This is a genomic window from Streptomyces sp. NPDC048671, assembly GCF_055587045.1.
The window spans coordinates 1-54,212 of sequence record NZ_JBVJHB010000015.1; the positions used below are offsets into that span (position 1 = coordinate 1).

Sequence of the window (54,212 nt, forward strand, 5' to 3'; positions counted from 1 at the left end):
GACCAGCCCCGCACTCTCAGTAACGTCCACTACACACTGAGAGTCACCAAACACCCTGCCTGACCTGCAAGAACGTACTAAATCACCGGCATTGCTCTGACCTGGTCCTTTTAGTGGATCACCAGATTACGTCGCTCTCCCATCACAAACTTCTGTACGTCCTGTACATTTCTCGCAGAAGCGTGCGCAGGGCGCCCTCACGGACCCCTGCGCGCCCCGGAGGAGAGGTCTTCGCCATGCACCGCCCCGCCGCCCGCTACGTACTGCCCGAGTTCACCGAGCGCACGTCCCAGGGGACCCGCACGCTCGACCCGTACTCCAAGCTCCTGGCCGAACGGGTCGTCTTCCTGGGCACACCGGTCGACGACGTCGCGGCCAACGACCTGGTCGCCCAGTTCATGTACCTGGAACACAACGAACCCGACCGGCCCATCCAGCTCTACATCAACTCCCCCGGCGGCTCGTTCGGGGCCATGACCGCCGTCTACGACACGATGGAGTTCCTCACCTGCGAGGTGGAGACCTTCTGCCTCGGCCAGGCGGGCGCCGCAGCGGCCGTACTGCTGGCCGCGGGAGCCCCGGGCCGGCGGCACGCGCTGCCCGGCGCACGGGTCGTGCTGCAGCAGCCGGAACTCGCCGAACCGGTGCAGGGGCAGCCGTCCGATCTGGAGATCGAGGCCCGGGAACTGGCCAGGATGCGCGAGACGCTGACGAGCATGCTGGTCCGCCACACCGGCCGCTCCGCCGAACAGGTCACCGCCGACACCGAGCGCGATCTCATCCTCGACGCCGAGGGCGCCAAGACCTATGGGCTGATCGACCACATCGTGCGGAGCCGGGGGCCCGCGCTGCCGCCGCCCGCCGCGCGGTGAACCCCCGATGCAGCCACCGGAGTTCCCGCCGCTGCCCGCCCTGACCCGCGCGGAGGGCGAGTTCATCGACCGCTATCTGCAAGTCGTCGACCAGGTGGGCCGGACCAATCCGGCCCGCGCCGACGACACCTACCGGGCCCTGCGCGCCGCGCAGGCACTCGCCTCGCACGCGGCGGCGCTGCGGGACGCGCTCACGTTGATGCACGAGCGGGGTGAAGCCCGGATCCACTCCACCACGTTGACGCGGGCGCTACGGGTACTGGACGGCGAGCGCCGCGCCGGGCGGGTCACCGTGCCGCCGGCCCAGACGAGTTGATCAACTCCCTTGCGCCGACACGCCCGACGGGTGGACCGAATTATCTCGCTCGTTCGGCGTAGGTGATACCTCGCACGAGGGACAGCTCAACTTGCGCTTCCGAGATGGACTATGGGTGAAATCTCCCCTTCCGCCGCTGGTACGGCACCGGCGGGGGAGGTCCACCGACTCCACGAATGGCCCTCTGTCCACCCGAACGGGCCAGCCGTGACGAGCCTCACATATCACCGTTTCACCTCGGAAATCCGGCGTTCGGTGAGTCAAGATCCCTGGGACGACAAGCCCCCGCCACCGCGGCGGGGCGGTCCGGGCGGACGCCGAGTCCTGCCGCTGTCCGGATGCCTGGTCGACAGGAGTGGATCGGCAGGAGTGGAGGACCCGAGCACAACGGGCCGACCGGACCTCCGGTTGTCCCTCGGGGTGAAGCCGCCTTGTGCGGCCGGGCAACTTCGCCAGCCCGAACCCGACAGGTCATCCTTCACAGGCGGCTGACGAAGGGTTGCGCATGAGTGCGCAGGTTCATGTCCCGTCTCTGCTCGGCCGGGCCGCCACGGCCTCGGCCATGACTCTCGCCGCCGTCGGCGGCACGCTGTTCGTCCCCGGCGCCGTGACCGACGCCCAGGCCGCGACTCATTCGATGAAGGCGCTCAACATCGCCGCGTCGAAGAAGGGATCGCCGTACCGGTGGGGCGCAAGCGGCCCCAGCCGTTTCGACTGTTCGGGGCTGACGCTGTACTCGTTCAAGAAGGCGGGCAAGAAGCTCCCGCGCACGGCCCAGCAGCAGTACAACAAGACCCGCCACATCTCGGCCTCGAAGCGGCAACGCGGCGATCTGGTCTTCTTCCACTCCGGCCGCAGCGTCTTCCACGTGGGCATCTACGCGGGCAGCGGCAAGATCTGGCACTCGCCGAAGACCGGCGCCGTGGTGCGGCTGGAGAAGATCTGGACGAAGAGCGTCTACTACGGGCGGGTCAGCTGACGCCGCCGCCCCGCCACCGGATCCACACCTGAGATCAGTGCAGCAGGGTGCCGGTCACCAGCACCGCCCCGAGTGCGGTGAGCGCCACGCCGCTGCCGCCCTCGATCGCGCGGGCGGTGCGCGGCCGGCGCAGCCACCGGCCCAGGCGGTCCACCAGGAGCGCCACGGCCGGAAACCAGATCAGCGCGAGCAGCACGACGATCGCGGCGAGCAGCAGTGTCCTGGGCAGCGGGTGGGCCCCGGCGGGGACGAACTGCGGAAGCAGGCTGAGGAAGAGCACCGGCGCCTTGGGGTTAAGGGCGTTGGTCAGAAAGCCCTGGCGCAGTGCGCGTCGGGTCCCGATGGCGGCCTGCCCGCCGTCCGGCCGGTCCACCGCGGCTTCGGCGGCGTGCGCCCGCCCGTCGCGGCGCCGGGCGGCGCGCAGCGCGCTGACGCCCAGGTAGAGCACGTACGCCCCGCCTAGGAGCTGAACCGTACGGAACAGCACCGGCACCGCCACCAGCACGGCGGCCAGTCCGGCGACGGCGAGCGCGGTGTGGACGAGCAGGCCCCCGGCGACGCCGAGCGCGGTCGCCACCCCCGCCGACCGCGAGGCGAGAGCGTTGCGTACGACGACGGTGAAATCCGCTCCGGGCAGCGCGACCATGGCGGCGGCGACTCCGAGGAAGGCGGTCAGTTGGGCGTCCATGGGCTCCACATTGGACCCGAACGGCCTTTAGCATGTACTTGCAATCTTGTGGGTCTGCCAAAAGGAATGCTTAATGTACGACCCGACGCGGCTCGCGGCGCTGGTGGCGGTCGCCGAGGCCGGTTCGATCACCAGGGCCGCCGCCCGCCTGGGCTACACCGCCCCCGCGCTCTCCCAGCAGCTCGCCAAGCTGGAGCGGGAGGCCGGTGCCGCGCTGCTGGTCCGGCACCACCGGGGCGCCCGTCTCACCGCCGCGGGCGAGCTGCTCGCCGGCCGGGCCCGGCGGGTCCTGGACGAGATGGACCAGGCCCGCCACGAGCTGGCCCGACTGGCCGGGCTCTCCGGCGGGCGCCTGCGCGTCGGCACCTTCACCACGGCCGGCATCCATCTGCTGCCTCCCGTGCTGAGTGCCTTCCGCCGGGCGCACCCGGATGTGGAGCTGGTCGTCACGGAGTACGAGCCGCCGGGCGGGGTCGCGGCGGTGGCGGCGGGCGAGGTCGATCTCGCGCTGACGCACGCGTACGAACCGGCCGCCGCGACGCCGCTGCCCTCGGGCGTCAGTGCCGAGCCCCTGCTGGTCGAGGAACTGGTGCTGATCACCGCCGTCGGGCAGGTCCTGGCCGACGGCAGCGGGCGGCTTCCGGTGACGGATCTGGCGGGCCGGCCGCTGATCAGCAGCGCGCCCACGCATCCGCCGCGCCGCGGGGTGGAGAACGCGCTGGCCGAGGCGGGCGCTCTGCCCGCGGTGGTCTGCGAGTCGCCGGGCTACGCGCTGGTGTGCGCCCTGGTCAGCGCGGGCATCGGGATCGCGGTGGTTCCCGAGATGGTCGCGGCGATGTCACCGACGCCGCTGTCCGTGCGGAGGCTGGAGCCCGCCGCGTTCCGCCGGACGATCTCGGTGGTGCACCGCGGTGACCGGTCGAGCGCCGCGGCGGCGACCCTGCGGGCCCTGTTGCGCAGCGGATTCGGCCGGGCCGCCGCGCCGCAGTGACCCGGACCGCGGGGCACGGGTCCGGTCAGCCCTGGACGGGGACGTTCCAGGGGAGGGCGATCCAGACGGTCTTGCCGCCCTCGGCGGTGGGTGTGACGGTCAGCCGGCCACCGTACTCCTTGGCCAGGGAGCGGATGATCACCATGCCGCGCCCATTGTCCTGCTGGACGGCGGCGGGCAGCCGCTGGGGCCAGCGGGGGTGACTGTCCGTCACCCCGAGGTACAGCTGCTCCTCGCGCTCCAGCCGTAGATCCACGGTGAAGGTGGGCGACTGGCCGAACGTGTGCTGCACCGCGTTGGTCGCGAGCTCCGAGACGATCAGCCGGATGGTGTCCGCGGCCTCGTTCCCGTCGGGCAGTCCCCATTCGGCCAGTACCCGGGCCACATACCTCCGGGCCGCGGAGACCGAGACCGGCTCGCTCGGCAGAGTGACGCTTGCCTCTTGATGGTCCGCCATGGCCGGCCGCCCCTTTCCCACCCGGAACCGACCCGCGATCGGTCCGTGCTGTGCTTCGCGCCAGATTGCCATTGATGCTGCCCTCTGTGACGACGATCCACCAAGATATGCATATATCTGTCGCTCAAAGCGGTGAACTCTTCGCTGGATACCGTGCGGGAGCGGCACACTGTCCGCTCGGCAGCGAGTGGGAGGGAGGCACCACATGCAGCACGGCCCTGCGGTGCGACGCCGCAAGCTCGGGGAGGAGCTGCGGAGTCTGCGCCATACGTCCGGACTCACCAGCCGGGAGGCCGCGCAACTGCTCGGCTGGCACCAGTCGAAGGTGAGCCGGATCGAGACGGGTGTCAGTGGGGTGCGGCCGGCGGACGTCACCCGGCTGCTGGACGCGTACGCCGTGGACGACCCGCAGTTGCGGGAGGTTCTGGAGGCGCTCGCCGGTTCGGCGGGCGGGGGCGGCGCGGGCTGGTGGCATGCCTACCGCGGCCTCATCCCGCCCCAGTACCGCGACTTCATCAGTTTGGAGTCACAGGCGCGCACCGCTCGCACGCTGGAGACCTCGGTGGTGCCTGGCCTGTTGCAGACCGCCGACTACGCACGGGCGGTGACCCGGGCCTCTCTGGACGGGCTGCCGGCCGGCCAGCTGGACTCGCTGGTGGAGGTGCGGCTCGCCCGGCAGGGGGTGCTCCGGTGCGATCCGCCGCTGAGGCTGAGCGCGGTGCTCGACGAGGCGGTGCTGAGGCGCGCGGTCGGCGGCAGGCGGGTGATGAGGGAGCAATTGCGCCATCTCGTCCGGCTGGCTCAACTTCCTCATGTGCAACTCCAGTTGCTGCCCTTCACGGTGGGCGGCTATGTCGGCCTCACCGGGCCTTTCGTTATCTTCTCATTTCCGAGCACTTCTGATCTGGATGTGGTCGTTCTTGACCATTTGACGAGTAGCCTCTACTTGGAGCGGAAAGAAGACCTTGAGGCGTACAGCTCGGCCTTCCGCACTCTGCAGGCGCACGCGCTGTCGCCGGAGCACTCGTTGGACCTGATCGCCGCGATCGACCGCGCCGGTCAGTAACTACGGACTGCCCGAGGGGGGCGTCATGTCGGATTGCCTCGCACAGAACGCGTTACGTTGGCGGCGCAGCAGCCGCAGCACGGGAATGAACAACTGCGTGGAGGCCGCGCCGTTCGGCGGCAGGCGGCTGGCCGTGCGCGACTCCAAGGACGTGTCCAGGCCACCGCTCCAGTTCTCGTCAGCGGCCTGGACCTCCTTCGTCTCCGGTCTGAGCCTCGGCTCGGTCCGCTGACGCGGCGGCGGACCGGTCACGGCGCCGGAGGACGGCCGTGCCGTCTCAGGCGTCCGGAGCGGTCCGCCGTACGGTCGCGACCGCGGTCGCGATCTGCTCGTCCGTCAGGTCTGCGCGTGCCGTCAGCCGCAGCCGGGAGATGCCGTCCGGTACCGAGGGCGGCCGGAAGCACCCGACCGCCATACCGGCCGTACGGCAGTCGGCCGCCCAGCGGACCGCGGCGTCGGCCGACGGCGCGCGTACCGAGACCACGGCCGCGTCGGGCCGTACGGCGGTCAGACCGGCCGCGGTCAGCTGTCCGTACAGCGCGGTGGCCACCGCGCGGGCCCGGCCCGCCCGCTCCGGTTCGCGGCGCAGCAGCCGCAGGCTGCCCAGGGCGGCGCCGGCGGCGGCGGGGGCGAGTCCGGTGTCGAAGATGAACGTGCGCGCGGTGTTGATCAGGTGGTCGATGACACGGGCGGGGCCGAGGACCGCGCCGCCCTGGCTGCCCAGGGACTTGGAGAGGGTGAGCGTGGCGACGACACCGTCGCCGCCCGCGAGGCCGGCGGCCGCGAGCGCGCCGCGACCGCCCTCCCCGAGCACCCCCAGACCGTGCGCGTCGTCGACGAGCAGCGCGGCGTCCTCGTCACGGCAGACCTCCGCCAGGGCGGCCAGCGGCGCGGCGTCGCCGTCGACGGAGAAGACCGAGTCGGTGACCGCCAGCGCCCTGCCGTCGTGTGCGTGCAGGGACTTGCGCACGGCGTCGGGGTCGGCGTGCGGCACGACGGCGGTCTCGGCCCGGGAGAGCCGGCAGCCGTCGACGATCGAGGCGTGATTACCGGCGTCCGACACGATCAGGGAACCCCGTCCGGTGAGCGCGGTGAGAGCGGCGAGGTTGGCCGCGTAGCCGGAGGACAGCACGAGGGCCGCCTCGAAACCGCAGAAATCGGCCAGTTCCCGTTCGAGCTCGGCGTGCAGCGCGGTGGAACCGGTGACCAGGCGGGATCCGGTGGCCCCCGCACCCCAGCGGTGCGCCGCGTCGGCCGCTGCCTCGGTCACCTCCGGGTGCCTGGTCAGGCCGAGGTAGTCGTTGCTCGCGAGATCCAGCAGTTCCGTCTCGGCGGGCCTGGGCCGGAGCGTCCGGACGAGCCCGGTGTCCGCACGGCGGCGCGCCTCGTCGTCGATCCAGTCGAACGGGGCGAACGGCATGGGCGGTCCCTTTTGTAGGCAACTCACAGACCTTAACCGGGGGCGAAGCCGGGCAGGGTGTGGCCATGCACACACCCTCACGCCTCTCTGTTGTCCGGTTCTTCCTTGGCTCGAAGGCGTGCCGTGCGTCAGGATCGTCGCCATGGACCTCCTGAACACGCTGGCGGACAAGGGACTGCGGCGCGAGCTGCCGACCCGTGAAGAAGCGCTCGCCGTACTGGCCACCCCGGACGACGATCTGCTCGACGTGGTGGCCGCGGCCGGAAAGGTGCGCCGCCAGTGGTTCGGGCGGCGCGTGAAGCTGAACTATCTGGTCAATCTGAAGTCTGGGCTCTGCCCCGAGGACTGCTCGTACTGTTCGCAGCGGCTCGGTTCCAAGGCCGAGATCCTCAAGTACACCTGGCTGAAGCCCGACGAGGCGTCGAAGGCGGCCGCCGCCGGGGTGGCGGGCGGCGCCAAGCGCGTCTGTCTGGTGGCCAGCGGCCGGGGTCCGACCGACCGGGACGTCGACCGGGTGTCGCAGACCATCGAGGCGATCAAGGAACAGAACGAGGGCGTCGAGGTCTGCGCCTGCCTCGGTCTGCTCTCCGACGGGCAGGCCGGCCGGCTGCGGTCGGCCGGGGCCGACGCGTACAACCACAACCTCAACACGTCGGAGGCGACGTACGGGGAGATCACCACCACCCACACCTACGCGGACCGGGTGGAGACGGTCCACCAGGCACAGGCGGCAGGTCTCTCCGCGTGCTCGGGGCTGATCGCCGGAATGGGTGAGAGCGACTCCGATCTGGTCGACGTCGTGTTCGCGCTGCGCGAGCTGGACCCCGACTCGGTGCCGGTCAACTTCCTGATCCCGTTCGAGGGGACCCCGCTCGCCAAGGAGTGGAACCTGACTCCGCAGCGCTGCCTGCGGATCCTGGCGATGGTGCGGTTCGTCTGCCCGGATGTGGAGGTGCGGCTCGCGGGCGGACGTGAGGTGCATCTGCGCTCGATGCAGCCGCTCGCCCTGCACCTGGTCAACTCGATCTTCCTGGGCGACTATCTGACGAGCGAGGGCCAGGCCGGGCAGACCGACCTCGACATGATCGCGGACGCCGGTTTCGAGGTCGAGGGAGCGGGTACGACCACGCTCCCCCGGCACCGCGCGGATGCGGGAGCCGGCTGCGGGTCGCACGCGGACGGGTGCGGTTCGCACTCCGGCGGCTGTGCGCCCTGCGGCGACGGTCCGCAGGCGGAGGCCGCTCCCGCGGAACCGGTGGAGGCCTCGGCGGCACGCACGGATCTGGTGGCGGTCCGCCGTCGCGGCGCGGGGACGGATCTCGCACCCAATGCCTGAGCCGCTCTCCCCCGCTGATCTGCGCGCCCTGGACCGGGCCCACGTCTGGCACCCGTACGGCCCGATGCCGGGCCGGCAGGAGCCGCTGGTCGTGGAGTCCGCGTCCGGGGTACGGCTCCGGCTCGCCGAACCGGCCCATGGGCAGCACGAGCTGGTCGACGGCATGTCGTCCTGGTGGTCGGCCGTGCACGGCTACAACCATCCCGTGCTCAACGAGGCGGCCCGCGGCCAGCTGGACCGGATGAGCCATGTGATGTTCGGCGGGCTCACCCATGAGCCCGCCGTACGGCTGGCGGCCCGGCTGGTCGAGATCACCCCGGAACCGTTGCAGCACGTCTTCCTCGCCGACTCCGGCTCGGTCTCGGTCGAGGTCGCCGTGAAGATGTGCCTGCAGTACTGGCGTTCGGCCGGCCGGCCCGCCAAGCAGCGGCTGCTGACCTGGCGCGGCGGGTACCACGGGGACACCTGGCAGCCCATGTCGGTGTGCGACCCCGAGGGCGGGATGCACGAGCTGTGGTCGGGGGCGCTGCCGCGACAGGTCTTCGCGGACGAGCCCCCGGCCGGTTTCGACGCGGAGCCGGATGCCGCGTACGCGACGCATCTGCGGGAACTGATCGCGCACCACGCCGACGAGCTGGCCGCGGTGATCGTGGAGCCTGTGGTGCAGGGGGCCGGCGGGATGCGGTTCCACTCACCGGGCTACCTGCGCGTGCTGCGCGAGGCGTGCGACGCGTACGGCGTGCTGCTGGTGTTCGACGAGATCGCCACCGGATTCGGCCGTACGGGGAAGCTCTTCGCCGCGGAACACGCCGGGGTCTCACCCGATGTGATGTGCGTGGGCAAGGCCCTCACCGGCGGCTACCTGACAATGGCCGCGACGCTGTGCACGACCGAGGTGGCCGAGGGCATCTCGCGCGGCGAGGTCCCGGTGCTCGCCCACGGCCCCACGTTCATGGGCAATCCGCTCGCCTCGGCGGTCGCCTGCGCCTCCATCGACCTGCTCCTCGGCCAGGACTGGGAACAGGAGATCAAGCGGATCGAGGCCGGTCTGCGCGACGGACTGTCCGCCGCGGCCGGACTGCCCGGGGTCCGGGACGTACGGGTGCTCGGCGCCATCGGCGTCGTACAGCTCGATCACGAGGTGGACATGGCGGCCGCGACGCGGGCGGCGGTGCGCGAGGGCGTGTGGCTGCGGCCGTTCCGCGATCTCGTCTACACCATGCCGCCCTACGTGACCGGCGACGACGACGTGGCGCGGATCTGCCGCGCGGTGTGCGCGGCGGCGCGGGAGGGCTGAGATGGGCGTTCTGGTAGTGACGGGTACGGGCACGGAGATCGGCAAGACGATCGTGACCGCGGCCGTGGCGGCGGCCTCGGCGGGCCGCCGCGTGGCCGTGCTCAAACCGGCCCAGACTGGTCTGGCGCCCGGCGAGCCGGGCGACGCCGCCGAGGTCGTGCGGCTGGCCGGCAGCCATGTGACGGCCGTCGAACTGGCCCGTTTCCCCGAGCCGTTGGCGCCCGCCACGGCCGCCAGACGGGCCGGTCTCGCGCCGGTGCGCCCGTACGAAGTGGCCGAGGCGGCCGAGAAGCTGGCGGCCGAGCACGATCTCGTCCTGGTCGAGGGCGCGGGCGGGCTGCTCGTACGGTTCGACGACGACGGGGGCACCCTGGCGGACGCGGCCCGGCTGCTTTCGGCACCGGTCCTGGTGGTGGCGCCCGCCGGGCTCGGCACGCTCAACTCCACGGCCCTGACCGCGGAGGCCCTGCGCGCCCGCGGACTCGACTGCCTCGGGGTGGTGGTCGGCAGCATGCCCGCCGAACCGGATCTGGCGGAGCGCTGCAATCTGACGGACCTCCCGGTGGCCGCGGGAGCGCCGCTGCTGGGCGTGGTCCCGGCGGGTGCGGGATCCCTGCGGCCCGCGGAGTTCCGTGCGCGCGCCGGGAGCTGGCTGGCCGCACAGTTGGGCGGGGTCCGTCCGCCGGGCTGACACGCTGAGCTGAGAGCCGGTATGACACGTTGGGCTGAGAGGCCGGGCCGAGAGCGCGTCATACCGCGTCATGCCGAGAGGTCTGTCATGGAGGAGGTCCGTCATGCGGTTGCGGAGCACGAGGAGTCCCGAGGACGCGGTGCACCACCCCGTCTTCGCCCGCTACTACGCCCGGATGAGTGTGGCCGCGGAGACCACCGCGGGCCTCGCCGGGGTGCGGGCTGAGCTGCTGTCCGGGCTCACGGGGCGGGTCATCGAGATCGGTGCGGGCAACGGTCTCAACTTCACCCACTATCCGCCGACGGTCTCCGAGGTGGTGGCGATCGAACCGGAGCGCACGCTGCGGCAGCTGGCGGTACGGTCCGCGCTCGGCGCCGGAATTCCGGTGGATGTCATGCCGGGTACGGCGGAGGCCCTGCCGGTGGGGGACGAGACGTTCGACGCCGCCGTCCTCTCCCTGGTTCTGTGCACCGTACGGGATGTGCGGCGCTCGCTCGCGGAGGTCCGGCGGGTCCTGCGACCGGGCGGTGAGCTGCGCTTCTTCGAACACGTGCGGGCCGACGACAGGGCCATGGCCGCCACGCAGCGAGTGCTGGACGCGACCTTGTGGCCGGTGCTCACCGGTGGCTGTCACACGTCACGTGACGCGCTGGCCGCGATCGAGGCGGCCGGATTCGTGGTGGGGACGCATCGGGGCATCCGCGTTCCCGAGGCCGGTGTCCGGCTCCCCACGTCCGCCTGCGTGCTGGGCGTGGCGCGGCGGCCCGGCACGCGGCCGGAGGAGCCGGGGCCGGCCGTGGCCCGCTGACCGCGCACGGTCGGCCGGCGCCGTGTCCGTACCGGGTCACGGGCCCAGGCCCCCGCGACCGGGCCCGCTGTCGTCGCGGGGGAACGGTCACGGGAGGTGCGGTCGGCGGCTCACAGGCTCCACTGGCGGAGTTCGTCGGCGATGGCGCGGACGTCCGCCTTGCCCTCCTTGACCAGCAGCGCCAGGTCGCGCACCTGCTCGGGCGAGGTGATGACCTTCAGCCCCGACGCGACGAGATAGCCGTAGGCCACGGCTGAGGCGAACATCGCGTTGGACCGTTCCAGCGCGGGCACGTGCAACAGCAACTGCAGCAGTGAGGCGGCCCGGGAGTGCGGGTCGCTGTAGACGGGGCTGCCGAAGATCTCCGCCTCGTGCCGGGCGACGGCGGCGACGAGTGCGCCCCAGTCGGTGACCTGAGGGTCACCGGGCGTCTTGTGCTCCGCGACCATGAGCAGCCAGGACAGCTGGATCCGGAGATTCAACGGGTACCTTTGCGCTCCGGGCCGAACTCCTCGGCGAACACCGATTCGTACTGCTTCATGAAGTCGGCGGCTGCTTCGACGAAGGTGTGTCCGACCTCGCCGGCATCCTGTTTGACGAGCTCCTCTATGTAGCGGTTCACGCTCATCCCCCTCTGGAGCGCGCGCTGCCGCGCGGCCTCGGCGGTGGCCTCGTCCACTCGAACGTTCAGCTGAGTCTTGGGCACCCCATCACGCTAGCGCGGGATCGCTAGCACCGGCAAGGGGAACCGGCGCGGGCGCCCCCACCCCCGGACCGAAGCCGGATCACGCTCGGCGGGGCGCGGCCCAGGGGGGCGCGTCCCGGCCCGCCCGGCGCATCTCCGCAGGCCGCCGGACTCGTCCACGCAGGCCGGGCCGGACCCATCCCCGCAGGCCCGCCGGGCGCAGGCATCGACGCCCTCACGCCCCTACGGTCGAAAAATGACCGACGGATACCCCACCCGACCGCTCCCTCGTCCGAACAAGTAGTCATAATTCCAGGTCAGGCAGGCGACGTCAGCGCGGTCGGACAAGTCCGGCGTCGAATGCGTGCCAACTGTCCAGATCCCGCGACGACTCATGGAGTGCACATTGAGTACGACGTTCCGTTCTCGTATCACCGCCAGGTTCGGTCGCAGCTACCTGGCCAGGATTCAGAAGCACGGAATCGGGTCCTCCACGATCAGGCTGCTGCCCGAGGATCTGCTGATGCTGCTGCGCAGGGACGGCCTGGATCCGGTCCGGCAACTGGCCGGCACCCGGGCGGACGCTCCGGTGTCCAAGGTCTCGCTGCCGTTCGGCATGGACGCCTGGGTGGTCACCGGGTACGAGGAATCGAAGGCAGTACTCGGATCCGCCGAAGGATTCAGCACGGACTTCGCCCACCTGGCAACGAATGCCGGGATCGCCGCCGCGCAGAGCCCCGGCGGACTCGGGTTCAGCGATCCGCCGGTGCACACGCGGCTGCGGCGCATCCTCACCCCTGAGTTCACGATGCGCCGCCTCCGCCGCCTGGCTCCCCGGATCGACGCCATCGTCGAGGAGCGCCTCGACGCGATGGAGGCCGCGCGGGGCCCGGTCGACCTGGTGCACGAGTTCGCGCTGCCCGTCCCCTCCCTCACCATCTGCGAACTGCTCGGCGTGCCGTACAAGGACCGCGACGACTTCCAGCAACTGGCCATGGACCGCTTCGACCTCTTCGAAGGAACGACCGCGCCCTTCGGCGCCATGTCCGCATCACTGGACTACTTCAGGGAGGTCGTCAGGGCGCAGCGGGCGAAGCCGGGCGACGGCCTGCTCGGCATGATCGTGCGGGAGCACGGCGACAGCGTCGGCGACGAGGAACTCGCCGGCCTCGCCGACGGCGTACTCACCGGCGGGTTCGAGACGACGGCCAGCACGATCGCGCTCGGCTCCCTCGTACTGCTCCAGAACGAGGATGTCCTCACCCGGCTGCGTACGGACGACACCATGACCGTGCCGTTCGTCGAAGAGGTGCTGCGCTACCTCTCCGCCGTACAGATCGCCTTCCCCCGCTTCGCCCGACAGGACATCGAGATAGCCGGGGTCGTCATTCCGCGCGGGGACATGGTGCTCTGCTCCCTGAGCGGCGCCAACCGGGACGAGTCGTACGTCATGGACGACGGCCGCTTCGACCCGCACCGCACCACCCCCGCGGGGCATCTCGCCTTCGGCCACGGCATCCACCGCTGTATCGGCGCCGAACTGGCACGGATGGAACTGCGCTCGGCCTATCCGGCTCTGGCCCGGCGGTTTCCCGGTATGCGGCTCGCTGTGCCGCCGGAGGATCTCGCGTTCCGCAAGCTGTCGATCGTCTACGGCATCGAGTCGCTTCCGGTGCATCTGCGCTGAGGCCGGTGCGGGGGCCCGCCCACGGCGGGTGACCGGGTGGGAATTCGTTCGCCGTACGGAGCGGCATTCTGCTTGGCTCACCCGATGAGCGATCTCCACATCCGTTGCGCCGCCCCCACGGACATCGACGCCGTGCTGCGATTCTGGCGTACGGCGGCAGAAGGTACGAGCATCAGCGACGACCGCGACGGGGTGGGACGACTCGTCGCACGCGACCCCGAGGCCCTGCTCGTCGCGGAGCGCGACGGAGTGCTGGTCGGAACCGTCATCGCCGGTTTCGACGGGTGGCGGTGCTCCGCCTACCGGCTGGCCGTGGCCCCGGACTGCCGCCGGCAAGGCATCGCCACCGCTCTGATGGAAGCGGCGGAACAGCGGTTCGCCGCACTCGGCGGCCGACGCGTCGACGCCATGGTGCTGGAGGCCAACGAGCGCGCGCACCGTACCTGGGACGCGGCCGGCTACCGCCGCGAGGACCACTGGCGACGCTGGGTGAAACCGCTGCGGGGGTGAGGGCCGAGGGCTGAGTCACATGCGGAAGCCGTCGGCACGACTACAGCTTCCACAGCTTCCACGAGCGACTTTGCTGATCCTTTACCATGGGTGCTCCCCTGCCGATCCTTACGAAAGGTGTGAGCGTCCATCCATGGACGAGCCTCCCAGTAGCCGACATCGCCGATACCGAGCGATCCCCCTGTCCCTGCCCGATCATGGGACGGAGGTGAACCGATGATCGAAGTGCTTCTGCTGCTCGTGGCGGTACTGCTCTCCCTTGCCTGCGGCGCCTTCGTCGCGGCGGAGTTCTCCCTGACCACGGTCGAACGCGGCCAGCTCGAACGGGCCGTGGAGCAGGGTGAACGTGGCGCGTCGAGCGCCATGAAGGCGGTACGCAGCCTCACCTTCCAGCTCTCCGGGGCCCAGCTGGGCATCACCGTCACCAATCTGGTGGTCGGCATGCTCTCCGAATCCTCGATCGCGAAACTGATCCGTGGGCCGATCGAGGCCGTCGGGCTGTCGGCCGGCGTGTCGTCGTCCGTGGCGCTCGTCATCGGTACGGCCCTGTCCACCGTGTTCCTGATGGTCGTCGGCGAGCTCGTCCCGAAGAACTGGGCGATCTCCTCGCCGCTGGCGGTCGCGAAGACCGTGGCCACCCCGCAGCGCGTCTTCACCGCCCTCTTCCGGCCCTTCATCAGCCACCTCAACAACACGGCCAACCGGATCGTGCGCCGTTTCGGGCTCGAACCCGCCGAGGAGCTGGCGACGGCCCGCAGCCCTCAGGAGCTGGTGGCACTGGCCCGGCACTCCGCGAAAGCCGGCGCCCTGGAGGCGGACACCGCCGAACTCTTCGTCCGCACCCTCAATCTGTCGGCGCTCACCGCGGAGAACGTGATGACTCCGCGGGTCCAGGTCACCGCCCTGGAAGTGCGGGCCACGGCTGAGGACGTCGCCAACGCCACCCGGGCGACCGGACTGTCCCGGTTCCCCGTGTACCGGGGCAGCCTCGACACCGTGGTCGGCGTCGCCCACATCAAGGACGTACTGGCGATCCCCGCCGAGCAGCGACCCCGTAAGCGGGTCGCCGACATGCTGCGCGAGCCGCTGCTCGTACCGGAGACGCTGACCGTGGACCGGTTGCTGGACCGGCTCTCCGGCAAGCTCGCCATGGCGGTCGTCATCGATGAGTACGGCGGCACGGCCGGCGTCGTCACACTGGAGGACATCGTCGAGGAGGTGGTGGGCGAGGTGCGGGACGAGCACGACCCGCACGAGACGCCGGACCTCGCGCCGGCCGGCGAGGACGCCGACGGACGCACCCTGTGGTCGGCCGACGGTGCGGCCCGGACCGACCAGCTGGAGAGGATCGGACTCAGAGTGCCGGACGGACCGTACGAGACCCTTGCCGGGCTGATCGCCTCGGAGGTGGGCCGGATCCCCGCCGTGGGTGATTCGGTCGAGCTCGCCGGCTGGCGGCTCGACGTGGTGGACGCCTCCGGGCGCCGCGCCGCGCGGGCGCTGCTGCACGCGCCGCTGCCCGGCTCCGACGAGCCGTCGGAGGACGCACGATGACCGCCGTACAGCTCTTCATCGGCCTGATGACGCTGGTCGTGAACGCCTTCTTCGTCGGTGCGGAGTTCGCTCTCATCTCCGTACGGCGCAGTCAGATCGAGCCGCAGGCGGAGGACGGGAACCGGCGCGCCCGCAGTGTCATCTGGGGCCTGGAACACGTCTCCGCGCTGCTCGCCGCGGCGCAGCTGGGCATCACCCTCTGCACCCTGATCCTCGGTATCGTCGCGGAACCGGCCATCGCCCATCTGCTGGAGCCGGTCTTCGACGCCGTGGGCATGCCGCACGGGCTGGTCCATCCGATCTCGTTCGTGATCGCGCTGTCCGTGGCGACGTATCTGCACATGCTGCTGGGCGAGATGGTGCCGAAGAACATCGCGCTCGCCGAGCCCGTGCGTACCGCGCTGCTGCTGGGTCCGCCGCTGGTGGCACTGGCCCGAGCGCTGCGGCCGGTGATCTTCGCGATCAACGCCTTCGCCAACGCGCTGCTGAAACTGCTGCGGGTGGAGACGAGGGACGAGGTCTCGGCCACCTTCTCGGACGACGAGCTGGCCCGTCTGGTCAAGGACGCCGGGGATGCGGGACTGGTCGACGACCGGGCGGCGGAACGGCTGCGCCACGCGCTGGAGCTGGGCCGCCGCCCCGTGCGCGATGTGGTGCTGCCGGTGGACCGGGTGATGTACACGAGGGTCGGTACGACCCCCGAGGAGCTGGAGCGGCTCTCGTCCGAGACCGGGTTCTCACGTTTCCCGGTGATGGACAGCGAACAGCGGATCCTGGGCTACCTCCATGTGAAGGACGCCCTCGATGTCACGCCCCGCGATGTGCCGTTCCCGGTGACGGCGATGCGGCCGATCGCCCGGGTACGGGCGTCCACGCCTCTCGACGACGTGCTGACCGCGCTGCGGCGCAGCCGTACGCACCTTGCGGCGGTCGTCGACGAGGACGACCGGCTGGCGGGAATGGTGACGATGGAGGACGTGCTCCGGGAACTGGTGGGACGAGCACAGTCCCGCTGATCCCTGAGGGGCGGGCCGGGGGCTGGGGCTGGTGCTCGTGCTGGTGCTGGTGCTGGTGCTGGTGCTGAGTACGGGTACAGGCCCTGGCTCGGGCCCGCCACTCCCGCTCCCGCCCCGGGGCCTGAGCCCGCCTTCTCCGGCCGTCCGGGAGGGGCCGGGCGGCCCCGCGATACGATCGCATCGCCATGGAAATGAATGCCACCTACACCAGTCTCGTCGCGGTCGGCGACTCGTTCACCGAGGGCATGTCGGACCGACTGCCCGACGGTTCGTACCGGGGCTGGGCCGACGTCCTCGCCACCCGGCTCGCCACCCGGACTCCAGGATTCCGATACGCCAACCTCGCTGTGCGCGGGAAGCTCATCGGCCAGATCGTCGACGAGCAGGTGGACGTCGCCGCGGACATGCGGGCGGATGTCGTGACGCTGGTCGGCGGTCTCAACGACGCTCTGCGCCCCAAGTGCGACATGGGTATGGTCCGCGGACGGCTGGAGGAGGCCGTGGAGCGCCTCGCACCTTCATGCAAGAAACTGGTGCTGATGCGCAGCCCCGGGCGCAACGGACCCGTGATGGAACGGTTCCGGCCGCGGATGGAGGAGTTGTTCTCCCTGGTCGACGACCTGGCCGCCCGGCATGGCGCGGAGGTCGTCGATCTGTACGGCGCCCCGGTGCTGGGCGACCCCCGGATGTGGGATGTCGACCGGTTGCATCTGACCGCCGAGGGACATCGCAGGGTGGCCGAGGCCGTGTGGCAGTCGCTGGGCCTGCCCCCGGAGAACGACTGGCAGTCGCTGTTGCCCGCATCCGTCCCGCCGCACTGGGCCACCCGGCGCGTCGACGATCTGCGCTTCGCCCGTGAGCACCTGTTCCCCTGGATAGGACGGCGCCTGACCGGCCGCTCGTCGGGGGACGGACGTACGGGAGCGCAGTTCAGCGCCGAGCAGGGCCAGGCCTTCTGGGTGACCCCCGACGACGATGCCGCTGCTCCGGGCCCGGTCGCCGCGTGGCGCCGGGTGACCGCCGGCGAATAGCTTTCCGCCCTCTTCCGGCCCACCGAGCGCCCGGCGCTGTCTCCTTTCCCCGTAAGGGAGTTGCTCCCCGGACAGGCTGGTGCGGACGAGGCGGGTGGGGAAGCATGGCCGTGCGCGGTACGGAGAGCGTCCGCGCACAGGCTGAGCGACGCGAAGAGAGCGGATGGCGGATGACTGACGAACGGGGCACCCGGACAGTGGCGGACGGGATCGACACGGGCACGCCGCATTCGGCGCGGGTGTGGAACTACTGGCTGGGCGGCAAGGACAACTACGAGGTGGACCGCCGGCTCGGGGCGACGGTGGAGGAGCTGTACCCGCAGATCATCGAGATAGCGCGCGCCTCCCGGGCATTCCAGGCGCGAGCGGTGCGCTATCTGGCCGGCGAGGCGGGGGTACGGCAGTTCCTGGACCTCGGCACCGGCCTGCCGACGGCGAACGCGACGCATGAGGTCGCCCAGAGTGTCGACCCGGCAGCGCGCATCGTGTACGTCGACAACGACCCGATCGTCCTGGCCCACGCCCGTGCCCTGCTGTCCAGCCGGTCCGAGGGGGCTACGGACTATGTGCACGCGGACCTCACGGACGCGAAGACAGTGTTGCGCGAGGCCGCCCGGACGCTGGACCTCGACCGGCCGGTGGCCGTGATGGTGCTCTCGACACTCGGGCACGTGGCGGACCCGGACGAGGCTGCGGCGCTGCTCCGCAGCTACCTGGACGCCCTGCCGGCGGGCAGCTGGCTCATGCTGTGCGACACCATTGAGACGCCGGAGACCCAGGCGGGGTCCGACGAGTACGCCAGTGGGGGTGCCAAGCCGTACATCTCGCGCCCCAAGGAGATCATGGCGACCTTCGCGGACGGACTCGACCTGGTGGAGCCGGGCTTCGGCTCGATCAGTCTCTGGCGCCCCGAAGGGCCCGTGACCGGCGAGCCGGTCGACCAGTGGGGATTCGTGGCCGCCAAGCGGTAGCACCCGTTCCGGCCGATCGGCGCTCCGGCCCGATCGGCCGGGCGGACACCGAAATCGCCCAGCGCCGCGGTGAGCCCACCTTGGCCACGCGACCATCCCCACCCCTGTCATCCCCACCCCGATCATCGCCGATCCAGCCATCACCGATCCGCCATCGCCACCCGGTCCGTCGGGCGTCCCGGCCCGCAGGGACAGCCGGCACTCAAGGCCGACAGAGGCAACTGATACTCGTGGCCGCCGGAGACAGCCCGCACTCGTGGCCGGGCTCTCGTAGTAACCCACAAACCGGGCCGCGGCACCGACCTGCACAAACCGCCAGTAGAATCACGACACGTGACTGCTGTGTCTGCGAAGCCTCGCATCCCCAATGTCCTGGCCGGCCGCTACGCCTCCACGGAGCTGGCCGTCCTTTGGTCCCCCGAGCAGAAGGTGAAGCTGGAACGTCAGCTGTGGCTGGCGGTGCTGCGCGCCCAGAAGGACCTCGGGATCGAGGTGCCCGACGCCGCTCTCGCTGATTACGAGCGCGTCCTCGACCAGGTAGATCTGGCCTCGATCGCCGAGCGCGAGAAGGTCACCCGGCATGACGTCAAGGCCCGCATCGAGGAGTTCAACGCCCTCGCCGGCCACGAGCAGGTCCACAAGGGCATGACGTCCCGGGACCTCACCGAGAATGTCGAACAGCTTCAGATCCGGCTCTCCCTGGAACTGATGCGCGACCGCACCGTCGCCGTGCTGGCCCGGCTCGGCAGGCTCGCGGGCGAGTACCGCGAGCTGGTCATCGCCGGCCGCTCCCACAATGTCGCCGCGCAGGCCACGACGCTCGGCAAGCGCTTTGCGACAGCGGCTGACGAGCTCCTGGTCGCCTACGGCCGCCTGGAGGACCTGCTGGGCCGCTATCCGCTCCGCGGGATCAAGGGGCCCGTCGGCACCGCTCAGGACATGCTCGACCTGCTGGGCGGCGACGCCGGGAAGCTGGCCGACCTGGAGCAGCGCATCGCCGGCCACCTGGGCTTCGCGCAGGCCTTCACCTCGGTCGGCCAGGTCTATCCGCGCTCGCTCGACTACGACGTGGTGACCGCACTGGTGCAACTGGCCGCCGCGCCGTCCTCGATCGCGAAGACCATCCGGCTGATGGCCGGGCACGAACTGGTGACCGAGGGCTTCAAGCCCGGCCAGGTCGGCTCGTCCGCGATGCCGCACAAGATGAACACGCGCTCCTGCGAACGCGTCAACGGCCTGATGGTGATCCTGCGCGGTTACGCGTCGATGACCGGCGAGCTGGCGGGCGACCAGTGGAACGAGGGCGACGTGTCGTGCTCCGTGGTCCGCCGGGTGGCGCTGCCGGACGCGTTCTTCGCGTTCGACGGTCTGGTGGAGACCTTCCTGACGGTGCTCGACGAATTCGGCGCCTTCCCGGCCGTCGTCGCCCGTGAGCTGGACCGCTACCTGCCGTTCCTCGCCACCACCAAGGTGCTGATGGGTGCGGTGCGCGCGGGTGTCGGGCGTGAGGTCGCCCACGAGGCGATCAAGGAGAACGCGGTGGCTTCCGCCCTGGCCATGCGCGAGCAGGGCACGGAGCGCAACGAGCTGCTGGACAAGCTGGCCGCCGACGAGCGCATTCCGCTGGACCGTGCCCAGCTGGACGAACTCATGGCCGACAAGCTCTCGTTCACGGGCGCCGCGGGCGACCAGGTCACAGCCCTCGTCTCCCGCATCGAGGAGATCACCAAGCAGCACCCGGAGGCCGCCGGATACACGCCGGGCTCCATCCTCTGACGGCCCTCGCCACCAAACGATGACACCCGATGAGCTCCAGGCCGCCCGTGACCGCACTGTTCCCGATGTGGTCGCGGGTGGCCTGCGCGTACTGTTCTGCGGAATCAATCCGAGCCTGATGACTGGTGCCACGGGCCACCACTTCGCCTTCCCCGGCAATCGCTTCTGGCCGGTACTCCATCTGTCGGGTTTCACGTCGAGGCAGTTGAGGCCCTCCGAACAGTCCGAACTGCTCCAGTACCGGCTCGGCATCACCAACGTGGTCGCCAGAGCCACGGCCCGAGCCGACGAACTCACCGCTGAGGAGTTCCGTGCGGGGGGAGAGATCCTCACCGCGAAGGTGGAACGGCTGCGGCCACAGTGGCTGGCGGTGGTCGGCATTACGGCGTACCGGACGGCATTCGGTGAACGCCGTGCCCAAATCGGACCACAGAACCGGATGATCGGCGGAGCCCACGTCTGGGCCTTGCCCAACCCCAGCGGCCTCAACGCCCACTGGACCGCTCAGACGATGGCCGAGGAGTACGGACGGCTCCGCGCGGCCGTCGCCGCGGACCCGCTCACCGACACCGCCGGGGCCTGACTACCAAGGCGAGGTTGCCGGCACTGGGACCCGGCTGAAGCGATCCACCCGCCTCACGGCGGGTCTATCTCCGTCACCACGACGGTCAGCTCGCACCCGGGCCCGTCCTTCTCCAGACAGAGACCCAGGGCGATCCACCGTTCCTCGATGTGCCAGAGCCGGAAGTATTCGCAGCCCGCGGCTGTCTCGGCCCAGGGATCGGGTATCACCTCGCCGGACATCATGCGCTCCTGCGCGCTCCACAGACTGATCATCTGCGGCTCCCCCCAGCGCGCACCGAGCAAGGTGATCAGCGCGTCATGCTCCGCGAGACACTGCGCCCGGTGCTCCAGCCGCGCCGCCTCGTCCTCGTCCTCGTCCCAGGCATCGTCGTCCGCGTGCAGGAACGCGGTGTGATAGCCGGGCCCGCTGACTCCCGTGCCCGATCGGACGCGCTCCACGGGAAACTCCTGGGCGCGCATCCCGTCGATGAGGCGGAGCTGATGTGCGGTGGTCATGCCGTCAGTAAACCGCCCTGCACTGACAACCGAAGCCTCGCCCCATGCTTTGAGCCGATTTCAACCACCTCGTCCCGGCACCTCAGCGTCCCGGCGCCACGGTGCCGGCACCTCAGCGTCCCTACGCCACAGGGTCCCGACGTCCTTGCGGGACGGCACCGCTCAGGCGTCGCGGCGTCTCAGCGCCCACCATCCGGCCAACAGAGCCGCCGCCGCCCAGGCCGCGGTGACGGCCAGTCCTGTCCAGGGTCCGAGGCTGCCTTCCGGGTGCTGGTGCAGCACCAACTGTCCGGCCCGGTCGGGCAGATAATCCGCCGCACTGCCCGCGATGTCCCCGACTACGAACGAGACGATCAGGATAAAGGGGATGAGCAGACTGAGCACGGCAACCGCGCTGCGCAGCAAGACCGTCAGCCCCGCCGCGAAGAGGGCCATCAGGGCCAGATATATCCCGCCTCCGAACGCCGCCCGCAGGGCGCCTGGTTCCCCCAGCCCGATGGCGTACTCCCCCATGAACAGCTGCCCCACCAGAAACGAAGCAAAGGCGGTGATGAGGCCTACCGCCAGCGCCGCCCCTCCGACGAGTGACATCTTGACCGTGTAGAAGTGGGTGCGGCGCGGAACGGCCGCGAGCGACATGCGCAGCGCGCCATTGAGGTACTCGGACGAAATCGCAGTCGCACCGAAGCTGATGGCCGCGATCTGACCGAAGTTCAGCGCGTAGAAGGCGCCGAAGACGAGTTCGGCGTCCGCGTTGTCCGCCTCGGCCTGACCGACGGTGGCAAAGGTGAGCACCGTGACGACCATCGTGACGAGGAAGACGGCGATCAGGGATCCCGAGATGGAGCGCACCGATCTGATCTTGATCCACTCGGAACGCAGGACTGCTGTTGTCTGCATGGTCAGGCCTCCTGACGGGTGGCGGGCGCGACAGCGGCGGAAGCGAATTCCGCGGCACCGGCGGTGAGGTCCAGGTAGGCCTGTTCCAACGTGGCCTGCTCGTCTATGAGCTCCAGTACCGCGATGCCCTCGCTGGCCGCCATCGCTCCGATCTCCTCCGCTTTCGCGCCCTCGACGGTCCAACGGCCGTCCTCGCCCTGCGCGGCCCGGTAGCCCTTGCGTGTCAACACCTCACCGAGCCGGGAGGATTCGGCCGTGCGCATCCGCACCCTGGGCCGGCTGCGGGAGTCGAGGAATTCCTGCATCGGCAGATCGATGAGGAGCCGCCCCCGCCCGAGCACGATCAAGTGGTCGGCGAACGACGACGTCTCGTTCATCAGGTGACTGGAGACGAGCACCGTGCGGCCCTCCCGGGCGAGCCGCTTCATCAGTTCCCGGATCCAGACGATGCCCTCCGGATCCAGCCCGTTCGACGGCTCGTCCAGCATGACCACCTCCGGGTCACCGAGCAGCGCCGCCGCTATACCGAGCCGCTGGCGCATGCCGAGAGAGAACGTCTTGATCCGGCGTCCGCCGACCTGGGCGAGGCCTGCCTCCTCCAGCACCTCGTCGACCCTGCCGGGGCCCATGCCATTGCTCGTCGCGAGCGTCAGCAGGTGGTTGCGGGCCGTCCGCGAACCGTGAGCGGCCTGCGGATCGAGGAGTACCCCGACGTGGCGCAGCGGCTCGTCCAGGGCGGCATACGCCTGCCCGCCGATGGTGGCGGTGCCCGCTGTGGGCCTGTGCAGCCCGAGGACCAGCCGCATGGTGGTGGACTTGCCCGCCCCGTTGGGCCCGAGGAATCCGGTGACCCGGCCGGGCCGCACGCTGAACGTGAGGTGGTCCACAGCGCGGGTCGCGCCGTAGTCCTTCGTGAGCTCGTGGACATCGATGCTGGTCATGTCCTCAGCCTCGCGGCCCCGCCGGCGACGGTCCTCCCCCGACGGAGTGGATCGTCTCCCTCGCTCGGGGGAGCCGCCGCACCCGAGCACGCTGGCACGATGGGCGGCATGCTCCGCTTCCTCCACCCGTTGGCCGCACAGGTCACCTACACCCGCTGGCTGCATCTGCTCATGCCGTCCGCCGTCGTGAGCGTGTGGCTGTTCATCTCGATGGACACGCCGTGGGTGCCCGTCGTCCTCGCGGCGCTCGTCGGCCTGATACCCGGTATGCGGCTCGCCGAGGGGATCCAGGCGCAGCTGTTGCTCACACCCGCGGAGCGCGGCGCCCCCGACGCGACCATCTCGGTGGCGCCGTCAACCTCTTGGTCCGAGCGCTGGCGGACCGCGCTCTGGCTGGAGGTGCGGCTGCTGTGCGCGGGCCTGGCCGGCCTCGCCACGGTGTGGCTGCCGGCCACAGCGTTCGACCTCGTCCGCTCAGCGCTGGGGTCGAGACCGAGCGACGAATGGTTCGCCTCCGGACTCGGAGCGCACTGGTGGGCTGCGGTCCTTGCTCCTGTTCCCCTGCTCATCATGCTCGCCGTGATCGTGGGCTGTGGGGAGCTGATCACCGCGGCCGCCCGTTGGCTGCTGGGCCCGACGCCGGTCCAGCGGCTGACAGCGCTGGAGGAGCGCACCGAGCAGCTCCTCGAACGCAATCGGATCGCGCGGGAGCTGCACGACTCGATCGGGCATGCCCTGACAGTGGCCGTGGTGCAGGCGGGTGCCGCAAGGGCGGCGGGCGACCCCGAGTTCACCGAACGGGCCCTGGTGGCGATCGAGGAGACCGGCCGTGACGCGCTCGAAGACCTGGAGCGGGTACTGAGGGTGCTACGCGAGTCAGGTAAGCCTCCAGGGCAACGACCGTCGCTGAGTGAGGCGGACCGGTTGCTGGACTCCGCTCGGGGTGCCGGGGCCACGGTCGACGCCGAGGTGTCCGGTCCGCTGGAACAGGTACCGGGGTCGGTGTCCCGTGAGGGGTACCGCATCCTTCAGGAATCCCTCACCAATGCCCTGCGGCACTCGGGGACCGTCCCCGTCCGGGTCCGTATCACCGTCGCGGAGGGAAGGCTGGACTTGGAGGTGACCAACCCGTTCACGGGTTCGACCGGTACACCCGGGGGAGGAAGCGGGCTGCGGGGCATCCGCGAGAGAGCCGCCCTGCTGGGCGGAAATGCCAAGACCGGACTGTACGGAGGGGAATGGATGGTGCACGCGAGCCTTCCGCTGGACCGCATACGCTGACCGGATGCCGGTTACCGTTCTTCTGGTCGACGACGAACCCCTGGTCCGCGCAGGTCTGCGTGCAGTTCTGGAGGCCCAGCCCGATATCGAGGTCGTCGGTGAGGCGGGGGACGGCGCCGCGGTGATCCCGCTGGTGCGGCGGCTGCGCCCCGACGTCGTGGCGATGGACGTCCGGATGCCGCTGATGGACGGTATCGAGGCGACCCGGGTGGTGCTGCGCACGGTGCCCGATCCGCCGAAGATCCTGGTGGTGACGACGTTCGAGAACGACGAGTACGTGTACGAGGCGCTCCGCGCGGGGGCGGACGGGTTCCTCCTCAAGCGGGCCCGGCCCGCGGAGATCGTTCATGCGGTGCGGCTGGTGGCGGAGGGCGAGTCCCTGTTGTTCCCGGCGGCCGTCCGGCAGCTCGCCGCCGAATACGGTACGAGCAAGGCGCGCAAGACCATGGACCGGGCTTCGCTCACCGAGCGCGAGGCCGCGGTGCTGCGGCTGATGGCCCGGGGGCTGTCCAACGCCGAGATCGCCGCGAAGCTCGTGGTGGGTGTGGAGACGGTGAAGACCCATGTCAGCGGCGTGCTGGCGAAGTTGGGCGCCCGGGACCGCACCCAGGCGGTCATCGCCGCGTACGAGTCGGGATTCGTCACCCCCAGCTGAACCGCAGCTGATTCCGGTTCTTCCCGGACCGCGTTGTGTCCCGCAGTCGCCCCGCCCCTGAGCACCGAGTACCATCCGCCTGACATGCGCACGAGCTGGGAGGACACACCGTGGGCCGGCTGACCGGTGGGGACCCGTCGCTGCTGCGTCGGATCAATTCCGCGGTGGTGCTGCACGCTCTCAGGGGCGCCGGCTCCCCGACCCTCACGGACCTGACCCGGATCACCGGTCTGTCGCGGCCGACGGTCGAGGGTGTCATCGAGGGGCTCTTCGAGGCCGGCCTGGTCGTCGAGTCGGCGCCCGACGGTGCCGAGGCACGACGGCAGGGCCGTCCGGCCCGCAGGTTCCGGTTCCGTGCCGAGGCCGGGCATCTGCTGGGCATCGAGATCGGCCCGCACCGGGTCTCGGCGCTGCTGTCGGGTCTGGACGGCCGGATCATCGGCGCCGGCTCACGTGATGTGTCGGAGACCGCGTGCGCCGACGACCGCCTCGACAAGGTGCGGACCGTGGTCGCCGAAGTCCTGCGGCGGACGGGTGTGGCCCGCAGCAGCCTGCGGGCGGTCGGGGTCGGCAGTCCGGGCATCGTGGAGGCCGACGGCACCGTCCGGCTGGGCACCGCGTTGCCGGACTGGACCGGCCTGGCGCTCGGTGAGCGACTGCGACGGTCCTTCCGCTGCCCTGTTCTCGTGGAGAACGATGCGAACGCCGCAGCCGTCGCGGAGCACTGGAAGGGCGCGGCCACGGAGTCCGACGACATCGTGTTCGTGCTGGCGGGGCTGAGTCCGGGAGCGGGTTCCCTGATCGGCGGACGGCTGCACCGCGGTTTCGGCGGTGCGGCGGGCGAGATCGGTGCGCTGCACCTCCTCGGCCGTGACGTCACACCGGAGCGGCTGCTGTCCACGACGGACACGCCGCTGGACCCGCTGGACGAGCATGCGGTGGCCGCCGTGTTCGCGAAGGCGCGGCACGGCGACGAGCAGGCGCAGGCGGCGGTCGAGCGGTTCATTCAGCGGCTGGTCCACGATGTGGCGGCGCTGGTGCTGGCACTCGATCCCGAGCTGGTGGTCGTCGGGGGGTGGGCAGCCGGACTCGACGGAGTGCTCGACCCGCTCCGCGGTGAGCTGGCCCGCTACTGCCTTCGGCCCCCGCGGGTGGCGCTGTCGCTGCTCGGCGAAGCCGCTGTGGCCACGGGGGCGCTGAGGCTGGCACTCGACCACGTCGAGGAGCAGCTCTTCGCGGTGGAGGGAACGGTGACGGCCCGCCGCTGAGTGCGACGGGCCGAACAGTTCGGATCTTGGCGGGCGACCGGGAGGAAGCCGGTCAGGACGCCTGGCGCTCCTGGTCGTGGTGGCTGATCTCCAGGTCGCCCGAGTCGCCGAAGGTGAGCCGGCAGGTGTCGGCCCGGTAGGTCGCGATGGAAACGGCCGCCGTGCCGCCTGCGGCGAGGTACCGGGTGGTGACGACGAGGACGGGAGCCCCCGGAAGCCGGTCGAGCTCCTTGGCATCGTCCGCGCGGGCCGAACCGAGTTCCACCGAGCGGTCCTGGCCGTCGAGCCCGAGCCGGTGCAGTTCACGCACGACGCTGCGGGCCCTGGCGGTGCCGGACGGAGTGTCTATGGCGGACAGTTCGGGGACCGAGGACGCCGGCACGTACAGCAGCTCCGCCGCGACCGCCTGCCCGTGGGAGGCCCGGATCCGGCGCACGACGTGGACGGGCTCGTCGCTGCCCACGTCGAGCGCACCGGCCACCGCCACAGGTGCGACCGCGGTCTGGCAGTCCACCGGCTGCCACGCCTCACCCGCGCCGCCTCCGCTCCAGTCGTGCTGAGCGGTGGAGACGGCCACGCCCACTCGCGGCGGCGCGACCGTGGTCCCGACCCCCCGGCGGCGCTGCAGTCTGCCTTCGAGTTCGAGCTGCTCCAGTGCCTGCCGGAGCGTGGCACGGGCGACGCCGAACCGGGCGGCGAGCTCCCGCTCGTTGGGAAGGATCTCCCCCACCGCAAAGTCCGAGTCGAGTGCCTCACTGAGCACGGTCTTGAGGTGCCAGTACTTCGGCTCCGGTACCGATTCCAGCTGCGTGGTCCCCACCCTTGTCCTCCGCAATCGCCCAGCGGCTATTCCGCGACGTTATTTATTAAAGGTTCCTGTCTTAACGTTGCGACCATAGGACGGCACACCCCCTTGGTCAAGACCAATCCTTAGCCGGTAACGCTGTGAAACGGGGCTCTGCCGCAGAGCGTTCACAGGACGTTCGTGGACCGGTTCGCATCGCGCAGCGCAAAGCCCCACGTCCGGGCAGGTCCGTGGGGCTTCGGGAGCGATCTGGGCGGCTGCCGGCCGGAGACGGCCGGAAGGGGAATGTGTTGGTTGAGGCAGTCGGCGGATCCGGTCGGCTACGCGCCACCGAAACCGGTGAGCTTGTCAGGATTACGAACGATATACACACATTGGATAAGTCCGCCCCACACATCGATCTGCATGACGGAATCGGGCTTTCCGTCGATGAGGACCAGCAGCGCCGGTCCGCCGTTCAGTTCCAGGCTCCGGACCTCCAGGTCCGGGATCGGCTCGTGGGCGACGGCCTGGAGGAAGCGGCCGACCTTTTCCGCACTCTCCAGGATGCGCAGCGGCGCCTTCGACTTCCCGCCGCTGTCACCGACGAGCCGCACGTCCGGCGCGAGGAGCGCGAGCAGCGCCTCGATGTCACCGCCCGCGGCCGCTGCGAGAAAGCGTTCCGTGAGGTCACGACGGTGGACGGGATCGACGTCGTAGCGCGGCTTGCGCTCCTCCACATGGCGCCGGGCGCGCCCGGCGAGCTGACGGACGGCCGCTTCGGTCCGGTCGAGCGTCGCGGCGATCTCTCCGTACGGAAAGCCGAAGGCCTCGCGCAGGACGAAGACGGCACGCTCCAGCGGGGACAGCGATTCGAGGACGACGAGCACCGCGACGGAGACGGAGTCGGCGAGCACGGCCTGCTCCGCCGTGTCGGGCACGGCGGGGCCGAAGTCGGTGACAAGGGGTTCCGGCAGCCAGGGCCCGACGTACGCCTCACGCCGCGTCCGGAGCTGTCGCAGCCGGTCGATGGCGAGGCGGGTGACGATCCTCACGAGGAAGGCACGCGGTTCGCGCACGTCCTCCCGCACCGTGGACGACCACCGCAGCCATGCCTCCTGGACCACGTCCTCCGCGTCGGCGATCCGGCCGAGCATCCGGTAGGCCACCCCGGTGAGTACGGGCCGGTGCTCTTCGAAGACGTCGGTCACGGTGTCGGTTGTCACCGTCCCATCCCAGCCGACCCGCCGCACGGTGTCCAGTTCGAATCGCCCGGACCTCTTGAACTCCAAGCTACCTGGCGGTAGTTGTTGTTGACGCGCCGGGTTCCACGAGCCGTTGTCCGCCGGACGCGATGTCCTGTTCACCGATGGTGTGCCGGGGCCGGCGGTGACCATCGCGTGGTGCGGCAGCGACCGGCTGCTCCTGCGCCGCCAGGGCGTCCGGGCCGAGCACACCGTCCCCGGCGCCCGGCCGGTCCGGCTGCCGGGCCGCGACCGGGTCCCGGTGAACGACGGCCCGGCTCTCGTCGCCCGGGTGATTCCCGACACCGGCCGCTGAGTCCGTACCGGGCCGGCGCCGGTGCAGAACGCCCGACCCCAGCGCCACCCCCAGCCCGACCAGACAGCTGCCCGCGGCCTGCCCGAGACCGTACGAACCGGTGCCGACCAGCGGGGCGGTGAGCGCGGCGGAGACCGGGATCAGACCGGAGAAGAGCGTGGCGCGCTCGGCGCCGATGCGCTGCATGCCCATGTACCAGCAGACGAATCCGACGACCGTGACCACGGCGGCCTGCCAGAGCAGCGCCGCCGTCTCACCGGGTGACGGCACCCGCAGGAAGCCTCCCCCGTCCAGCACCAGCCCCAGCGCGGCCGACTCCGCGGCGGCGATCACGCAGACCGTGGCGGACAGCAGTTTCGGGCCGAGCGGGCGCAGCACGGGTACGGCGATGACCGCGAAGCCCACCTCACCGGCCAGCGCACCGACGGAACAGACGATGCCCGCCGTGTCGGTGCGGCCCCAGCCCTGGACCGTGAAGGCACCCGCGGCGACCAGCGCGGCCGCGTAGAGCACCGCGCGGGCCGGCCGACGCCCGTCCAGCAGCGGAACGAGCACCGCGACGAGGATCGGGGCGCACCCGACGAAGACTCCCGGAACAGCAGGTTCCGCGCTCCGCTCGGCGGCCAGGACGGCCAGATTGAAGCCGACCATTCCGACAGCCGCGAGCAGTGCCAGCCGCGCCCACTGCCGGCCGCTGAGCGTGCGCAGCGTGGCAGCGGGCGCAGGCGCTCCGCCCCGCCGCAGAAGAGGCAGGAGCAGCAGGCCCGCCAGGCCGTAGCGCAGCGCCTGGCCACCCGCGTACGGGTAGTCGCCGAGCACGCTGTTGGCGGTGAAGGAGGCACCCACGAGGGTGCAGGCGATGGCGGCGAGTAGGGCTCCGCGCAGATAGGTCACGTTCATGGCACCGACGCTAGGCAGCGCGGCGGCCCGGTTTAAGGTCCACTTCCATGACGTCTTCGGGGACCAATCCAGCACCGGACAGCGGCGGCAGCGGCCGGGAGCCGGTCTCCGCCGCCTGGGAGCTGCTGCTTCCGGCGGCGTCCGCCCCGGCCCGCGGGCGCGGTCGCGCCCTCCAGGCGGCGCTGCGCGAGGCGATCCGTTCCGGCCGGCTGACGCCGGGGACACGGCTTCCGTCCAGTCGTGAACTCGCCGCCGATCTCGGTCTCTCACGCGGTCTGGTCACCGAGGCGTACGAGCAGCTGACCGCCGAGAGCTATCTGCACAGCGGACGCGGGGCGGGAACATGGGTGAGCGGATCGGTGCGGGCGGCGGCGGGCCGGGCCCGCGATCTCGCCCCTCGCGCGCCCGGCACGCTCGTCGACTTCCGGCCCGGCACCCCGGACCTCTCGCTCTTTCCGCGCAGCGCCTGGGCCGCCACGCACCGTTCGGTGCTCGGCAGGCTGCCGCACAGCGCCCTGGGCTATCCCGATCCACGGGGGCTTCCCGAGCTGCGGATCGCCCTCGCGGCCCTGCTGACGAGGCGTCGGGGGGTGGTGGCAGATCCGGAACGGCTGCTGGTCTGTTCGGGCGTGGCGCAGGCGACGACCCTGCTCGGATTCGTGCTGCGCGGACGCGGGATGCGCACGGTCGGCGTCGAGGATCCCGGGAGCCCCGAACACGCCTCTCTCTTCGCCTCCACGGGCCTTGCCACCTGCCGGCTGCCGCTCGATGGCGAAGGACTGGCCACCGAGCCGCTCGCGCGCTCCGGGGTCCGTGCCGTGATGACCACCCCGGCCCATCAGTTCCCCACCGGAATCGCGTACTCCGCCGCCCGCCGCAGTCTGCTTCTGGACTGGGCGAGGGACGTCGACGGGGTGATCGTGGAGGACGATTACGACGGTGACTTCCGCTACGACCGGGCGCCCGTCGGAGCCCTTCAGGGCCTGGATCCGGAGCACGTGGCGTACACCGGGTCGGTGAGCAAGTCGCTGGCACCCGGTCTGCGGCTGGGGTGGCTGCTGGCACCGGCGTCGATGACGGACGAGATCGTCGACCGCAAACGCACGATGGATCTCGGCAACCCTGCCGTCGACCAGGCGGTACTCGCCGACTTCATCACCCGGGGCGGCTACGACCGTCAGCTGCGACGCTGCCAGCGCGCCTACCGTGAGCGCCGCGACATCCTGACCGCCGCGCTGGCCGAGCACTTCCCCGGCACCGAGGTCAGCGGTATCGCCGCGGGGCTCCACATCATCGCCCGGCTGCCCGAACGGTACGGTCCCGAGGCCGGTTTCGCCGCCCGTGCCGCCGGTGCCGGGATCGCGCTGCGGCTGATGAGCGACTGCGGAACCGTGCGTCCAGCGGACCGTTCCGTGAGCCTGGTGATGGGTTACGCGCACCTGGCGCCGGCGGACATCGCACGTGGTGTGCGTCTGCTGGCCGAGGCCCAGCGGGGCCTGCACTGATCGGCTTCCATGACGCCGGGGGCCGCGCGGCCGCCGCGCGTGGCGGGTCGACGCAGTTGGTGCGGCAGGCGGCACGGCCGGAGGCCCCCGGGGCCAGGCGGCTGCTTGAACCCTGGTCGGGGCATGGCTCGAACACCCTGGCCAACCGGCCGAAAATAGACAATAGGCAACTAGATGCACACTTAACCCATCGGTCACGAGGCGTTCGTGATCAGGCAACACCGCTCCGTCACAGTGAAGGCATGACTGATGTGACATCCGCGAAGAGTGCCCGCCGCCCCCACCACTGGCGACGGGATCTCATCGAACTCGCCGCCCTGTTCACCGCGGTCGCCGTTGCCGACGCCATCGCCAACCTGATCGGGCACCAGCCGGACGGGCCATATCTGCTCATCGCCTCGGCCCTGGCGCTGACCGCGACTGCCGCGTTCCACACCTGGTGGGCGCGGCGGCACAGCCACGCGCCACCGCCGGATACCGACGGGGTGTCCGGCCTGCACGACTCCGCCGCGCGGCCGCTCGCGGCGGCCGTCTCCCCGGCACCGGGTACCGGGTCCGGGGAGACGACGCTGTGGCGGATGCGTACCACGGTCAGGGACGCCCCCGGCAGCCTGGCGGCGCTCTGCACTGTCCTGGCCCAGCACCGGATCGACATCCTCACCCTTCAGACGCACCCGCTGGCACAGGGCACGGTCGACGAGTTCCTGCTGCGCGCCCCCGCCACGCTTCCGGCAGCGCAGCTGACCCGGGCGATCTCCGCCGCGGGCGGCAGCTCCACCTGGATCGAGCGCGCCGACGCCCATGATCTGGTGGACGCTCCGACCCGGGTGCTCGGCCTCGCCACCCGCACCGCGCTGGATGCCGCCGAACTCCCCCTCGCCCTGCGCCAACTGCTCGGCCGGTGCACCATCCACTCACTGCCCGCCGTGTCGATCACCGGACGCGCCACCGGTGAGACCGCGCCCGTCGAAGGGGTGCTGGAGGAGACGGTGATGCGGCTGCGTGACCCGTCGGGCGGCGTCATCACCGTGGAGCGGCCCTATCTTCCGTTCACGCCCACGGAGTTCGCCAGGGCGCGCGCCCTGGTCGAGCTCGACGCCCGGCTCGGCCCGCGTGTTCCGCGCGGTGAGCACGTGCTCACCCTGCCCGAGGGCAACGAGATCACCGTGCGCCGGGCGGACAGCGCCGATCTCGAAACGGCCCGAGCCATGCACGAGCGCTGCTCGGAGCAGACGCTGCGGCTGCGCTACCACGGCCCGGTCCGCGACGCCGACCGCTATCTCGACCACCTGCTGAGCCCGCGCTTCGGCCGTACCCTCGCCGTGCAGACGGCCTCCGGCCGGCTGGTAGCCCTCGGCCATCTGCTGTGGGACGGCGACGAGACCGAGGTCGCCCTGCTCGTCGAGGACGACTGGCAGCGCCGTGGCATCGGCTCCGAGCTGCTCGCCCGCCTGGTGGCGCTCGCCGTCGAGGCCGGCTGCGAGAGCGTCTACGCGGTCACCCGGGCTTCCAACACCGGCATGGTCGCCGCCATGCGCGCGCTCTCGCTGCCGCTCGACTACCAGATCGAGGAGGGCACCCTGGTGATCACCGCCCGGCTGAACGCGACTCCGGTACGGCCCCTGCCCCTGCCCCCGCATCAGCAGGCACGTCACTGAAGCCCTGACGTACGGGCTCCTCGCCGCTCAGCGCCTGGCAGAGATCGGCCCAGAGGTCCTCGACGTCCTCCAGGCCGACCGACATGCGCAGCAGCCGGTCGCCGACTCCCGATGCCTTCCGGTCTCCTTCGTCCACAATGCGGTGGCTGATGGAGGCGGGGTGCTGGATCAGGCTGTCCACGCTGCCGAGACTGACGGCGGGCGTGATGAGCCGTACCGCGGCGATCACTCGGTGCGGGTCCCCGAAGACCTCGAAGGAAACCATCGCACCGCCCAGTTCCGGGTAGTGGACGCGGACGATCCGCGGGTCGGCGGCCAGCCTGCGGGCGAGTTCCGCGGCGCTCGCGGACGCGGCCCGCACCCGTACCGGCAGCGTGGACAGACCGCGCAGCAGCAGGTATCCGGCCATCGGATGCAGCACGCCGCCGGTGGCGAAGCGCACCTGGCGCAGCAGGGCCGCGAACTCCTCGTCGCAGGCGACGACTCCGCCCATCACGTCCCCGTGGCCGCCCAGGTACTTCGTCGCGCTGTGCAGCACGATCCGGGCACCGTGCTCGACGGGCCGCTGGAGCACCGGTGTGGCGAAGGTGTTGTCGACGAGCAGCGGCACGGAGCCGCAGGAGTGCGCGACCGACCGGATGTCCACCTCCTTGAGCGTCGGATTGGCGGGGGTCTCGACGATGACCAGACCCGTGTCGGGCCGGATCGTGTCGGCGATGCCCGCCGGATCGGTCCAGGTCACCTCGGTGCCCAGCAGCCCGGCACCGAGCAGATGGTCGCTGCAGCCGTACAGCGGGCGGACCGCCACCACATGGCGCAGTCCGATGCTCGCGCGGGCCAGCAGGACGGCGGTGAGCGCCGCCATGCCGCTGGCGAACGCCACGGCGCTCGCGGTCCCTTCGAGCCGGGCCAGGGCCGTCTCGAACCGGGCGGTGGTCGGGTTGTCGAGCCGGGCGTAGACCGGCGGCCCGTCGAGCCGGGCGCCGGTGGTGGCGAAGGAGTCGATCCGCGCCGCCTCGCCCCTGGAGTCGTACGAGGGGTAGGTGGTGGACAGGTCGATCGGCGGGGCGTGCAGGCCGAGAGCCGCGAGGTCGTCGCGTCCGGCGTGCACGGCTTCGGTGGCCAGCGCCCTAGTCCGGGTTGTGGTCGGGGGCGCCATCGAGGATTCGGTGTCCATGTCACTACTCTGAACAGACACCGGGGTATCTGGACAGATGCCCGTGCTACGTTCGGCAGATGACCGATTCCATCGCCCTGGACACGGTGGATCTGCACATTCTGCGCCTGCTGCAGAACGATGCCCGGACCACCTACCGCGATCTCGCGGCCGAGGTCGGGGTCGCCCCGTCGACATGCCTGGACCGGGTCACCCGGATGCGCCGCACGGGCGTCATCCTCGGTCACCAGCTGCGACTGGATCCGGCCAGAATGGGGCGCGGGCTGGAGGCCCTGCTGTCCGTGCAGGTCCGGCCGCACCGCAGAGAGCTCATCGGCCCGTTCGTCGAACGGATCAGGACGCTGCCCGAGTCCCGGGCGCTCTTCCATCTGACCGGTCCCGACGACTATCTGGTCCATGTGGCCGTTGCCGATACCGCCGACCTGCAGCGGCTGGTGCTGGACGAGTTCACCTCGCGCCGCGAAGTGGCCCGGGTGGAGACCCGGCTGATCTTCCAGCAGTGGGAGTGCGGACCGCTGCTGCCGCCCTCGGCCACAGCGGCCGGGCCGGGCACATGTCAGGCCTCACAGCCCGATTGATAGTGACGGGGAACCCCTCTCCGTATGAGGATGTCCACATGTCAGACACTCCTAGCAGCGCGCTGCCCCGTCAGGTCGCCGACGCCTACGTCGACGCTTTCATCCGACTCGACCCGATTTCCGGCACCTTTCTCGGTGTCGCGGAAAGCTCGCGCCGCCTTCCCGACTTCTCCCCCGCCGGCCAGGAAGCACTGGCCGATCTGGCCCGCGCCACGCTCGCCCGGCTCGACCGCGCGGAACAGCTGCCCGGTGCGGCCGATGACGCCGAGCGCCGTTGCGGCCGCCTCCTTCGTGAGCGGCTGACGGCCGAACTCGCCGTCCACGAGGCCGATGAGTCGCTGCGTGCCGTCTCCAACCTGCACTCCCCGGCGCACTCGGTCCGTGAGGTGTTCACCGTGACGCCCACCGAGTCGGACGAGGACTGGGCGGCCGTCGTCGACCGGCTCCGTGCGGTTCCGGCCGCGCTCGCCGGCTACCGGGAGTCGCTCGCGCTCGGTCTGGAGCGCAAGCTCTACGGCAGTCCGCGCGCCACGGCCACCTTCATCGACCAGCTCGACGAGTGGATCGGCGACGGTACGACGGGGTTCTTCCAGGACTTCGCGGCCGCGGGCCCGGCCGCCCTGCGCACCGGTCTCGACGACGGCGCCCGGCAGGCCGCGCAGGCGCTGGAGGAGCTGCGGCAGTGGATGCGCGAAGCGTACGCCCCCGCCGTCGAGGGCGCACCCGAGGTGGTGGGCCGTGAGCGGTACGCCCGCTGGTCGCGCTACTTCAACGGCACCGACCTCGATCTCGACGAGGCGTACGCGTACGGCTGGTCCGAGTACCACCGGCTGCTCGCCGAGATGCGGACCGAGGCCGCGAAGGTGCTGCCCGGCGCGGGCCCCTGGGAGGCGCTGGCCCATCTCGATGTGCACGGCAAGCACATCGAGGGGGTCGACGAGGTCCAGGCATGGCTGCAGGGGCTGATGGACGAGGCGATCGAGGCCCTGGACGGTACGCACTTCGAACTCGCCGAGCGGGTCCGCAAGGTGGAGTCCCGGATCGCCCCGCCCGGCGGCGCCGCGGCGCCGTACTACACGGGTCCGTCCGAGGACTTCTCCCGCCCCGGCCGCACCTGGCTGCCGACCATGGGCGAGACCCGGTTCCCGGTGTACGACCTGGTCTCCACCTGGTACCACGAGGGCGTTCCCGGTCATCACCTGCAGCTTGCCCAGTGGGCCCATGTCGCCGAGAGCCTCTCGCGCTACCAGGCGTCCATCGGCATCGTCAGCGCCAACGCCGAGGGCTGGGCGCTGTACGCGGAGCGGCTGATGGACGAGCTGGGCTTCCTGCCCGACGCCGAGCGCCGCCTGGGGTACCTGGACGCGCAGATGATGCGCGCCTGCCGGGTGATCGTGGACATCGGCATGCACCTGGAGCTGGAGATCCCGGCCGACTCCCCGTTCCACCCCGGTGAGCGGTGGACGCCCGAGCTGGCCCAGGAGTTCTTCGGCAACCACAGCGGCCGGCCCGCCGACTTCGTGGAGAGCGAGCTGACCCGCTACCTCTCGATGCCGGGACAGGCCATCGGCTACAAGCTGGGTGAACGCGCCTGGCTGCTCGGCCGGGAGAACGCCCGCGCGGCGCACGGGGACTCCTTCGACCTCAAGTCCTGGCACATGGCCGCCCTTTCGCAGGGGCCGCTGGGTCTGGACGATCTGGTCGACGAGCTGTCGAAGCTCTGACCGGGCCGGCGGGCCGGGCTCCGGGGGCGGACCCCGGGCCCGGCCCGCCGCTGTCAGCAGCCGCACTCCTCGGAGCCACCCGGCGCGGTGAGCGGGTCGCCACCGCGCCGACGCCCTCCACACCGCCGTGGCACCCGCTCTCCGCGGCCTGCCCGTCCGTCCGTCCGTCCGTCCGTCCAGCGCACGTCTTGAATTACCCCTGGCGAAAACCGTGATCGTCGACCATTTGCCCCCTACGTCGGTCGGGTAGCCCGAGGGAGTCGCACCCTCCGGCTACCCGACCGTTGCATTCGCGCTTCCCCGGTCCCGGTCCGTCGCGGGGAGGGCGTTGTCGATGAGGACGGCGGCGATGGCGGCGGCGGTGGGGAAGGATTCGGCGTTGAGGACCCGGGTGCGGGCCGAGGCGCCGTCGAGGAGCAACGCCAGTTGTTCGCCGAGCTGTTCGGGGTTGGCGGCGCCGGCTTCGCGGGCCGTTTCAGCGAGCCGCGCGGCGATGGCGAGCTTGTAGTCGCGTGCGTATTGGGACGCGGGGTGTTCGGGGTCGTGGATCTCGACGGTCGCCGCGATGTAGGGGCACAAGGGCGTGAGTTCCTCCGGGCCGGATGTGGGGACCTCGAAGACGGCGAGGAGTCGTTCGCGGGGCGTGAGGTCGGCGCGGTCGAACACTCCGGCCATGATGTCGGGATCGAAGCGGCGCAGGTATTCGGCGACGAGTTCGTCCTTGCTGGTGAAGTGCTGGTAGGCCGTGCGCTTCGAGACCTGGGCCACTGCGCAGAGTTGGTCCATGCCCGTGCGGTTGATGCCCTGAGCGCGGAACAGTTGCTGTGATGCGCTGAGGATGCGCTCGCGCGCACCCCTGCCGCGGCGCCGGCCTTGGGGGCCCTTCTCCAGCTTCGTCATGACTTCATCATAACCCAGCGCGGTACCGATCGGTATACATAGCTTGCGCTCCCACTGGTCGCCGGATACGTTAAGTACACAACTCGGTGTACAAAGGAGCAGTCATGGGAAAGCTCGATGGCAAGGTTGCGGTGATCACGGGCGGGTCGACCGGCATGGCGCTGGCCGGCGCGAAGCTGTTCGTCGAGGAGGGGGCTCATGTCTTCATCACAGGGCGGCGGCAGGAGGCGCTGGATGACGCCGTCAAGGTGATCGGCCGGAACGTGACCGCCGTGCAGGGTGACGCGGCCGACCTGGACGACCTGGACCGTCTGTACGAGACGGTCAAGCGGGAAAAGGGCTCGATCGACGTGCTGTGGGCGAGTGCCGGGACGGGTGAGCCGGGCAAGCTCGGCGAGATCACCGAGGAGCAGTTCCATCGCGCGTTCTGGCTGAACGCGCGCGGCACGCTGTTCACGGTGCAAAAGGCGCTGCCGCTGCTCAACGACGGTGCCTCGATCCTCATGACCGGATCGAACGCTTCGCTCAGGGGCTTCCCCGGGTGGAGTGTGTATGCGGGGAGCAAGGCCGTGCAGCAGGCCTGGGCCCGTGTGTGGCTGAACGAGCTGAGGGACAGGCGGATCCGGGTGAACGTGCTGACCCCCGGCCAGGTCGCCACCGCCAAGCAGGAGGAGTTGTTCGATCAGGAGACGAAGCGGCAGTTCGAGTCCCTGATCCCGCGGGGCGAGATGGGCCGCCCCGAGGAGATCGCGACGGTCGCGCTGTTCCTCGCCTCGGACGACTCAAGCTATGTGAACGGGCTGGAACTGACCACCGATGGCGGCACCACGGCGATCTGAACGCACACGCCGGTATGTGCGGGCGCACCCGCGCATAGCTCGGCGCAAACGAAACAAAGCGAGAGTCCGAGAACAAGGAAGAGAGCACACCTCATGAGCAGCATCAGCATCATCGGCACTGGGAACATGGCCCGTACCATCGGCGCGCTGGCGGTAGCGGGCGGCAACACCGTCGAGGTCCTGGGCCGCGATCACGCCAAGGCCGCCGATCTGGCCGAGGCTCTCGGCGGCGGCGCCACGACGGGAGAGTGGGGCGCCGTCCCGGCCGGGGACATCGTCGTCGTGGCCCTGTTGTTCGACAGTGTCGTGCCGACCGTCGCCAAGTACGGAAGCGCCCTCGCGGGCAAGGTCATCGTCGACATCAGCAACCCCTTCAATTCCACGTCCGACGGTCTGGCTCACCGCGAGGTCACCTCAATCGCGCAGGAAGTCGCCAAGGTGGCCCCGGCCAGTGCCAGCGTGGTGAAGGGATTCAACACCGTGTTCCGTCATGTCCTGGAGAACGGCCGGCCCGACGTCTTCATCGCCGGCGACAACGTGCAGGCCAAGGCGGACGTGGCGGCGTTCATCAAGAGCCTCGGGATGCGCCCGATGGACGCCGGTGGCCTGGAGATGGCGCACTGGCTGGAAGGAGCAGGTGTGCTCACGATGGGCCTCGCCCGCCACGGGGTGGGGGGCTGGGACTTCGCCCTCGGCGTCACGGAACTTCCCGCCTGAGCCGCTGCGCGAACACGCCGATCGGGAAGCCATCGGGCTCGGTCAGGGCTTGGCCGCTGCCGCCGGGTTCGTGGTGCTTGCCGGAGTACCGGGCGTCGATCTGCTCGCCCGGTCAGCCGCTGACTCCGTCCGCGGCCCGGTGGCGCACCGCGGATCCGTGGCGTTCCTTCACCACTTCGAGCTGGGCCGGGATGCGCCGGCGCAGGTCGGCGACATGGCTGACGATGCCGACGCTGCGGTCCCGCTCCCGCAGCGAGTCCAGCACGTCGAGCACCTCGTCGAGGGTCTGGTCGTCCAGGCTGCCGAAACCCTCGTCGATGAAGAGGGTGTCCAGCCGTACGCCGCCGGCCTCGTCGGTGACCACGTCGGCGAGGCCGAGTGCCAGGGCGAGCGAGGCGAAGAACGTCTCGCCGCCGGAGAGCGTGGCCGTGTCGCGTTCACGGCCGGTCCAGGCGTCGATGACATGCAGTCCGAGCCCCGCCCTGCGGCCACCGGTGCGGGCGTCGGAGTGGACCAGGGTGTATCGACCGGACGACATCCGCCGCAGCCGGGCGGTGGCGGCGGCCGCCACCTGTTCGAGGCGGGCCGCCAGGACGTAGGACTCCAGTCGCATCTTGCGTTCGTTGTCCGCCGAGGTGCCGGCGGTGAGCCCGGCGAGCCGTGCGATCCGCTCGTACTCCTCGCGCACCGGTCCCAGTCCACGTACCTCGTCCGCCGCGCGCCGGGACAGCCGGCCGAGTTCGGTGCAGCGCTCCCGCGCCGCGGTGTGGGCGCCCGCCGCGTCCCGCAGCAGCCGTTCGGCCGTGTCGTACACCGGCTGTGCGGCGTCCGGGGCGGCCGGGGGCCGGCCGGCGGCGGCGCGGGCGTCCGTCTCGGCGAGCCGGTCGGCGACGGCCGCGGCCTCGGCCTGCCAGCTGTCGATCCGGTGCTGGAGCTCTCGCTGCCGGGAGTCGGGGAGCCTCGTCCCGGCGGCGTCCTGCGGGGTGTCGAAGCCGGCCCGGAACGCCGCGTCGGCGAGCCGGTCGTCGGCCTCCTTCAGCCGCGCCGCCGCGCTCTCCTCCTCACGCAGCGTCGCGGCCGCCTCGTCGAGCAGGGCGACCCGGTGCTGGAGGAGGGCGGCGTGCTCGGTGACGCTGCCCGACCCGCCGCGGGCCTGTGCCAGCACCTCTTCCAGGGCCGCCTGTTCGGCGTCGAGGCCTTCGCGCCTCGAGGTACGGGCCGCGGCCCGGCGTTCGGCCTGCTGCCGGTCCCCGGTCCGCTGTTCCTGCTCGCGTTCGGCTGCCGCGAGGGCTTCGCGCGCCGCGTGCGTCCCGGTGGCGGTCCGGTAGGCCTCGGTGTGCTCCCTGGTCAGTGTGTCCACGAGACCGGTGAGCGCTGCGACCGTCGGCTCGGCCGCCCGGTCCCGGCCGCCCGCAGTCTTTCCGGCGCCGCCCGCCGCGTCCTCGGCCTGTCCGTCCCCGGTCTCCGCGGCCTCCGCACGAGCCGCCGCGTGCCGCTCACGTACGGCTGCGAGCGCGTGCTCCGCCTCGGTACGCGCCTGCTCGGCGCGCCGGTGGGTAGTCTCGGCGGCGTCCTCGGTGGCCTGGTCGACGTGTCCGTCGCCGGCACGGGCGGGCCGCGGGTGGTCGGGCGAGCCGCAGACCGCGCAGGCCTCGCCGTCGGCCAGTTCCCGGGCAAGCTCCGCCGCGATGTCGCGCAGCCGCCGTTCGCGCAGGCCGAGCCAGGCCTCGCCGGTGGCGAGGGCACGCTCCCGAGCCGTGTCGAGGCGCTCCTCGGCGTCCGACACCTGTGCGGCCAGCGCGTCCCGGCGCCGGGCCGCGTCCAGCCGCCGGCGGGCCGGGTCGAGCCGGCCGGCCAGGAGTTCGGCGCGGGTCGCCGCTTCCTGGGCCGCCTCGATGCGGGTGTGCAGAGCGTTCCGGGTGGCCTCCCAGCCGGCCAGCCAGCTCTCGGCGTCCCGGATCAGTTCGTCGTCCGCTCGGGCCTGCCGTTCCAGCGCGGTCCGTTCGCTGTCGATCTCGGCGCCGCGACGCTCGGCACGACGTGCGGCATCCAGACCGCCGAGCTCCTCACGGAGTCCGCGTTCCAGCGCCGTCAGCTGGTCGGCGCCCGCGTCGGCCAGGTCGCCGGGCAGCCCGGCCCGGGAGCGGTCGCGGGCCGCGCCCGCCCGCCGGTGCGCCCGCCCGGCCTCCTCGCGAAGCTCCAGCGCGGGGGCGACGAGATCCGCCTTGCGGGCCCGCTTCAGCTGCTCCTGTGCCTGATCGTGCTCGGCACGGCCGGCTTCCACCGCGGTGGCGCGCCGCCGGGTCTCCTCGTACCGCTGCTGGAGCCCGGCCAGTTCGCGTTCGGCGTCCAGGGCCAGCCGGGCGGCCGTCTGCCGGCTCTCGGCCGCGGTCAGCACCGACGCGGCGATGTCGAGGCGTTCCCGGGCGCTGCTGCGCGCCGTCGCGGCCCATTCCAGTACGGCGTCCGCGAGCCCCGGTTCGCCCGGCTGGATGACGGGCAACGGGCGCTCGCCCGCTGCGGGCCCTGCCGCCTGGGCGATCCGCTGGGCGACGGCGAGGATCCTCTCGTCCCCGGCCCTCACCTGTGTCCCGGCGGCCCGGCGCAGTTCGGCGAGGTGCTCCTCGACCGCGGCGAAGCGACGGGTGTCGAAGAGCCGGCCGAGCAGTCTGCCGCGCGCCTCGGCGTCGGCGCGCAGGAAGCGGGCGAAATCGCCCTGCGGCAGGAGGACCACCTGACAGAACTGGTCCCGGCTCATCCCGATGAGCTGGGTGATCTCCTCGCCGATCTCCTGGTTCGAGCGGCTCAGCGCCCGCCACCCCTCGTCGGGGACGTACTCGCGCAGCCGGCTCTGCGCCTTCTCCGTGGTGTAGCCGTCGCCCTTCCTCTTGGGGCGGGTCTGGGCGGGGCTCCGGGTGATCTCCAGGCGGCGCCCGCCGACGGTGAGTTCGAGCCGGATCTCGGTCAGCAGGTCCGCCGGGGCGTGGTCGCTGCGCAGCGAGGTTCCGGGGCTCTGCCGGGCGCCGGGCACCGCGCCGTACAGCCCGTAGCAGACGGCGTCCAGGACCGAGGTCTTGCCGGCACCGGTCGGTCCGTGCAGCAGGAAGATCCCGGCCGCGGAGAGCGCGTCGAAGTCGATCTCCTCAGTGGCGCCGAACGGTCCGAAGGCGGTGATGCCGAGCCTGTGGAGCCTCATCGGTTCACCTCGCGCACGCTGTCGTCGACCCGTACGTGGTCGAAGGCGCCGCGCAGCACCGTCCGCTCCGGCTCGTCGGTGCCGTACCCGCCGCGGACATGGGCCACGAAGTCCTCCGCGATGCTCTGGTCGTCGCGTCCGCGCAGCCGCTCGGCGTAGGAGGTCCGCGGGTCCTCGGGGGCCCGTTCCGGTTCGAAGGCGAGGCTGAGGGTGTGCGGGAACCGCTCGGCGAGGCGGGCCATCGGCTCGGCCGGGCGGACCGGGTCGGTGAGGGTGGCCTCCACCCAGGAGAGCTCGTGCCGGTCCAGGGCGGGGTCGTCGAGGAGGGTGTCGAGACGGCCGCGGAGCCGGGCGAGCGGGCGGGGCACCGGGCAATCGATCCTTCGCGCGGCGATCGCGCCCGTGGCGTCCAGGTCGATCAGCCACATCGTCTTGCGGTGGCCGGCCTCGGAGAAGGAGTAGGCGAGCGGGGACCCGGAGTACCGGACGCGCTCGGTGACGGTCTGGCAGCCGTGCAGATGTCCCAGCGCCACGTAGTCGACGCCGTCGAAGACCCCGGCGGGGACCGACGCCACTCCGCCGACGGTGATGTCGCGTTCGCTGTCGCTCGGCTCGCCGCCCGCGGCGAAGGCGTGGGCGAGTACGACGGAGCGGGTGGTGTCCGCGCGCGTTCCGAGGTCGGCGCGGACCAGGTCCATGGCGGCGGTCAGCACGGCCTCGTGCCCGGCCCGCTCGGCCTTGAACACGTCCTTGACGAGGGCGGGTTCCAGATACGGGAGCCCGTAGAACGCCACGTCGCCGTGCGCGTCCCCGAGCACGACCGGGGTGGCGCAGTGCGCGGGATCGGTACGCAGATGGATGCCGGCCCGCCCGATGAGTCCGGCGCCGACGCCGAGCCGGCGGGCCGAGTCGTGGTTCCCGGAGATCATCACGGTGGGGACACCGGCCGCGGCGAGCCGGTGCAGCGCGTCGTCGAAGAGCTGGACGGCGGAGAGCGGCGGCACCGCCCTGTCGTACACATCACCCGCCACCAGGACGACATCGACCTCGTGGTCACGGACCGTCGCGACCAGGTGGTCGAGGTAGGCGGCCTGGGCATCGAGCAGCGAGACCCGGTGGAACGACCGCCCCAGGTGCCAGTCCGATGTGTGCAAAATCCTCAAGACCCGGCTCCGACCTGCATGTTTCGCTTCCTCCACCCGTGGGGCCGCACCTCTTGTGCTCCGGAGCGGCCCGGACCCGGCGGCCGGTGATCGTCACACCCGCGCGGCCCTGCCCCTGACCCCCCGCGCACCACAGTACTCAGGCGTCCCCGTAGGACTCGCCGCCCAGCTCAAGTTCCGCCTCGCCCGCCGTCGCGTCGGCCAGCCAGCGGCGGAATTCCGCGACGTCGGCGTCCGGCAGCCCGATCTCGATGGTCACCGCCTCGGCGTAGCGGACCTCGCGCACGGTCCGTCCGGTGGCCCGCAGTTCGTTCTCCAGCCTGCCCGCCCGCTGGTGGTCCACGGTGACGGTGGCGAGGCGGAACCGCTGCCGGGTGAGCGTGCCGACCGCGTCGAGGGCCTCGCCGACCGCTCCCCCGTAGGCGCGGATCAGCCCGCCCGCGCCGAGTTTCACCCCGCCGAAGTAGCGGGTGACGACCGCGACGACGTACCGCATCTCGCGGCGGGTCAGCATCTGGAGCATGGGTACGCCGGCGGTGCCTCCCGGCTCGCCGTCGTCACTGGCCTTCTGTACGGAGGCGTCGGCGCCGATCACGTACGCGAAGCAGTTGTGGGAGGCGGTCGGGTGTTCCCTGCGGACGCGGGCGACGAACTCCTGCGCCTCCTGTTCGGTGGCGGCGGGTGCGAGCGCGCAGATGAAACGCGATCGGCTGATCTCGGTCTCGTGCACGCCCGCTCGGGCGACTGTCCGGTACTGCTCCTGCATCCGGCCAGCCTATGCGCAGGTACGGGAATGGTCCGGGGCGGCCGTCCGTTGTCCGGATCATGTACGCAGACACGGAGACGATCCGCAGAATCCTGACCGGGACGGGCGATACCTGGGCGGTGGTGGGGCTCTCCGCCAACCGTTCCCGCGCGGCCTACGGCGTGGCCGAGGTCCTTCAGCGCTTCGGGAAGCGGGTGGTCCCGGTGCATCCCAAGGCGGAGCGGGTGCACGGCGAGGACGGCTACGCCTCGCTGGCCGACATCCCGTTCCCGGTCGATGTGGTGGACGTCTTCGTCAACAGCGAGCTGGCCGGCCAGGTGGCCGACGAGGCGGTCTCGATCGGCGCCTCCGCGGTCTGGTTCCAGCTCGGGGTGATCGACGAGAAGGCGTACGAACGCACCCGTGCGGCCGGGCTCGACATGGTCATGGACCGGTGCCCCGCCATCGAGATCCCCGCGCTGGAGCGCTGAGGGACAGCCTCGGGTCCGCCCGTCGGCCGGTCCGCCGGTCCGCCGGTCGGCCGAATGTGCGGGGTGTCACATTCCGCTTCGGGCTGGAACAATGACCCGCTGTGAGTACTGCTCCCGCCCTCCGTGTGCTGAGCGCTTCCCACACCCGTGCCCGGCTGGCCGGACAGCTGGCCCGGCTCGGCGTGGAGCGGGGCGGCGTCCTGATGGTGCATGCCTCGCTGCGCGCCGTGGGAGCGGTGGACGGCGGGGTCCGCGCCGTGGCCGGCGCCCTGCGGGATGTGCTGGGACCGCGGGGCACGCTGGTCGTCCCGGCCTTCACTCCGGAGAACTCCGACACCTCCCCGCACTACCGCGCCCGCGTCCGCGGTCTCGGGGACCGGGAGCGGGAGGCCGTGCGGGCGGCCATGCCCGCGTTCGACCCGGCGACCACGGCCGCCCCGTCGATGGGCCGCCTGGCCGAAACGGTGCGCCGGTCACCGGGCTCGGTACGCAGCGCGCACCCGCAGACGTCGTTCGCGGCCGCGGGCCCGCTGGCCGGTCATGTGGTGGCCGGCCACCGCCCCGACTGCCATCTCGGCGAGGAATCCCCGCTGGCCCGGCTGTACGAGCTGCGGGCGCAGATCCTGCTGCTGGGGACCGGTTTCAGCTCCTGCACCGCGTTCCATCTCGCCGAGTACCGCGTCCCGTCCCCGCCCCGGCGCACCTACCGCTGCGTGGTGGGCGACAGCGGCGTGCGGCGGTGGTGGGAGTACGAGGACGTGGCCCTGGACGACAGTGATTTCGCGGCCCTGGGCGCGGACTTCGAGCGGTCGGGCCGGGCCCCGGCCGTCACCGCCGGCTCGGTCGGCTCGGCCCCGAGCCGCCTGTTCCGCTTCCCCGAGGCGGTCGGCTTCGCCACCCGGTGGCTGCCCGCGCACCGTCACGGCGGCGCGGGCGACTGCCTCAGCCCGTGATACCGAGACCTTCGACCACGACCGCGCCCGGCAGCGCCGCCAGCGCCTTGCCCGGCATGATCAGTTTGCCCCGGCGGCTGCCGCTCCCGATCAGAACCCATTCCTGGTCCACGACGGCGGGGTCGATCAACAGGGGCCAGCTGTCCGGGAGTCCGACGGGGGTGATGCCGCCGTACTCCATGCCCGTGTCACCGACCGCCGTCTCCACCGGGGCGAACCGCACCTTGCGGACGCCGAGGTGCTTGCGGACGGCCCCGTTCACATCGACGCGGGAGTGGGACAGCACCAGGCAGGCCGCCAGGGTGACGTCGCCACCGCGCTTGCCGGCCACGACGACGCAGTTGGCCGACCGGCTCAGCAGATCGGCCCCGTGGTGCTCGACGAAGGCCGCCGTGTCGGCGATCTCCGGGTCCGTGTCGACGTGGATGATCTGCTCGGCGGGGAAACCGCCCCAGCCCTCCCGGACCGCTGCCGCCACCGGTGCGGTGAGCAGTTCGAGGCGTTCGGCAGCGGGACGGGCATCCTCGAAGGAGCCGATGGGTGCGCGCATGCGCGCCACGCTAACAGCCCCGCGCACCGGCCCGGCCGGACGTCTCATCTGACGGGCGGGATGGACACGGCCATGGTGAGTTCGACGGGCTCGGAGCCCTCGTTCCGGTAGGTGTGGGGATGGTGCGCCTCGAAGGTGGCGGAGGCACCGGCGGGCACGGTGTACGAGGTTGTGTCGACGACCAGGGTGAGATCGCCCGCGGTGACGTGGAGCAGTTCGACGGTGCCCTCGGGATGCGGGTCGGACGCGCTGCCGTCGCCGGGCGCCAGCCGCCAGGACCAGAGTTCCAGCGGGCCCCCCGCCTCGGTGCCGACCAGCAGGGTGGTGGAGCTTCCCGCCTCCGTGGACCACATGCGTACCGCCTGGCTGGCGGGCACCAGGCGGACCGGGGAGCCCTGGTCGTAGTCGAGCAGCGTGGTGATGCTGACACCCAGCGCGTCGGCGAGCTTGACCGTGGTGCCCACACTCGGGTTGGTGCGTGCCTGCTCGATCTGGATGATCATGCCGCGACTGACCCCGGCACGGGTGGCGAGAGCATCCAGGGTGAAGCCCCGCTCCCCGCGCCAGCGCTTGAGGTTGCGCGCGAGGGACTGGGTCAGCTGGTCGAGATCAGTCACATTCCGTCCAATATTTTGGATGACAGGGTCAAAAATACTGCACTACGGTGTGGTGTACCCAACCGTTCACCGCACTGTACTGCGAGGCCCCCGCATGACCGCACTGTTCGCCCTCGCCACCAGTCTGCTGTGGGGGCTGGCCGACTTCGGCGGCGGGCTGCTGACCCGGCGCATGCCCGCGCTCACCGTCGTGGTCGTCTCGCAGACCTGCGCGGCGGCCGTGCTCGCGGTGATCGTGACCGTCACGGGCGCCTGGAGCGAGGTGGGCGGGCAGCTCTGGTTCGCCGTCGCGGCCGGTGTGGTGGGGCCGGTCGCGATGCTGAGCTTCTACAAGGCCCTGGCGCTCGGCCCGATGGGTGTGGTCTCCCCGCTCGGTTCGCTGGGGGTCGCCGTACCGGTGAGCGTCGGGCTGATCGCCGGCGAGCGTCCGGGGCTGCTGCAGTTCGCCGGGGTCGCCGTCGCGGTGGTGGGCATCGTGCTGGCGGGCGGCCCGCAGCTGCGGGGCGCCCCCGTGCAGCGCCGGGCGGTGCTGCTGACCCTGGTGGCGGCGTTCGGCTTCGGGGCCGTGATGTCCCTGATCGCGCAGGCGTCCACCACGGTCACCGGCCTCTTCCTGGCCCTCTTCGTGCAGCGCGTCACCAGCATCGCGGTGGGCGGCACGGCACTGTACGTCTCGGTGCGCCGCGGGGCCCGTGCGCTTCCGCGGGAGGGCGGGGCCGCCGTGGTGCGGGCCGCGCTGCCCGCCCTGGCGTTCGTGGGTCTCGCGGACGTCGCGGCCAACGGGACGTACTCGATCGCCGCCCAGCACGGACCGGTCACCGTCGCCGCCGTACTGGCCTCGCTCTACCCGGTGGTCACGGCCCTGGCCGCGCGCGGCTTCCTGGGGGAACGGCTGCGCGGCGTGCAGGCGGCGGGCGCCGGGCTCGCGCTGGTGGGCACGGTGCTGCTCGCGACCGGGTGACGGGAGCCGGCGGCTCCGGCGGTCAGCTCTCGTCGAGTTCCGCGACGGCCAGCAGCTGTTCGGGGGTCACACCCTCCGGGATCGGCACCGGGGCCGGTGTGCGCAGGGGCGGCTGCCAGCCCTTCTCGGGGTCCCAGCTGCGTACGACGCGGGCCGGGGCGCCGGCCACCACCGCGTGGTCGGGCACCTCTCCGCGTACCACCGCGCCCGCGGCCACCACCACGTTGCGGCCGAGCCTGGCGCCCGGCAGGATCACCGCTCCGGTGCCGATCCAGCAGCCGGGGCCGATGGACACCGGCTCCATCCGCGGCCACTGCTTGCCGACCGGCTGCCGCGGGTCGTCGTAGCTGTGGTTGGTCGAGGTGATGTAGACGTACGGTCCGCAGTACGTGTCCGAGCCGATCGTCACCGTGGTGTCGGCGACGACATGGCTGCCGCGGCCGAGCACCACCCCGTCGCCCAGGGTCAGGATCGGTTCGGCGCCCAGGTCCAGATCGGGCATGAGGCCCGCCGTGAGGGTGACCTGTTCGCCGATGATGCAGTGGTTGCCGAGCTCGATCCACCGCTCCCCGAACACCGTGCCCTGCGGGAAGGCGAGCCGGGTGCCCTCGCCGATCCGGCCGAACCGCAGCCCGCCGGGGTGCGCCGGCGTGACCGCACCCGTCTCCCGCACCCAGCGCCAGCAGCGGTGGACCGCCCCCGACAGGGCGCGCCGCCGCCAGGCGGTCAGGGAGGAGACCGTGTCTCTGTTCTTCGGCACTCGCACACGGTAGTCGGCACGCCCGGAGACGGTATCCGCGCCGGCCTGTGATCTTCACCCCACCGGGCCCCGGACCCGCGTGCCCGTCGCATACCGTTTCCCCGGCGGGACCGGACGGCCGCGACCGGACGGCCGTGGCCCGCAGCACCGGAGCACGGAGGAACGCGCGATGGCAGAGCAGGCGTTGATCACCGCGATAGGCGGCAAGGAACCGGAAATCGATGCGTCCGCGTTCACCGCACCGACGTCGGTCGTGATCGGTGAGGTCACCATGGCGGCCGGGTCCAGCCTCTGGTACCACGCCGTACTGCGCGCGGACTGCGGTCCCATCGTCATCGGCGCCGGTTCCAACATCCAGGACAACTGCAGCGTCCATGTCGATCCCGGTTTCGCCGTCACGGTCGGCGAGCGCGTCTCGGTCGGGCACAACGCGGTGCTCCACGGCTGCACCGTCGAGAACGACGTCCTGATCGGCATGGGGGCCACCGTCCTGAACGGTGCGCACATCGGCGCCGGTTCGCTGGTCGCCGCCCAGGCCCTGGTACCGCAGGGGATGCGGGTGCCGCCGGGCTCGCTGGTCGCGGGCGTGCCCGCCAAGGTCAAGCGGCAGCTGACCGAGGAGGAGCTCGACGGCGTGAAGTTCAACGCGGTCGGCTATGTGGAGCTGGCCAAGGCGCACCGCGAGGCGTTCGAGGACTGAGCGCGCAGGCCGGACTCGGAGGATCCCGGCCGCCCGGCCGGGATCCGTAGGGGTCAGTCGGCCGCCGGTACGGTCCCCGGCTCGGGCGTGGAGTCCGCCGTGGACCGCGCGGCCGCCTTCTTGGTCCGGTTCCTGAGGACCAGCATCGAGGTGAGCCCGATCAGGACCGCGATCGCCAGTCCCAGGTACGAGAACCGCTTGAGCCAGTCCTCGGCCACGACACCCACCGAGTAGATGACGGCCGTGGTGCCACCCGCCCAGGCGATCCCGCCGAGCACGTTGGCGGTCAGGAACTTCCAGTACGGCATGTGCAGGACGCCCGCGAGCGGTCCGGCGAAGATGCGCAGAAGTGCGACGAAGCGGCCGAAGAAGACCGCCCACATGCCCCATTTCTGGAACGAGCCCTCCGCCATGGCGATCTGGCCCTCACCGAAGTGCCGGGGGAACTTTCCGCCGAGCCAGGCAAGCAGCGGCCGTCCGCCCTTGCGGCCGATGGCGTAACCGATCGAGTCGCCGATCACCGCCCCGGCCGTGGCGCAGGCGCCCAGGATCCACGGGTTGATGCCGTCGTGTCCCGCGGCCAGCAGCGCCGCGCTGATCAGGACGATCTCGCCCGGCAGCGGGATGCCGAGGCTCTCCAGACCGATGACGACGCCCACCAGCAGGTAGACGCTGATCGCGGGGACGTTCTCCAGCCATTCCTGGATGTGCAACGCCGGTTCCTCCGTAGTGATGTCCTCGCCCGCCGGACAACTCCTCGGCGCACAGCGGGAAGCCTACCCGGCGTGCCACCGGCCCGGACAGCGCGAAGGGCCGCCCCGCACCCCTGCCGGGCGGGCGGCGGCCCCGCGGTGCGGGCCGGGCTCAGCCGTTCGGGCGCAGCGTCCAGACCACCGTCATCTCGCCGGTCACGGCGCCGTCCGCGCGCTGGATCCGGATGGCCACGGGGAACTCGGGGCGCTTGCCCTCGTCGAGTTCGGCGACGACGTCGGCCACCGGCCGGCCGAGGGTGGCGGTCGCGGTGACATCGCCCATGGCCAGCTTCGTGTAGCCGATCTCGGCCTTCACGGCGAGTGGGACGGCGCGCGTCAGCTGGTCCCCGAACGCGGCGATGACGATGGCGCCGCTCGCCGATTCCGCCAGCGTGAACATCGCGCCGGCGTGCGGTCCGCCGACATGGTTGTGGAAGTCCGCCTGGTCCGGCAGACGGACCACCGCGCGTTCGGCGGTGGACTCCAGGAATTCGAGGTTGAGGGTCCGGACCATCGGAACCGTCGCGGCGACCATCTCGCCCGCGGTCATCTGTTCAGCGCTCATGAGCCTGATGTTACTCACGGGTAGGCGTGTTTGGCCATGCCTCCCGGATCACCCGGCCCGCGCCTGATCCCGTCCTTCACCGTCCGCTCACGGGGGCGGCCGTGGCCTGCCGGGCGGGGCACCTCTATCGTTACTCGCCATGTGGCCAGGACAGCAGCCGCCCGGGGGCGAGCAAAACCCGCAGGACCCGAACCAGAACCCGTACCAGCAGCCGGGGTACCAGCAGCCGAATCCCTACCAGCAGCCGGGATACCAACAGCCGGGCACACCCGAGCAGCAGCCCGGTTACGGCTACCCGCAGCAGGGTCAGCCGGGGCAGCCGCAGGGCCAGCCGGGCTACCCGCAGCCCAACCCGTACCAGCAGCCGACCGTTCCGCAGTACGCGGTGACCGGTCCGCCCGGCGGGCCTCCGCCCGGCAACGGCAACAAGAAGCGGACGACCGTCGTCGCGATCGTCGCGGCGGTCGCGGTCGTCGCCGCGGCCGTGGTCACGGGTGTCGTCGTGATGAACAAGGACGACGACAAGGACGGCAAGAACGTCGCCGACGACAAGAAGTCGTCCGCGCCCGCCAAGCCCTCCGGTTCGGCGTCGTCGCCGGAGGAGGAGAACCCGCGCGGTACCGGCGGGGACGCCAAGCCGCTCATCGCGGGCTGGAAGGTGGTGACCAATCCGAAGTGGGGCACGCAGTTCGACGTGCCCGGCGACTGGGAGGTCTCACGCCCCGGCATCTCCTCGTTCTTCGAGGACGACAAGAAGGGTGACGGCTCGCCGCTCATCGGCTTCTCCGCGCCCGCCGACCTCAAGGGAAAGTGGTGCGTCGACGACGCCAACCACGACGGCATCAAGGAGAACACCAGTCTGGCCGGTACCGGCACCCGAGGCGCCGAAGGTGCCACGGACGCCGACGAGAACGCCAGGAACGAGGCGGGCACCTGGGCATGGGCGGCCTACGCGCAGCACATGCCGAAGAGCACCATCAAGATGAGCAAGGCGAAGCAGTACACGACCAAGTCGGGTCTGACCGGCAGCGTGGTCACCGCCACGGCAGCCAATGTCACCAAGAAGAAGAAGTGCGACAGCGACGGCAAGACCATCGCCTTCACCTTCAAGAACAGCAGCGGCGCCTTCTCCTCCTGGGTCCTGTACGGCGCCGCCGGTGTCCCCGACGAGCTGCCTGACGCGACGATCCAGAAGATTCTGAGCACGGTGCGCCTGGTGAAGATCACCGAGTCCTGACGCTCCGCCGCAAAGCGTTTGGCACCACGGGGTCACTCCAGCGATAGTCCCTTGGTGACCGCCGCAGACCTCGCACCCCCATCGGCCCGCCCCTCCCGGGCGGGCCGCAATTACCGGCTGCTGACCGCCGCCGCGATCATCACGGGCCTGGGCACCAACGGCGCACTGATCGCGGCGGCGTTCGCGGTTCTGGATTCGGGCGGCGACGCGGGCGACGTCGGGCTGGTCGCCGCCGCCAGGACCGCGCCGCTGGTGCTCTTCCTGCTGATCGGCGGGGCGGTCGCGGACCGGCTGCCGCGCCACCGGGTGATGGTCGCGGCGAACACCCTCAACTGCCTCTCGCAGGCCGCCTTCGCCTGGCTGGTCCTGGCCGGTGAGCCCCGGCTGTGGCAGATGATGGTGCTCACCGCGCTCTGCGGTACCGGGCAGGCATTCTTCAACCCGGCGGCCGAGGGCATGCTGATGTCCACCGTCAGCGGCGAACAGGCGAGCCGCGCCTTCGCCCTCTTCCGGATGTCCATGCAGGGCGCCGCCATCGGCGGAGCGGCGCTCGGCGGCGCCATGATCGCGGCGATGGACCCCGGCTGGGTGCTGGCGATCGACGCGGCCGCCTTCGCGGTGGCCGGTGCGCTGCGCTCCTTCCTCGACGTCAGCCACATCCCCTCGCGCGCCCCCGGCGGCGGTCTGCTCGCCGACCTCCGGGACGGCTGGCAGGAGTTCGTCGGCCGCACCTGGCTCTGGGCCGTCGTGGCGCAGTTCTCCGTGGTGGTCGCCGCGGTCGGGGCCGCCGAGGCGGTCTACGGGCCGCTGGTCGCGCGGGACCAGCTCGGCGGGGCCCGCCCCTGGGGCCTCGCGCTGGCCGCGTTCGGCGTCGGCACGCTGGGCGGGGCGGTGCTGATGATGCGGTGGAAGCCGCGGCGGCTGCTGCTGGCCGGAACGCTCTGCGTCTTCCCGCTGGCACTGCCATCGGCGGGGCTCGCCGTGCCGCTGCCGGTGGCCGGGCTCTGCGCGGTGATGTTCGTCAGCGGGGCCGCCATCGAGGTGTTCGGCGTGTCCTGGATGACGGCCCTGCATCAGGAGATCCCGGAGGAGAAGCTGTCGCGGGTCTCGGCGTACGACTGGTTCGGCTCGGTGGCCATGGTGCCGCTCGCCACCGCGCTCGCCGGTCCGGTGGAGTCGCTGGTCGGGCGCAGCCAGGCACTGTGGGGCTGCGCCGCGCTGGTCGTGCTGGTCACCGGGGCGGTGCTGTTCGTGCCGGACGTCCGTAATCTGACGCGCCGGACCGCCCCCGCCGAGGTGGTGGCCCGGGGTACGCCCGCGTCAGCCGATGCCGAAGGAGCCGTCGGGCGGCTCGGGTGAGTCGACCGCCTCGTCGTCACCGACCGGCCTGGCGCCCTTGACGAGCCCGGCCACGGCTGCGCCGTACTCGACGCGGGCCGCGAACGCGTCGGCGGCGCAGCGGCGGATCAGCGTGGCCGTGTCGACGGGGGCGTGGGACGCGACGAGGACGACGTTGCCGAAGCGCCGGCCGCGCAGTACCGCCGGTTCGGCGATGACCGCGAGCTCCGCGAAGACGGACCCGAAGGTGGCCAGTTGCGGGCGCAGGAAGTCGAAGGGCGCCCCGTCCGCGAGGTTGGCGGCGTAGATCCCGCCGGCCCGCAGCGCCCGTGCCGCGGCCTGCGCGTAGGGGACGGAGGTCAGATGGGCGGGCACCCGTGAGCCGCCGAAGACATCCGCGATCAGGACGTCCACGGAACCGGGTGCGGTCGCCTCCAAATGCTCGCGGGCGTCCGCGCCGTGCACGGTGATCCCGCTGCCGTCCGGAAGCGGAAGGTGCTCGGCGACGAGGTCGAGCAGCCCCCGGTCGGCCTCGGCGACGTCCTGCCGGGATCCGGGGCGGGTCGCCGCGACATAGCGGGGCAGGGTGAGGGCCCCGCCGCCGAGGTGCAGCACGTCGAGCGGGGCGCCCGGTCCGGCGGCGCAGTCCACGACGTGGCCGAGCCGTCTCGCGTACTCGAACTCAAGGTGTTCCGGCGCGTCCAGGTCGACGTACGACTGGGGTGCCCCGTCGACGGTCAGCAGCCAGGCCCGCTCCCGGTCCACGTCGGGGAGCAGTCTGGCGGTGCCCCGGTCCACGGCGCGGACGACCGGTATCGACTCGTTCACTCCCCCATTGTGCGGTGCCCGGCCGGCTGCTCGTGACCGCGGGGCACAGCGCCGGGTCCGCCTCCCGTGGGGTTCGGGAGGCGGACCCGGCCGTGCTGTTACGGCTCCGGGCTCAGAGCAGCCCGGTGACCGTGCCCGCGCCGATCGTGCGGCCGCCCTCGCGGATGGCGAAGCCGAGGCCGGTCTCCAGCGGTACGTCCCGGCCCAGTTCGACGGTCATGGTGACCGTCTCACCGGGGCGCGCCACCGCCGCCGCGCCGAGGTCGACGTCACCGACGACGTCCGCGGTGCGGATGTAGAACTGCGGCCGGTAGCCGGTGGCGACCGGGGTGGTCCGGCCGCCCTCCCGCCCCGACAGGACGTACACCTGCGCGGTGAAGCGCCGGCTCGGTGTCACGCTGCCCGGCGCGGCCACGACATGGCCGCGGCGGACCCGGTCGCGCTCGACCCCGCGCAGGAGCAGCGCGACGTTGTCGCCGGCCTCGGCGGAGTCCATCGGCTTGCCGAAGGTCTCCAGACCGGTGACGACCGTCTCGATTTCCGCTCCGAGCACCGCCACCCGGTCACCGACGCGGACGGTGCCGCGCTCCACCGCGCCGGTGACGACCGTGCCCCGGCCGGTGATGGTCAGGACGTTCTCCACCGGCAGCAGGAACGGCGCGTCGGTGTAGCGCACCGGCATCGGTACGTAGGTGTCGACGGCGTCGAGCAACGCCTCCACCGCCCCCGTCCAGCGCG

General features: G+C 71.4%; 56 protein-coding genes and 1 riboswitch (1 of these 57 running past the window's edge). Of the genes, 33 read left to right on the plus strand and 23 right to left on the minus strand.

Features of this window, described 5'->3' with window-relative positions; translation table 11 throughout:
* The first annotated feature begins 236 nt into the window (after nucleotides 1-236).
* From ACZ6S6_RS28035 to ACZ6S6_RS28045, 3 genes are all read left to right on the plus strand, one after another.
* The gene (locus tag ACZ6S6_RS28035) at nucleotides 237-872 is read left to right on the plus strand and encodes an ATP-dependent Clp protease proteolytic subunit (RefSeq protein WP_469707311.1); all 636 of its coding nucleotides are present in this window, start codon (nucleotides 237-239) and stop codon (nucleotides 870-872) included.
* A gap of 7 nt (nucleotides 873-879) precedes the next feature.
* Nucleotides 880-1,188, plus strand: a complete 309-nt coding sequence (locus ACZ6S6_RS28040) for a hypothetical protein (protein WP_469707313.1) — start codon at nucleotides 880-882, stop codon at nucleotides 1,186-1,188.
* A gap of 329 nt (nucleotides 1,189-1,517) precedes the next feature.
* Nucleotides 1,518-1,690: riboswitch (cyclic di-AMP (ydaO/yuaA leader) on the plus strand.
* Nucleotides 1,691-1,693: 3 nt separating this feature from the next.
* Nucleotides 1,694-2,167, plus strand: a complete 474-nt coding sequence (locus ACZ6S6_RS28045; protein WP_362956598.1) for a C40 family peptidase — start codon at nucleotides 1,694-1,696, stop codon at nucleotides 2,165-2,167.
* A 34-nt stretch (nucleotides 2,168-2,201) separates the two neighbouring features.
* Here the strand turns inward: ACZ6S6_RS28045 and ACZ6S6_RS28050 are convergent, their stop codons facing one another.
* Entirely contained in the window at nucleotides 2,202-2,855 is a 654-nt protein-coding gene (locus ACZ6S6_RS28050) for a LysE family translocator (RefSeq protein ID WP_362956595.1), read from the minus strand.
* Nucleotides 2,856-2,928: 73 nt separating this feature from the next.
* On the opposite strand from ACZ6S6_RS28050, the gene ACZ6S6_RS28055 reads away from it, so the two are divergent.
* Nucleotides 2,929-3,846 carry a LysR family transcriptional regulator gene (locus ACZ6S6_RS28055; RefSeq protein ID WP_362956592.1) on the plus strand — a complete coding sequence of 306 codons (918 nt, stop codon included), beginning with the start codon at nucleotides 2,929-2,931 and terminating at the stop codon, nucleotides 3,844-3,846.
* A 25-nt stretch (nucleotides 3,847-3,871) separates the two neighbouring features.
* Here ACZ6S6_RS28055 and ACZ6S6_RS28060 read toward each other — a convergent pair whose 3' ends face one another.
* Nucleotides 3,872-4,303 (minus strand): ATP-binding protein, encoded by a 432-nt coding sequence (locus ACZ6S6_RS28060; RefSeq protein WP_469707316.1) that lies wholly within the window; start codon nucleotides 4,301-4,303, stop codon nucleotides 3,872-3,874.
* Between the two features lie 205 nt (nucleotides 4,304-4,508).
* Here ACZ6S6_RS28060 and ACZ6S6_RS28065 point away from each other — a divergent pair, with 205 nt between their 5' ends.
* Together ACZ6S6_RS28065 and ACZ6S6_RS28070 are read left to right on the plus strand one after the other, a co-directional pair.
* Nucleotides 4,509-5,369 carry a helix-turn-helix domain-containing protein gene (locus ACZ6S6_RS28065; RefSeq protein WP_362956587.1) on the plus strand — a complete coding sequence of 287 codons (861 nt, stop codon included), beginning with the start codon at nucleotides 4,509-4,511 and terminating at the stop codon, nucleotides 5,367-5,369.
* 25 nt (nucleotides 5,370-5,394) lie between these two features.
* Entirely contained in the window at nucleotides 5,395-5,601 is a 207-nt protein-coding gene (locus ACZ6S6_RS28070; RefSeq protein WP_362956584.1) for a DUF397 domain-containing protein, read from the plus strand.
* A 45-nt stretch (nucleotides 5,602-5,646) separates the two neighbouring features.
* On the opposite strand, the gene ACZ6S6_RS28075 is transcribed toward ACZ6S6_RS28070, so the two are convergent.
* Entirely contained in the window at nucleotides 5,647-6,789 is a 1,143-nt protein-coding gene (locus ACZ6S6_RS28075) for an 8-amino-7-oxononanoate synthase (protein ID WP_469707319.1), read from the minus strand.
* A gap of 142 nt (nucleotides 6,790-6,931) precedes the next feature.
* Here ACZ6S6_RS28075 and bioB point away from each other — a divergent pair, with 142 nt between their 5' ends.
* From bioB to ACZ6S6_RS28095, 4 genes are all read left to right on the plus strand, one after another.
* A complete protein-coding gene (bioB, locus tag ACZ6S6_RS28080) occupies nucleotides 6,932-8,125 on the plus strand; it encodes a biotin synthase BioB (protein WP_469707321.1) in 1,194 nt (397 codons plus the stop codon).
* Nucleotides 8,118-9,422 carry an adenosylmethionine--8-amino-7-oxononanoate transaminase gene (locus ACZ6S6_RS28085; protein ID WP_362956576.1) on the plus strand — a complete coding sequence of 435 codons (1,305 nt, stop codon included), beginning with the start codon at nucleotides 8,118-8,120 and terminating at the stop codon, nucleotides 9,420-9,422. Before bioB ends, ACZ6S6_RS28085 begins: the two co-directional genes overlap by 8 nt.
* A 1-nt stretch (nucleotide 9,423) precedes the next feature.
* Nucleotides 9,424-10,113 (plus strand): dethiobiotin synthase, encoded by a 690-nt coding sequence (bioD, locus tag ACZ6S6_RS28090; protein WP_362956573.1) that lies wholly within the window; start codon nucleotides 9,424-9,426, stop codon nucleotides 10,111-10,113.
* A 103-nt stretch (nucleotides 10,114-10,216) separates the two neighbouring features.
* Nucleotides 10,217-10,921, plus strand: a complete 705-nt coding sequence (locus ACZ6S6_RS28095) for a class I SAM-dependent methyltransferase (protein ID WP_469707323.1) — start codon at nucleotides 10,217-10,219, stop codon at nucleotides 10,919-10,921.
* 110 nt (nucleotides 10,922-11,031) lie between these two features.
* On the opposite strand, the gene ACZ6S6_RS28100 is transcribed toward ACZ6S6_RS28095, so the two are convergent.
* On the minus strand, nucleotides 11,032-11,403 hold the full coding sequence (locus ACZ6S6_RS28100; RefSeq protein WP_311313678.1) for a fic family toxin-antitoxin system, toxin component: 372 nt from the start codon (nucleotides 11,401-11,403) through the stop codon (nucleotides 11,032-11,034).
* Complete coding sequence (locus tag ACZ6S6_RS28105) at nucleotides 11,400-11,627, minus strand: hypothetical protein (protein WP_030921856.1); 228 nt, start codon at nucleotides 11,625-11,627, stop codon at nucleotides 11,400-11,402. Before ACZ6S6_RS28105 ends, ACZ6S6_RS28100 begins: the two co-directional genes overlap by 4 nt.
* Before the next feature lie 385 nt (nucleotides 11,628-12,012).
* On the opposite strand from ACZ6S6_RS28105, the gene ACZ6S6_RS28110 reads away from it, so the two are divergent.
* The 8 genes from ACZ6S6_RS28110 to mug all read left to right on the plus strand — a co-directional run bounded on the left by ACZ6S6_RS28110 (nucleotide 12,013) and on the right by mug (nucleotide 20,734).
* Nucleotides 12,013-13,293, plus strand: coding sequence for a cytochrome P450 (locus ACZ6S6_RS28110; RefSeq protein ID WP_362956567.1), 1,281 nt, complete (start codon nucleotides 12,013-12,015; stop codon nucleotides 13,291-13,293).
* Nucleotides 13,294-13,377: 84 nt separating this feature from the next.
* Entirely contained in the window at nucleotides 13,378-13,803 is a 426-nt protein-coding gene (locus ACZ6S6_RS28115; protein WP_362956564.1) for a GNAT family N-acetyltransferase, read from the plus strand.
* Between the two features lie 216 nt (nucleotides 13,804-14,019).
* Nucleotides 14,020-15,357 carry a hemolysin family protein gene (locus ACZ6S6_RS28120; RefSeq protein ID WP_362956562.1) on the plus strand — a complete coding sequence of 446 codons (1,338 nt, stop codon included), beginning with the start codon at nucleotides 14,020-14,022 and terminating at the stop codon, nucleotides 15,355-15,357.
* Complete coding sequence (locus ACZ6S6_RS28125; protein ID WP_362956560.1) at nucleotides 15,354-16,373, plus strand: hemolysin family protein; 1,020 nt, start codon at nucleotides 15,354-15,356, stop codon at nucleotides 16,371-16,373. Before ACZ6S6_RS28120 ends, ACZ6S6_RS28125 begins: the two co-directional genes overlap by 4 nt.
* A 185-nt stretch (nucleotides 16,374-16,558) precedes the next feature.
* Nucleotides 16,559-17,404: an SGNH/GDSL hydrolase family protein gene (locus ACZ6S6_RS28130; protein ID WP_469707328.1), complete on the plus strand. Its 846-nt coding sequence runs from the start codon at nucleotides 16,559-16,561 to the stop codon at nucleotides 17,402-17,404.
* Between the two features lie 170 nt (nucleotides 17,405-17,574).
* Nucleotides 17,575-18,375 (plus strand): SAM-dependent methyltransferase, encoded by an 801-nt coding sequence (locus tag ACZ6S6_RS28135; RefSeq protein WP_362956556.1) that lies wholly within the window; start codon nucleotides 17,575-17,577, stop codon nucleotides 18,373-18,375.
* A gap of 333 nt (nucleotides 18,376-18,708) precedes the next feature.
* Nucleotides 18,709-20,151, plus strand: coding sequence for an adenylosuccinate lyase (gene purB / locus ACZ6S6_RS28140; RefSeq protein WP_469707330.1), 1,443 nt, complete (start codon nucleotides 18,709-18,711; stop codon nucleotides 20,149-20,151).
* A gap of 19 nt (nucleotides 20,152-20,170) precedes the next feature.
* Nucleotides 20,171-20,734, plus strand: coding sequence for a G/U mismatch-specific DNA glycosylase (gene mug, locus ACZ6S6_RS28145; RefSeq protein ID WP_469707332.1), 564 nt, complete (start codon nucleotides 20,171-20,173; stop codon nucleotides 20,732-20,734).
* A gap of 53 nt (nucleotides 20,735-20,787) precedes the next feature.
* On the opposite strand, the gene ACZ6S6_RS28150 is transcribed toward mug, so the two are convergent.
* The 3 genes from ACZ6S6_RS28150 to ACZ6S6_RS28160 form a co-directional block, all read right to left on the minus strand.
* On the minus strand, nucleotides 20,788-21,231 hold the full coding sequence (locus tag ACZ6S6_RS28150; RefSeq protein WP_362964655.1) for a hypothetical protein: 444 nt from the start codon (nucleotides 21,229-21,231) through the stop codon (nucleotides 20,788-20,790).
* 162 nt (nucleotides 21,232-21,393) lie between these two features.
* Complete coding sequence (locus ACZ6S6_RS28155; protein ID WP_469707334.1) at nucleotides 21,394-22,131, minus strand: ABC transporter permease; 738 nt, start codon at nucleotides 22,129-22,131, stop codon at nucleotides 21,394-21,396.
* 2 nt (nucleotides 22,132-22,133) lie between these two features.
* On the minus strand, nucleotides 22,134-23,072 hold the full coding sequence (locus ACZ6S6_RS28160) for an ABC transporter ATP-binding protein (protein ID WP_469707336.1): 939 nt from the start codon (nucleotides 23,070-23,072) through the stop codon (nucleotides 22,134-22,136).
* A 108-nt stretch (nucleotides 23,073-23,180) separates the two neighbouring features.
* Between ACZ6S6_RS28160 and ACZ6S6_RS28165 the strand changes: the two genes are divergently transcribed.
* From ACZ6S6_RS28165 to ACZ6S6_RS28175, 3 genes are all read left to right on the plus strand, one after another.
* Nucleotides 23,181-24,353, plus strand: a complete 1,173-nt coding sequence (locus ACZ6S6_RS28165; RefSeq protein WP_469707572.1) for a sensor histidine kinase — start codon at nucleotides 23,181-23,183, stop codon at nucleotides 24,351-24,353.
* Between the two features lie 4 nt (nucleotides 24,354-24,357).
* Complete coding sequence (locus ACZ6S6_RS28170) at nucleotides 24,358-25,008, plus strand: response regulator transcription factor (RefSeq protein WP_362964649.1); 651 nt, start codon at nucleotides 24,358-24,360, stop codon at nucleotides 25,006-25,008.
* Nucleotides 25,009-25,118: 110 nt separating this feature from the next.
* Nucleotides 25,119-26,276 (plus strand): ROK family transcriptional regulator, encoded by a 1,158-nt coding sequence (locus ACZ6S6_RS28175; RefSeq protein ID WP_362964647.1) that lies wholly within the window; start codon nucleotides 25,119-25,121, stop codon nucleotides 26,274-26,276.
* Between the two features lie 52 nt (nucleotides 26,277-26,328).
* Here ACZ6S6_RS28175 and ACZ6S6_RS28180 read toward each other — a convergent pair whose 3' ends face one another.
* The 3 genes from ACZ6S6_RS28180 to ACZ6S6_RS28190 all read right to left on the minus strand — a co-directional run bounded on the left by ACZ6S6_RS28180 (nucleotide 26,329) and on the right by ACZ6S6_RS28190 (nucleotide 29,520).
* The gene (locus tag ACZ6S6_RS28180) at nucleotides 26,329-27,096 is read right to left on the minus strand and encodes a GntR family transcriptional regulator (RefSeq protein ID WP_362964645.1); all 768 of its coding nucleotides are present in this window, start codon (nucleotides 27,094-27,096) and stop codon (nucleotides 26,329-26,331) included.
* Between the two features lie 305 nt (nucleotides 27,097-27,401).
* Nucleotides 27,402-28,286 (minus strand): RNA polymerase sigma-70 factor, encoded by an 885-nt coding sequence (locus ACZ6S6_RS28185; protein ID WP_469707339.1) that lies wholly within the window; start codon nucleotides 28,284-28,286, stop codon nucleotides 27,402-27,404.
* Between the two features lie 67 nt (nucleotides 28,287-28,353).
* The gene (locus ACZ6S6_RS28190) at nucleotides 28,354-29,520 is read right to left on the minus strand and encodes a DMT family transporter (protein WP_469707341.1); all 1,167 of its coding nucleotides are present in this window, start codon (nucleotides 29,518-29,520) and stop codon (nucleotides 28,354-28,356) included.
* 47 nt (nucleotides 29,521-29,567) lie between these two features.
* Here ACZ6S6_RS28190 and pdxR point away from each other — a divergent pair, with 47 nt between their 5' ends.
* On the plus strand, nucleotides 29,568-31,025 hold the full coding sequence (gene pdxR, locus ACZ6S6_RS28195) for a MocR-like pyridoxine biosynthesis transcription factor PdxR (RefSeq protein WP_469707343.1): 1,458 nt from the start codon (nucleotides 29,568-29,570) through the stop codon (nucleotides 31,023-31,025).
* Between the two features lie 251 nt (nucleotides 31,026-31,276).
* Nucleotides 31,277-32,683: a GNAT family N-acetyltransferase gene (locus ACZ6S6_RS28200; protein WP_362964684.1), complete on the plus strand. Its 1,407-nt coding sequence runs from the start codon at nucleotides 31,277-31,279 to the stop codon at nucleotides 32,681-32,683.
* Here the strand turns inward: ACZ6S6_RS28200 and ACZ6S6_RS28205 are convergent.
* Nucleotides 32,613-33,860 (minus strand): trans-sulfuration enzyme family protein, encoded by a 1,248-nt coding sequence (locus ACZ6S6_RS28205; RefSeq protein WP_469707345.1) that lies wholly within the window; start codon nucleotides 33,858-33,860, stop codon nucleotides 32,613-32,615. The two genes, ACZ6S6_RS28200 and ACZ6S6_RS28205, sit on opposite strands and share 71 nt — an antisense overlap.
* Before the next feature lie 59 nt (nucleotides 33,861-33,919).
* On the opposite strand from ACZ6S6_RS28205, the gene ACZ6S6_RS28210 reads away from it, so the two are divergent.
* Together ACZ6S6_RS28210 and ACZ6S6_RS28215 are read left to right on the plus strand one after the other, a co-directional pair.
* Nucleotides 33,920-34,438: an Lrp/AsnC family transcriptional regulator gene (locus tag ACZ6S6_RS28210; RefSeq protein WP_362964635.1), complete on the plus strand. Its 519-nt coding sequence runs from the start codon at nucleotides 33,920-33,922 to the stop codon at nucleotides 34,436-34,438.
* 38 nt (nucleotides 34,439-34,476) lie between these two features.
* A complete protein-coding gene (locus ACZ6S6_RS28215) occupies nucleotides 34,477-36,162 on the plus strand; it encodes a DUF885 domain-containing protein (RefSeq protein ID WP_469707348.1) in 1,686 nt (561 codons plus the stop codon).
* A 273-nt stretch (nucleotides 36,163-36,435) separates the two neighbouring features.
* Here ACZ6S6_RS28215 and ACZ6S6_RS28220 read toward each other — a convergent pair whose 3' ends face one another.
* On the minus strand, nucleotides 36,436-37,062 hold the full coding sequence (locus ACZ6S6_RS28220) for a TetR/AcrR family transcriptional regulator (protein ID WP_469707350.1): 627 nt from the start codon (nucleotides 37,060-37,062) through the stop codon (nucleotides 36,436-36,438).
* Between the two features lie 104 nt (nucleotides 37,063-37,166).
* Here ACZ6S6_RS28220 and ACZ6S6_RS28225 point away from each other — a divergent pair, with 104 nt between their 5' ends.
* Together ACZ6S6_RS28225 and ACZ6S6_RS28230 are read left to right on the plus strand one after the other, a co-directional pair.
* Nucleotides 37,167-37,901: an SDR family NAD(P)-dependent oxidoreductase gene (locus ACZ6S6_RS28225; protein ID WP_469707352.1), complete on the plus strand. Its 735-nt coding sequence runs from the start codon at nucleotides 37,167-37,169 to the stop codon at nucleotides 37,899-37,901.
* A gap of 93 nt (nucleotides 37,902-37,994) precedes the next feature.
* Nucleotides 37,995-38,618: an NADPH-dependent F420 reductase gene (locus ACZ6S6_RS28230; RefSeq protein ID WP_469707355.1), complete on the plus strand. Its 624-nt coding sequence runs from the start codon at nucleotides 37,995-37,997 to the stop codon at nucleotides 38,616-38,618.
* Between the two features lie 112 nt (nucleotides 38,619-38,730).
* On the opposite strand, the gene ACZ6S6_RS28235 is transcribed toward ACZ6S6_RS28230, so the two are convergent.
* The 3 genes from ACZ6S6_RS28235 to ACZ6S6_RS28245 all read right to left on the minus strand — a co-directional run bounded on the left by ACZ6S6_RS28235 (nucleotide 38,731) and on the right by ACZ6S6_RS28245 (nucleotide 43,743).
* Nucleotides 38,731-41,814, minus strand: a complete 3,084-nt coding sequence (locus ACZ6S6_RS28235; protein WP_469707356.1) for an AAA family ATPase — start codon at nucleotides 41,812-41,814, stop codon at nucleotides 38,731-38,733.
* On the minus strand, nucleotides 41,811-42,977 hold the full coding sequence (locus tag ACZ6S6_RS28240) for an exonuclease SbcCD subunit D (RefSeq protein WP_469707358.1): 1,167 nt from the start codon (nucleotides 42,975-42,977) through the stop codon (nucleotides 41,811-41,813). Before ACZ6S6_RS28240 ends, ACZ6S6_RS28235 begins: the two co-directional genes overlap by 4 nt.
* A gap of 139 nt (nucleotides 42,978-43,116) precedes the next feature.
* A complete protein-coding gene (locus tag ACZ6S6_RS28245; protein ID WP_362964621.1) occupies nucleotides 43,117-43,743 on the minus strand; it encodes a YigZ family protein in 627 nt (208 codons plus the stop codon).
* Between the two features lie 59 nt (nucleotides 43,744-43,802).
* On the opposite strand from ACZ6S6_RS28245, the gene ACZ6S6_RS28250 reads away from it, so the two are divergent.
* Nucleotides 43,803-44,213 carry a CoA-binding protein gene (locus tag ACZ6S6_RS28250; RefSeq protein ID WP_362964619.1) on the plus strand — a complete coding sequence of 137 codons (411 nt, stop codon included), beginning with the start codon at nucleotides 43,803-43,805 and terminating at the stop codon, nucleotides 44,211-44,213.
* A gap of 101 nt (nucleotides 44,214-44,314) precedes the next feature.
* Nucleotides 44,315-45,166, plus strand: coding sequence for an AAC(3) family N-acetyltransferase (locus tag ACZ6S6_RS28255; RefSeq protein ID WP_469707362.1), 852 nt, complete (start codon nucleotides 44,315-44,317; stop codon nucleotides 45,164-45,166).
* Here ACZ6S6_RS28255 and ACZ6S6_RS28260 read toward each other — a convergent pair.
* Nucleotides 45,156-45,716 (minus strand): YbaK/EbsC family protein, encoded by a 561-nt coding sequence (locus tag ACZ6S6_RS28260; RefSeq protein ID WP_362964617.1) that lies wholly within the window; start codon nucleotides 45,714-45,716, stop codon nucleotides 45,156-45,158. The genes ACZ6S6_RS28255 and ACZ6S6_RS28260 overlap by 11 nt on opposite strands.
* Before the next feature lie 44 nt (nucleotides 45,717-45,760).
* A complete protein-coding gene (locus tag ACZ6S6_RS28265) occupies nucleotides 45,761-46,333 on the minus strand; it encodes a helix-turn-helix domain-containing protein (protein ID WP_469707364.1) in 573 nt (190 codons plus the stop codon).
* A 94-nt stretch (nucleotides 46,334-46,427) separates the two neighbouring features.
* Here ACZ6S6_RS28265 and ACZ6S6_RS28270 point away from each other — a divergent pair, with 94 nt between their 5' ends.
* Nucleotides 46,428-47,294, plus strand: coding sequence for an EamA family transporter (locus ACZ6S6_RS28270; protein ID WP_469707366.1), 867 nt, complete (start codon nucleotides 46,428-46,430; stop codon nucleotides 47,292-47,294).
* A gap of 22 nt (nucleotides 47,295-47,316) precedes the next feature.
* Here ACZ6S6_RS28270 and ACZ6S6_RS28275 read toward each other — a convergent pair whose 3' ends face one another.
* Nucleotides 47,317-48,054: an acyltransferase gene (locus tag ACZ6S6_RS28275; RefSeq protein WP_469707368.1), complete on the minus strand. Its 738-nt coding sequence runs from the start codon at nucleotides 48,052-48,054 to the stop codon at nucleotides 47,317-47,319.
* A gap of 169 nt (nucleotides 48,055-48,223) precedes the next feature.
* Between ACZ6S6_RS28275 and ACZ6S6_RS28280 the strand changes: the two genes are divergently transcribed.
* Complete coding sequence (locus tag ACZ6S6_RS28280) at nucleotides 48,224-48,754, plus strand: gamma carbonic anhydrase family protein (protein ID WP_469707370.1); 531 nt, start codon at nucleotides 48,224-48,226, stop codon at nucleotides 48,752-48,754.
* Nucleotides 48,755-48,807: 53 nt separating this feature from the next.
* Here the strand turns inward: ACZ6S6_RS28280 and ACZ6S6_RS28285 are convergent, their stop codons facing one another.
* Nucleotides 48,808-49,467 (minus strand): DedA family protein, encoded by a 660-nt coding sequence (locus ACZ6S6_RS28285; protein ID WP_362964607.1) that lies wholly within the window; start codon nucleotides 49,465-49,467, stop codon nucleotides 48,808-48,810.
* Between the two features lie 151 nt (nucleotides 49,468-49,618).
* Nucleotides 49,619-50,056 (minus strand): DUF4442 domain-containing protein, encoded by a 438-nt coding sequence (locus ACZ6S6_RS28290; RefSeq protein WP_469707574.1) that lies wholly within the window; start codon nucleotides 50,054-50,056, stop codon nucleotides 49,619-49,621.
* A 154-nt stretch (nucleotides 50,057-50,210) separates the two neighbouring features.
* Here ACZ6S6_RS28290 and ACZ6S6_RS28295 point away from each other — a divergent pair, with 154 nt between their 5' ends.
* Both ACZ6S6_RS28295 and ACZ6S6_RS28300 read left to right on the plus strand, forming a co-directional pair.
* Complete coding sequence (locus tag ACZ6S6_RS28295) at nucleotides 50,211-51,308, plus strand: DUF8017 domain-containing protein (protein ID WP_469707372.1); 1,098 nt, start codon at nucleotides 50,211-50,213, stop codon at nucleotides 51,306-51,308.
* A gap of 54 nt (nucleotides 51,309-51,362) precedes the next feature.
* Nucleotides 51,363-52,667, plus strand: a complete 1,305-nt coding sequence (locus ACZ6S6_RS28300; protein WP_469707374.1) for an MFS transporter — start codon at nucleotides 51,363-51,365, stop codon at nucleotides 52,665-52,667.
* Here ACZ6S6_RS28300 and ACZ6S6_RS28305 read toward each other — a convergent pair.
* Together ACZ6S6_RS28305 and tuf are read right to left on the minus strand one after the other, a co-directional pair.
* Nucleotides 52,629-53,474, minus strand: a complete 846-nt coding sequence (locus tag ACZ6S6_RS28305) for a spermidine synthase (RefSeq protein WP_469707376.1) — start codon at nucleotides 53,472-53,474, stop codon at nucleotides 52,629-52,631. The genes ACZ6S6_RS28300 and ACZ6S6_RS28305 overlap by 39 nt on opposite strands.
* Nucleotides 53,475-53,586: 112 nt before the next feature.
* Nucleotides 53,587-54,212 carry the 3' portion of an elongation factor Tu gene (gene tuf, locus ACZ6S6_RS28310; protein WP_362964601.1) on the minus strand. Its footprint extends 544 nt past the window's final position, so only the last 626 of its 1,170 coding nucleotides appear in the window; its start codon lies off the right edge, out of view — the gene reads right to left on this strand; its stop codon occupies nucleotides 53,587-53,589.

Bases quoted from the DNA above. Each gene is read 5' to 3' on its own strand.
- ACZ6S6_RS28035 (WP_469707311.1), top strand. From the start codon at position 237: ATGCACCGCCCCGCCGCCCGCTACGTACTGCCCGAGTTCACCGAGCGC.
- pdxR (WP_469707343.1), top strand. From the start codon at position 29,568: ATGACGTCTTCGGGGACCAATCCAGCACCGGACAGCGGCGGCAGCGGC.
- ACZ6S6_RS28125 (WP_362956560.1), top strand. From the start codon at position 15,354: ATGACCGCCGTACAGCTCTTCATCGGCCTGATGACGCTGGTCGTGAAC.
- ACZ6S6_RS28245 (WP_362964621.1), bottom strand. From the start codon at position 43,743: ATGCAGGAGCAGTACCGGACAGTCGCCCGAGCGGGCGTGCACGAGACC.
- ACZ6S6_RS28070 (WP_362956584.1), top strand. From the start codon at position 5,395: ATGTCGGATTGCCTCGCACAGAACGCGTTACGTTGGCGGCGCAGCAGC.
- ACZ6S6_RS28225 (WP_469707352.1), top strand. From the start codon at position 37,167: ATGGGAAAGCTCGATGGCAAGGTTGCGGTGATCACGGGCGGGTCGACC.
- ACZ6S6_RS28170 (WP_362964649.1), top strand. From the start codon at position 24,358: ATGCCGGTTACCGTTCTTCTGGTCGACGACGAACCCCTGGTCCGCGCA.
- ACZ6S6_RS28040 (WP_469707313.1), top strand. From the start codon at position 880: ATGCAGCCACCGGAGTTCCCGCCGCTGCCCGCCCTGACCCGCGCGGAG.
- ACZ6S6_RS28115 (WP_362956564.1), top strand. From the start codon at position 13,378: ATGAGCGATCTCCACATCCGTTGCGCCGCCCCCACGGACATCGACGCC.
- ACZ6S6_RS28060 (WP_469707316.1), bottom strand. From the start codon at position 4,303: ATGGCGGACCATCAAGAGGCAAGCGTCACTCTGCCGAGCGAGCCGGTC.
- ACZ6S6_RS28295 (WP_469707372.1), top strand. From the start codon at position 50,211: ATGTGGCCAGGACAGCAGCCGCCCGGGGGCGAGCAAAACCCGCAGGAC.
- ACZ6S6_RS28260 (WP_362964617.1), bottom strand. From the start codon at position 45,716: ATGCGCGCACCCATCGGCTCCTTCGAGGATGCCCGTCCCGCTGCCGAA.
- ACZ6S6_RS28215 (WP_469707348.1), top strand. From the start codon at position 34,477: ATGTCAGACACTCCTAGCAGCGCGCTGCCCCGTCAGGTCGCCGACGCC.
- ACZ6S6_RS28045 (WP_362956598.1), top strand. From the start codon at position 1,694: ATGAGTGCGCAGGTTCATGTCCCGTCTCTGCTCGGCCGGGCCGCCACG.
- ACZ6S6_RS28160 (WP_469707336.1), bottom strand. From the start codon at position 23,072: ATGACCAGCATCGATGTCCACGAGCTCACGAAGGACTACGGCGCGACC.
- ACZ6S6_RS28205 (WP_469707345.1), bottom strand. From the start codon at position 33,860: ATGGACACCGAATCCTCGATGGCGCCCCCGACCACAACCCGGACTAGG.
- ACZ6S6_RS28250 (WP_362964619.1), top strand. From the start codon at position 43,803: ATGTACGCAGACACGGAGACGATCCGCAGAATCCTGACCGGGACGGGC.
- ACZ6S6_RS28055 (WP_362956592.1), top strand. From the start codon at position 2,929: ATGTACGACCCGACGCGGCTCGCGGCGCTGGTGGCGGTCGCCGAGGCC.
- ACZ6S6_RS28150 (WP_362964655.1), bottom strand. From the start codon at position 21,231: ATGACCACCGCACATCAGCTCCGCCTCATCGACGGGATGCGCGCCCAG.
- ACZ6S6_RS28065 (WP_362956587.1), top strand. From the start codon at position 4,509: ATGCAGCACGGCCCTGCGGTGCGACGCCGCAAGCTCGGGGAGGAGCTG.
- bioD (WP_362956573.1), top strand. From the start codon at position 9,424: ATGGGCGTTCTGGTAGTGACGGGTACGGGCACGGAGATCGGCAAGACG.
- ACZ6S6_RS28135 (WP_362956556.1), top strand. From the start codon at position 17,575: ATGACTGACGAACGGGGCACCCGGACAGTGGCGGACGGGATCGACACG.
- ACZ6S6_RS28270 (WP_469707366.1), top strand. From the start codon at position 46,428: ATGACCGCACTGTTCGCCCTCGCCACCAGTCTGCTGTGGGGGCTGGCC.
- ACZ6S6_RS28235 (WP_469707356.1), bottom strand. From the start codon at position 41,814: ATGAGGCTCCACAGGCTCGGCATCACCGCCTTCGGACCGTTCGGCGCC.
- ACZ6S6_RS28290 (WP_469707574.1), bottom strand. From the start codon at position 50,056: ATGACCGCGGGCGAGATGGTCGCCGCGACGGTTCCGATGGTCCGGACC.
- ACZ6S6_RS28085 (WP_362956576.1), top strand. From the start codon at position 8,118: ATGCCTGAGCCGCTCTCCCCCGCTGATCTGCGCGCCCTGGACCGGGCC.
- ACZ6S6_RS28280 (WP_469707370.1), top strand. From the start codon at position 48,224: ATGGCAGAGCAGGCGTTGATCACCGCGATAGGCGGCAAGGAACCGGAA.
- ACZ6S6_RS28075 (WP_469707319.1), bottom strand. From the start codon at position 6,789: ATGCCGTTCGCCCCGTTCGACTGGATCGACGACGAGGCGCGCCGCCGT.
- ACZ6S6_RS28230 (WP_469707355.1), top strand. From the start codon at position 37,995: ATGAGCAGCATCAGCATCATCGGCACTGGGAACATGGCCCGTACCATC.
- ACZ6S6_RS28220 (WP_469707350.1), bottom strand. From the start codon at position 37,062: ATGACGAAGCTGGAGAAGGGCCCCCAAGGCCGGCGCCGCGGCAGGGGT.
- bioB (WP_469707321.1), top strand. From the start codon at position 6,932: ATGGACCTCCTGAACACGCTGGCGGACAAGGGACTGCGGCGCGAGCTG.
- ACZ6S6_RS28165 (WP_469707572.1), top strand. From the start codon at position 23,181: ATGCTCCGCTTCCTCCACCCGTTGGCCGCACAGGTCACCTACACCCGC.
- ACZ6S6_RS28190 (WP_469707341.1), bottom strand. From the start codon at position 29,520: ATGAACGTGACCTATCTGCGCGGAGCCCTACTCGCCGCCATCGCCTGC.
- mug (WP_469707332.1), top strand. From the start codon at position 20,171: ATGACACCCGATGAGCTCCAGGCCGCCCGTGACCGCACTGTTCCCGAT.
- ACZ6S6_RS28095 (WP_469707323.1), top strand. From the start codon at position 10,217: ATGCGGTTGCGGAGCACGAGGAGTCCCGAGGACGCGGTGCACCACCCC.
- ACZ6S6_RS28155 (WP_469707334.1), bottom strand. From the start codon at position 22,131: ATGCAGACAACAGCAGTCCTGCGTTCCGAGTGGATCAAGATCAGATCG.
- ACZ6S6_RS28210 (WP_362964635.1), top strand. From the start codon at position 33,920: ATGACCGATTCCATCGCCCTGGACACGGTGGATCTGCACATTCTGCGC.
- ACZ6S6_RS28050 (WP_362956595.1), bottom strand. From the start codon at position 2,855: ATGGACGCCCAACTGACCGCCTTCCTCGGAGTCGCCGCCGCCATGGTC.
- ACZ6S6_RS28120 (WP_362956562.1), top strand. From the start codon at position 14,020: ATGATCGAAGTGCTTCTGCTGCTCGTGGCGGTACTGCTCTCCCTTGCC.
- ACZ6S6_RS28130 (WP_469707328.1), top strand. From the start codon at position 16,559: ATGGAAATGAATGCCACCTACACCAGTCTCGTCGCGGTCGGCGACTCG.